57 protein-coding genes and 4 tRNA genes (1 of these 61 only partly in view) are annotated in these 54,339 nt (G+C 72.2%); 29 read left to right on the top strand and 32 right to left on the bottom strand.

Going from position 1 to position 54,339, the window contains the following annotated elements; genetic code table 11:
• Nucleotides 1–248, bottom strand: the beginning of a protein-coding gene (locus tag AMK19_RS30395; protein ID WP_241844658.1) for a hypothetical protein. Its footprint begins 577 nt before the window's first position; 248 of the gene's 825 nt are visible here — the first part of the coding sequence; the start codon lies at nt 246–248; its stop codon lies off the left edge, out of view.
• A 230-nt stretch (nt 249–478) separates the two neighbouring features.
• Here AMK19_RS30395 and AMK19_RS30390 point away from each other — a divergent pair, with 230 nt between their 5' ends.
• The 4 genes from AMK19_RS30390 to AMK19_RS30375 all read left to right on the top strand — a co-directional run bounded on the left by AMK19_RS30390 (nt 479) and on the right by AMK19_RS30375 (nt 3,257).
• Nucleotides 479–1,141 (top strand): ATP-binding protein, encoded by a 663-nt coding sequence (locus AMK19_RS30390; RefSeq protein ID WP_073817919.1) that lies wholly within the window; start codon nt 479–481, stop codon nt 1,139–1,141.
• A 92-nt stretch (nt 1,142–1,233) separates the two neighbouring features.
• A complete protein-coding gene (locus AMK19_RS30385) occupies nt 1,234–2,472 on the top strand; it encodes an MFS transporter (RefSeq protein ID WP_073817915.1) in 1,239 nt (412 codons plus the stop codon).
• A gap of 105 nt (nt 2,473–2,577) precedes the next feature.
• On the top strand, nt 2,578–2,967 hold the full coding sequence (locus tag AMK19_RS30380) for a YciI family protein (protein ID WP_073818070.1): 390 nt from the start codon (nt 2,578–2,580) through the stop codon (nt 2,965–2,967).
• A gap of 56 nt (nt 2,968–3,023) precedes the next feature.
• Nucleotides 3,024–3,257, top strand: a complete 234-nt coding sequence (locus AMK19_RS30375) for a hypothetical protein (RefSeq protein WP_083647500.1) — start codon at nt 3,024–3,026, stop codon at nt 3,255–3,257.
• Nucleotides 3,258–3,323: 66 nt separating this feature from the next.
• On the opposite strand, the gene AMK19_RS30370 is transcribed toward AMK19_RS30375, so the two are convergent.
• Together AMK19_RS30370 and AMK19_RS38330 are read right to left on the bottom strand one after the other, a co-directional pair.
• Nucleotides 3,324–3,566, bottom strand: a complete 243-nt coding sequence (locus AMK19_RS30370) for a DUF5302 domain-containing protein (RefSeq protein WP_073817906.1) — start codon at nt 3,564–3,566, stop codon at nt 3,324–3,326.
• A gap of 75 nt (nt 3,567–3,641) precedes the next feature.
• Nucleotides 3,642–3,776 carry a hypothetical protein gene (locus tag AMK19_RS38330; RefSeq protein WP_274537009.1) on the bottom strand — a complete coding sequence of 45 codons (135 nt, stop codon included), beginning with the start codon at nt 3,774–3,776 and terminating at the stop codon, nt 3,642–3,644.
• 136 nt (nt 3,777–3,912) lie between these two features.
• Here AMK19_RS38330 and AMK19_RS30365 point away from each other — a divergent pair, with 136 nt between their 5' ends.
• Nucleotides 3,913–4,734, top strand: coding sequence for a hypothetical protein (locus tag AMK19_RS30365; protein ID WP_073817902.1), 822 nt, complete (start codon nt 3,913–3,915; stop codon nt 4,732–4,734).
• Nucleotides 4,735–4,740: 6 nt separating this feature from the next.
• Here AMK19_RS30365 and AMK19_RS30360 read toward each other — a convergent pair whose 3' ends face one another.
• Nucleotides 4,741–5,292, bottom strand: coding sequence for a maltokinase N-terminal cap-like domain-containing protein (locus tag AMK19_RS30360; protein ID WP_073817899.1), 552 nt, complete (start codon nt 5,290–5,292; stop codon nt 4,741–4,743).
• 210 nt (nt 5,293–5,502) lie between these two features.
• On the opposite strand from AMK19_RS30360, the gene AMK19_RS30355 reads away from it, so the two are divergent.
• Nucleotides 5,503–5,742, top strand: coding sequence for a hypothetical protein (locus AMK19_RS30355; protein ID WP_073817895.1), 240 nt, complete (start codon nt 5,503–5,505; stop codon nt 5,740–5,742).
• A 110-nt stretch (nt 5,743–5,852) separates the two neighbouring features.
• Here the strand turns inward: AMK19_RS30355 and AMK19_RS30350 are convergent, their stop codons facing one another.
• The 5 genes from AMK19_RS30350 to AMK19_RS30330 all read right to left on the bottom strand — a co-directional run bounded on the left by AMK19_RS30350 (nt 5,853) and on the right by AMK19_RS30330 (nt 10,135).
• Nucleotides 5,853–7,037 (bottom strand): hypothetical protein, encoded by a 1,185-nt coding sequence (locus tag AMK19_RS30350; protein WP_073817892.1) that lies wholly within the window; start codon nt 7,035–7,037, stop codon nt 5,853–5,855.
• Complete coding sequence (locus AMK19_RS30345) at nt 7,034–7,906, bottom strand: hypothetical protein (RefSeq protein WP_073817889.1); 873 nt, start codon at nt 7,904–7,906, stop codon at nt 7,034–7,036. The genes AMK19_RS30350 and AMK19_RS30345 overlap by 4 nt, the downstream gene beginning before the upstream one ends.
• A 9-nt stretch (nt 7,907–7,915) precedes the next feature.
• Entirely contained in the window at nt 7,916–8,419 is a 504-nt protein-coding gene (locus AMK19_RS30340; RefSeq protein ID WP_073818067.1) for a SigE family RNA polymerase sigma factor, read from the bottom strand.
• A 142-nt stretch (nt 8,420–8,561) separates the two neighbouring features.
• Complete coding sequence (locus tag AMK19_RS30335; RefSeq protein WP_073817887.1) at nt 8,562–9,521, bottom strand: pirin family protein; 960 nt, start codon at nt 9,519–9,521, stop codon at nt 8,562–8,564.
• A 125-nt stretch (nt 9,522–9,646) separates the two neighbouring features.
• Nucleotides 9,647–10,135: an SseB family protein gene (locus tag AMK19_RS30330; RefSeq protein WP_043915454.1), complete on the bottom strand. Its 489-nt coding sequence runs from the start codon at nt 10,133–10,135 to the stop codon at nt 9,647–9,649.
• A gap of 212 nt (nt 10,136–10,347) precedes the next feature.
• Here AMK19_RS30330 and AMK19_RS30325 point away from each other — a divergent pair, with 212 nt between their 5' ends.
• Nucleotides 10,348–12,177, top strand: a complete 1,830-nt coding sequence (locus AMK19_RS30325) for an acyl-CoA dehydrogenase (RefSeq protein ID WP_073817884.1) — start codon at nt 10,348–10,350, stop codon at nt 12,175–12,177.
• A gap of 215 nt (nt 12,178–12,392) precedes the next feature.
• Nucleotides 12,393–13,694 carry a M18 family aminopeptidase gene (locus tag AMK19_RS30320; protein ID WP_073817880.1) on the top strand — a complete coding sequence of 434 codons (1,302 nt, stop codon included), beginning with the start codon at nt 12,393–12,395 and terminating at the stop codon, nt 13,692–13,694.
• Nucleotides 13,695–13,823: 129 nt separating this feature from the next.
• On the opposite strand, the gene AMK19_RS30315 is transcribed toward AMK19_RS30320, so the two are convergent.
• Nucleotides 13,824–15,644: an NHL domain-containing thioredoxin family protein gene (locus AMK19_RS30315; RefSeq protein ID WP_073817877.1), complete on the bottom strand. Its 1,821-nt coding sequence runs from the start codon at nt 15,642–15,644 to the stop codon at nt 13,824–13,826.
• 161 nt (nt 15,645–15,805) lie between these two features.
• Between AMK19_RS30315 and AMK19_RS38325 the strand changes: the two genes are divergently transcribed.
• A complete protein-coding gene (locus tag AMK19_RS38325) occupies nt 15,806–15,937 on the top strand; it encodes a hypothetical protein (RefSeq protein ID WP_274537008.1) in 132 nt (43 codons plus the stop codon).
• A 7-nt stretch (nt 15,938–15,944) separates the two neighbouring features.
• Here the strand turns inward: AMK19_RS38325 and AMK19_RS38320 are convergent, their stop codons facing one another.
• Nucleotides 15,945–16,397, bottom strand: a complete 453-nt coding sequence (locus tag AMK19_RS38320; protein ID WP_073817873.1) for a helix-turn-helix domain-containing protein — start codon at nt 16,395–16,397, stop codon at nt 15,945–15,947.
• A 292-nt stretch (nt 16,398–16,689) separates the two neighbouring features.
• Between AMK19_RS38320 and AMK19_RS30305 the strand changes: the two genes are divergently transcribed.
• The 5 genes from AMK19_RS30305 to AMK19_RS30285 all read left to right on the top strand — a co-directional run bounded on the left by AMK19_RS30305 (nt 16,690) and on the right by AMK19_RS30285 (nt 21,471).
• The gene (locus AMK19_RS30305) at nt 16,690–17,043 is read left to right on the top strand and encodes a beta/gamma crystallin domain-containing protein (protein WP_073817869.1); all 354 of its coding nucleotides are present in this window, start codon (nt 16,690–16,692) and stop codon (nt 17,041–17,043) included.
• A gap of 84 nt (nt 17,044–17,127) precedes the next feature.
• Complete coding sequence (locus AMK19_RS30300; protein WP_143200479.1) at nt 17,128–18,054, top strand: hypothetical protein; 927 nt, start codon at nt 17,128–17,130, stop codon at nt 18,052–18,054.
• 65 nt (nt 18,055–18,119) lie between these two features.
• Nucleotides 18,120–19,523: a peptidoglycan-binding protein gene (locus AMK19_RS30295; RefSeq protein WP_143200478.1), complete on the top strand. Its 1,404-nt coding sequence runs from the start codon at nt 18,120–18,122 to the stop codon at nt 19,521–19,523.
• Entirely contained in the window at nt 19,520–20,221 is a 702-nt protein-coding gene (locus AMK19_RS30290) for an ABC transporter ATP-binding protein (RefSeq protein ID WP_073817858.1), read from the top strand. The genes AMK19_RS30295 and AMK19_RS30290 overlap by 4 nt, the downstream gene beginning before the upstream one ends.
• Nucleotides 20,221–21,471 carry an ABC transporter permease gene (locus AMK19_RS30285; protein ID WP_073818065.1) on the top strand — a complete coding sequence of 417 codons (1,251 nt, stop codon included), beginning with the start codon at nt 20,221–20,223 and terminating at the stop codon, nt 21,469–21,471. The genes AMK19_RS30290 and AMK19_RS30285 overlap by 1 nt, the downstream gene beginning before the upstream one ends.
• Before the next feature lie 93 nt (nt 21,472–21,564).
• Here AMK19_RS30285 and AMK19_RS30280 read toward each other — a convergent pair whose 3' ends face one another.
• The 6 genes from AMK19_RS30280 to AMK19_RS30255 all read right to left on the bottom strand — a co-directional run bounded on the left by AMK19_RS30280 (nt 21,565) and on the right by AMK19_RS30255 (nt 26,784).
• Entirely contained in the window at nt 21,565–22,401 is an 837-nt protein-coding gene (locus tag AMK19_RS30280) for a hypothetical protein (protein ID WP_073817854.1), read from the bottom strand.
• 106 nt (nt 22,402–22,507) lie between these two features.
• Nucleotides 22,508–23,353: a hypothetical protein gene (locus AMK19_RS35585; protein ID WP_143200477.1), complete on the bottom strand. Its 846-nt coding sequence runs from the start codon at nt 23,351–23,353 to the stop codon at nt 22,508–22,510.
• Nucleotides 23,354–23,437: 84 nt separating this feature from the next.
• Nucleotides 23,438–24,289, bottom strand: a complete 852-nt coding sequence (locus AMK19_RS30270) for a hypothetical protein (protein ID WP_073817846.1) — start codon at nt 24,287–24,289, stop codon at nt 23,438–23,440.
• Between the two features lie 32 nt (nt 24,290–24,321).
• Nucleotides 24,322–25,170, bottom strand: coding sequence for a hypothetical protein (locus tag AMK19_RS30265; protein WP_073817841.1), 849 nt, complete (start codon nt 25,168–25,170; stop codon nt 24,322–24,324).
• A gap of 39 nt (nt 25,171–25,209) precedes the next feature.
• Entirely contained in the window at nt 25,210–26,037 is an 828-nt protein-coding gene (locus tag AMK19_RS30260) for a hypothetical protein (RefSeq protein ID WP_073817838.1), read from the bottom strand.
• Between the two features lie 90 nt (nt 26,038–26,127).
• Nucleotides 26,128–26,784, bottom strand: a complete 657-nt coding sequence (locus AMK19_RS30255; RefSeq protein ID WP_073817835.1) for a phosphotransferase — start codon at nt 26,782–26,784, stop codon at nt 26,128–26,130.
• Between the two features lie 128 nt (nt 26,785–26,912).
• Here AMK19_RS30255 and AMK19_RS30250 point away from each other — a divergent pair, with 128 nt between their 5' ends.
• From AMK19_RS30250 to AMK19_RS30240, 3 genes are all read left to right on the top strand, one after another.
• Nucleotides 26,913–27,701, top strand: coding sequence for an aminoglycoside 3'-phosphotransferase (locus AMK19_RS30250; RefSeq protein WP_073817833.1), 789 nt, complete (start codon nt 26,913–26,915; stop codon nt 27,699–27,701).
• A 210-nt stretch (nt 27,702–27,911) separates the two neighbouring features.
• Nucleotides 27,912–28,403, top strand: a complete 492-nt coding sequence (locus AMK19_RS30245; protein WP_073817830.1) for an LURP-one-related/scramblase family protein — start codon at nt 27,912–27,914, stop codon at nt 28,401–28,403.
• A 90-nt stretch (nt 28,404–28,493) separates the two neighbouring features.
• Entirely contained in the window at nt 28,494–28,916 is a 423-nt protein-coding gene (locus AMK19_RS30240) for a DUF350 domain-containing protein (RefSeq protein ID WP_073817826.1), read from the top strand.
• Between the two features lie 4 nt (nt 28,917–28,920).
• Here the strand turns inward: AMK19_RS30240 and AMK19_RS30235 are convergent, their stop codons facing one another.
• Nucleotides 28,921–29,514 (bottom strand): GNAT family N-acetyltransferase, encoded by a 594-nt coding sequence (locus tag AMK19_RS30235; protein ID WP_073817822.1) that lies wholly within the window; start codon nt 29,512–29,514, stop codon nt 28,921–28,923.
• A 126-nt stretch (nt 29,515–29,640) separates the two neighbouring features.
• Complete coding sequence (locus AMK19_RS30230; protein WP_073817819.1) at nt 29,641–30,924, bottom strand: adenylosuccinate synthase; 1,284 nt, start codon at nt 30,922–30,924, stop codon at nt 29,641–29,643.
• Between the two features lie 126 nt (nt 30,925–31,050).
• Between AMK19_RS30230 and AMK19_RS30225 the strand changes: the two genes are divergently transcribed.
• From AMK19_RS30225 to purM, 3 genes are all read left to right on the top strand, one after another.
• Nucleotides 31,051–31,863 carry a diacylglycerol kinase gene (locus AMK19_RS30225; RefSeq protein ID WP_241844657.1) on the top strand — a complete coding sequence of 271 codons (813 nt, stop codon included), beginning with the start codon at nt 31,051–31,053 and terminating at the stop codon, nt 31,861–31,863.
• 173 nt (nt 31,864–32,036) lie between these two features.
• Nucleotides 32,037–33,617: an amidophosphoribosyltransferase gene (gene purF, locus AMK19_RS30220; protein WP_073817816.1), complete on the top strand. Its 1,581-nt coding sequence runs from the start codon at nt 32,037–32,039 to the stop codon at nt 33,615–33,617.
• A 92-nt stretch (nt 33,618–33,709) separates the two neighbouring features.
• On the top strand, nt 33,710–34,786 hold the full coding sequence (gene purM, locus AMK19_RS30215) for a phosphoribosylformylglycinamidine cyclo-ligase (protein ID WP_073817812.1): 1,077 nt from the start codon (nt 33,710–33,712) through the stop codon (nt 34,784–34,786).
• A gap of 137 nt (nt 34,787–34,923) precedes the next feature.
• Here purM and AMK19_RS30210 read toward each other — a convergent pair whose 3' ends face one another.
• Together AMK19_RS30210 and AMK19_RS30205 are read right to left on the bottom strand one after the other, a co-directional pair.
• Nucleotides 34,924–35,163: a DUF3073 domain-containing protein gene (locus AMK19_RS30210; protein WP_073817809.1), complete on the bottom strand. Its 240-nt coding sequence runs from the start codon at nt 35,161–35,163 to the stop codon at nt 34,924–34,926.
• 370 nt (nt 35,164–35,533) lie between these two features.
• Complete coding sequence (locus AMK19_RS30205) at nt 35,534–36,676, bottom strand: Glu/Leu/Phe/Val dehydrogenase dimerization domain-containing protein (protein ID WP_073817806.1); 1,143 nt, start codon at nt 36,674–36,676, stop codon at nt 35,534–35,536.
• Nucleotides 36,677–36,847: 171 nt separating this feature from the next.
• Here AMK19_RS30205 and AMK19_RS30200 point away from each other — a divergent pair, with 171 nt between their 5' ends.
• Both AMK19_RS30200 and bldC read left to right on the top strand, forming a co-directional pair.
• The gene (locus AMK19_RS30200; protein ID WP_241844656.1) at nt 36,848–37,750 is read left to right on the top strand and encodes a hypothetical protein; all 903 of its coding nucleotides are present in this window, start codon (nt 36,848–36,850) and stop codon (nt 37,748–37,750) included.
• Between the two features lie 497 nt (nt 37,751–38,247).
• Nucleotides 38,248–38,454 carry a developmental transcriptional regulator BldC gene (gene bldC, locus AMK19_RS30195; protein ID WP_030459248.1) on the top strand — a complete coding sequence of 69 codons (207 nt, stop codon included), beginning with the start codon at nt 38,248–38,250 and terminating at the stop codon, nt 38,452–38,454.
• A 341-nt stretch (nt 38,455–38,795) separates the two neighbouring features.
• Here bldC and AMK19_RS30190 read toward each other — a convergent pair.
• Nucleotides 38,796–38,869: transfer RNA gene (locus AMK19_RS30190), tRNA-Asp, on the bottom strand.
• Between the two features lie 95 nt (nt 38,870–38,964).
• Nucleotides 38,965–42,939 carry an ATP-dependent RNA helicase HrpA gene (gene hrpA / locus AMK19_RS30185; protein WP_073817799.1) on the bottom strand — a complete coding sequence of 1,325 codons (3,975 nt, stop codon included), beginning with the start codon at nt 42,937–42,939 and terminating at the stop codon, nt 38,965–38,967.
• A gap of 202 nt (nt 42,940–43,141) precedes the next feature.
• Between hrpA and AMK19_RS30180 the strand changes: the two genes are divergently transcribed.
• From AMK19_RS30180 to AMK19_RS30165, 4 genes are all read left to right on the top strand, one after another.
• Complete coding sequence (locus AMK19_RS30180; protein WP_073817796.1) at nt 43,142–43,486, top strand: WXG100 family type VII secretion target; 345 nt, start codon at nt 43,142–43,144, stop codon at nt 43,484–43,486.
• 82 nt (nt 43,487–43,568) lie between these two features.
• Entirely contained in the window at nt 43,569–44,750 is a 1,182-nt protein-coding gene (locus AMK19_RS38315) for a hypothetical protein (protein ID WP_158071963.1), read from the top strand.
• A gap of 169 nt (nt 44,751–44,919) precedes the next feature.
• Complete coding sequence (locus AMK19_RS30170) at nt 44,920–45,288, top strand: VOC family protein (RefSeq protein ID WP_073817788.1); 369 nt, start codon at nt 44,920–44,922, stop codon at nt 45,286–45,288.
• A 43-nt stretch (nt 45,289–45,331) separates the two neighbouring features.
• Nucleotides 45,332–45,766, top strand: coding sequence for a PGPGW domain-containing protein (locus AMK19_RS30165; protein ID WP_073817785.1), 435 nt, complete (start codon nt 45,332–45,334; stop codon nt 45,764–45,766).
• A gap of 13 nt (nt 45,767–45,779) precedes the next feature.
• Here the strand turns inward: AMK19_RS30165 and AMK19_RS35580 are convergent, their stop codons facing one another.
• The 4 genes from AMK19_RS35580 to AMK19_RS30150 are packed head-to-tail and all read right to left on the bottom strand — an operon-like array spanning nt 45,780 to nt 48,700.
• On the bottom strand, nt 45,780–46,469 hold the full coding sequence (locus AMK19_RS35580; RefSeq protein ID WP_143200476.1) for an oxygenase MpaB family protein: 690 nt from the start codon (nt 46,467–46,469) through the stop codon (nt 45,780–45,782).
• On the bottom strand, nt 46,466–47,698 hold the full coding sequence (locus AMK19_RS35575) for an MAB_1171c family putative transporter (protein ID WP_143200475.1): 1,233 nt from the start codon (nt 47,696–47,698) through the stop codon (nt 46,466–46,468). The genes AMK19_RS35580 and AMK19_RS35575 overlap by 4 nt, the downstream gene beginning before the upstream one ends.
• On the bottom strand, nt 47,691–48,266 hold the full coding sequence (locus AMK19_RS30155; protein WP_143200474.1) for a hypothetical protein: 576 nt from the start codon (nt 48,264–48,266) through the stop codon (nt 47,691–47,693). Before AMK19_RS30155 ends, AMK19_RS35575 begins: the two co-directional genes overlap by 8 nt.
• The gene (locus AMK19_RS30150) at nt 48,263–48,700 is read right to left on the bottom strand and encodes a helix-turn-helix domain-containing protein (RefSeq protein ID WP_073818059.1); all 438 of its coding nucleotides are present in this window, start codon (nt 48,698–48,700) and stop codon (nt 48,263–48,265) included. Before AMK19_RS30150 ends, AMK19_RS30155 begins: the two co-directional genes overlap by 4 nt.
• A gap of 406 nt (nt 48,701–49,106) precedes the next feature.
• Here AMK19_RS30150 and AMK19_RS30145 point away from each other — a divergent pair, with 406 nt between their 5' ends.
• The gene (locus AMK19_RS30145) at nt 49,107–50,135 is read left to right on the top strand and encodes a glycosyltransferase family 2 protein (protein ID WP_073817779.1); all 1,029 of its coding nucleotides are present in this window, start codon (nt 49,107–49,109) and stop codon (nt 50,133–50,135) included.
• Nucleotides 50,136–50,152: 17 nt separating this feature from the next.
• Here AMK19_RS30145 and AMK19_RS30140 read toward each other — a convergent pair whose 3' ends face one another.
• The 5 genes from AMK19_RS30140 to AMK19_RS30120 all read right to left on the bottom strand — a co-directional run bounded on the left by AMK19_RS30140 (nt 50,153) and on the right by AMK19_RS30120 (nt 51,300).
• Nucleotides 50,153–50,422 carry a hypothetical protein gene (locus AMK19_RS30140; RefSeq protein WP_073817775.1) on the bottom strand — a complete coding sequence of 90 codons (270 nt, stop codon included), beginning with the start codon at nt 50,420–50,422 and terminating at the stop codon, nt 50,153–50,155.
• Nucleotides 50,423–50,515: 93 nt separating this feature from the next.
• A tRNA-Phe gene (locus AMK19_RS30135) sits at nt 50,516–50,589 on the bottom strand.
• 27 nt (nt 50,590–50,616) lie between these two features.
• Nucleotides 50,617–50,690: transfer RNA gene (locus AMK19_RS30130), tRNA-Asp, on the bottom strand.
• 42 nt (nt 50,691–50,732) lie between these two features.
• Nucleotides 50,733–50,805, bottom strand: a tRNA-Glu gene (locus AMK19_RS30125).
• Nucleotides 50,806–50,949: 144 nt separating this feature from the next.
• Nucleotides 50,950–51,300, bottom strand: coding sequence for a metallopeptidase family protein (locus tag AMK19_RS30120; RefSeq protein WP_073818057.1), 351 nt, complete (start codon nt 51,298–51,300; stop codon nt 50,950–50,952).
• Between the two features lie 173 nt (nt 51,301–51,473).
• Between AMK19_RS30120 and AMK19_RS30115 the strand changes: the two genes are divergently transcribed.
• Nucleotides 51,474–51,998, top strand: a complete 525-nt coding sequence (locus AMK19_RS30115) for a hypothetical protein (protein WP_143200472.1) — start codon at nt 51,474–51,476, stop codon at nt 51,996–51,998.
• Between the two features lie 265 nt (nt 51,999–52,263).
• Nucleotides 52,264–54,339: DEAD/DEAH box helicase (locus tag AMK19_RS30110; RefSeq protein WP_073817768.1), on the top strand; the 2,076-nt coding region annotated here is incomplete at its 3' end.

The raw sequence follows: 54,339 nt of genomic DNA, 5'->3' as shown, positions 1-54,339 counted from the left end.
GCGATCGATCCCAGCGAGCGCTCCCGCCCGCCGAGCAGCGCCGCCACCGCGCACACCGCGGCGAAACCCGCCGCCAGCGTGTCCGGCGCCACCGCGCCGCCCGCCCGGGCGTGCCCGAAGGCCGCCACCAGCGTGCACACCAGCGCGAACGGCACCGCGCGCAGCACCCGCAGATCCCAGGCGGCCGCCGCGGCCCGCACGGCGGGCAGGGCGGCGCCCCGGCGGGCGGCGGCGGTCGGGTCAGTCATGGCCGGGCCATCATCTCACCGCCTACGCGGACACCCGGGGCAGGCCCCGGAACCCGCCCGAAATGGCCGGAACCCGACCGGCGCACACACCCGCCCACGCGCCGATCGGCACACCGGACCGGGGCAGTCCATCCGCCGAACGGGCGGTACCGGCGCGTGCGGACGGTTCACCGCGCGCCGCCGAGGAGATAGCTAGTTGTATGTGGAGCCGCAGCCAGGAGGGATCTCCCGTGGACATCTGGTGGACTCTGCACCTCAAGCGCGACCCGGCGAGCGTGCCGCTCGCCCGCCGCATCCTGCTCGGCGCCATGGACTCCGCCGGAGTCGACCCGCAGGACGCCTTCGACCTCGGCCTCGCCCTCACCGAGGCCTGCGCCAACGCCGTCGAACACGCCGGGCCCGGACACCTCGGCGACACCTTCCAGGTCACCGCCGCGCTCAGCGGCGACCGGCTGCGGATCGAGGTCGCCAACACCAGCCCCGCCCCGGGCCCGCCGGTCGCGTCCCGGCCCGGCCCGCGCCGCCGTCCCGCCGCTGCCTCCGCCCCCGGCTCCGCCGGGCACCCCGCGTCCGAGCGCCCCGCCGACCGGCCCGCGCCGCGCGCCCGCACCCGCCGCGGCCGGGCCTCCGTCCCCGCCCGGGTGCTGGCCACCCGCAGCCCCGCCGCCGACCGGCCCGCCCCCTACGACACCCACGTGCTGCCCGCGCTGCGCCCCGCCCTGCCGGCCGCCGACCCCGGCGCGCTGCCCGACCTGACCGCCGAGTGCGGCCGCGGCCTGTTCCTCATCCACGCGCTCGCCGACCACGTGCAGCTGCGCACCCACCCGCAGCGCGGCGCCACCGTCAGCTTCGACAAGATCCTCACCGCGCCGCTGCTGCGCACCGCGTCCTGACGGCTCCGCAGGTCGAACCCTCCGCCCGAAACCCGCTGGTCACGTGCCCGGGTGCTCCGGTTATGGTCTAGTCCATTCACCGGAGGGGGACCATGACCACCACTGCTGCGGAGCCGCTCTCCGCCCCCAGTCGCCCGCTGGCCCGGATGGGACAGGCCCTGCGCGGACGGGACTTCCGCATCTGGTTCGCCGGCCAGCTGATGTCCGCGTCCGGGGCCCTCGCCCAAGGCGTCGTGCTCTCCTGGATCGTCTACCGGCTCACCGGGGACGCCGTCTGGCTGACCGTGCTGACCGCCTGCACCTGGGGCCCCACGCTGCTGCTCGGGCCGTGGGCCGGTGCCGTCGTCGACCGCTCCGACCGGCGCCGCCTGCTGATGGTCACCCAGACCCTGATGCTGCTGCTCGGCCTCGCGCTGGCCGTCACCACCGCCCTGTTCGGCCCGCGACTGTGGCTGCTGCTGGCCCTCGCCACCTGCACCGGACTGGTCGCCACCGTCGACGCCCCGGCCCGCCAGGTCTTCGTGGTCGACCTGGTCGGCCCCGGGGCGGTCGCCAGCGCCGTCGGCCTGTGGGAGGTGGCGCTCAACGCCTCCCGGGTGATCGGCCCCGGCGTGGCCGGCGCGCTGCTGAACTTCGGCGGGCCGTCCTGGGCGTTCGCCTTCAACGCGCTCGGCTACCTCGCGCCGCTGATCGCGCTGGGCAGGCTGCACCCGCCCGCCCCCGTCGAGCGCACCGCCGGGGGCCGGCCGCCGAAGACCGGCGCCCGCGACGGCCTCGCCTACGCCTGGCGTTCGCCGCTCGTCCGCGGCCTGCTGCCGATGTCCGCCGCCAGCGGGCTGGTCTTCGCGATGAACCTGACCGTCCCGCCGCTGGTCGACCGCTCGCTGCACCTCGGCCCCGGCGGGTACGGCCTGCTGATGGCCGCGTTCGGCCTCGGCGGCCTGCCCGGCGCGCTGCTCGCCGCGTCCGCGCCCGAGCCGACGCCGCGCCGGGTGCGCCGGCTGGCGGTGGTCACCTCGGTCGCGGTGCTGGCCACCGCACTGGCGCCGAACGCCGTCCTCGCGGTCGTCGGCATGGCCGCCGTCGGCGTCGCCTCGATCTGGTTCATCGCCACCGCCAACACCCTCGCCCAGCTGCGCTCCGCCCCGGAGATGCGCGGACGGGTGATGTCGCTGTGGGGCAGCGCGATGACCGGCACCCTCCCGTTCACCGGGCTCGCCGTCACCTTCGTCGCCCAGCACGTCGGCGCCCGGACCGGCTTCTCGCTGGCCGGCGCGGCGTTGCTGCTGACCACCCTGGCCGCATGGCGGGCGCTGCGGCCCGCGGTGTGACCGGAGGGGTCCGGCGCGGTGTCGAGAACCGCGCCGCGGCTCCGTCCCCGGGACGATGGGGGGCGAAAGCGCCCGCACCGAGAGGAGCCGTCCGCCGTGACGCACATGCTGCAGATGCACTTCAGCCAGTCGCAGAGCGACATCCCGCCGATCCCCGACTGGGACCCGGCAGCGACCGCCGCGCACATCGCCTTCATGCGCCGCTCGGTCGCCGAGCTCACCGCCGGCGGCGAACTCGTCGAGGCCAAGGGCCTGGCGCTGCCCGACACGGCGCGGATCGTCCGGGCCGGCGAGGGCGGGCCGGACGTCGTCGACGGGCCGTTCCCGGCGGAGAAGGAGTTCCTGTTCGGCTGGTGGATCGTCGACTGCGCGACCGACGAGCGGGTGCTGGAGATCGCCGCCGCGCTGTCCGCCGCACCCGGGCACGACGGCCGGCCGATGAACATGCCGATCGAGGTCCGCGAGGTGCTGTCGGAACCCCCGGGGCAGCTCTGACCCCACTGGGGGCGCGCGAATTGCCGGAGATGTCCGGTCGGCGGACGATGGTGATCATGATGCATCAGATGCGCGCCGAGACCGGCCCCGGCGGCGCCACGGACTCCGTGGTCAGCTGGCACATCGTCCGCGACGCGGACCTCACCGCCCTGTGCGGCAAGACGCTCGACCCCGCCGCGCCCGTCCAGGACGCCACCCACTGGACCCGCGACCCCGACCACAACTGCCACACCTGCGGAGCGCTGTACCTCCGCGAGACCCCGTACCTCCCGGGCGAACACCAGGACTGACCGGACGCCGAACGGCCGGCCCCCGCGCGGGGACCGGCCGTTCGGCACTGCGGTGGCGCGGGGCGCTCAGCCGCCGCTCTTGCGGCGGAAGGTGCGCTTGCCGCCGGCCGCGGCGGCGGTGCCGTGGACCTTCGAGTCGCTGCCGGGGCCGCCGCCGGCGCCCCGGTTCTTGCCGCCCTTGCGCTGCAGCGCGGCCAGGAACTTGGCCTTCTGGTCGTCCTGCCCGGTCGTCTCGGCGTCGGTGTCGGTGGTGGCGTCGGCCGCGGCCTCCGGCGCGGGCTCGGCTGCCGGGGCGGTGTCGCTGCTCATTGGGGACCTCCTGGACGGGTGGGAAGTGCTGGTGCACACCATCCCATGCCGAAAGGGGGCGGTGTCGGCCGACACTTAGCCCCGGTGGATCAGGCCGTGGTGGCGGTGCTGCCGCTCGTCGCGGTACTCCAGGCCGCCCATCATGAACAGCAGGGCAAGGGTCGGGAAGCCGAACGAGGCGATCACCAGGACGAAGAACTGCCAGACCATGGGACTCTCCTGTCACGAAGCCTCGGCAAGTTGCCATACCTTGACCCATTATGTCCGAATCGCCGTGCAGGAGTGCCGAACAGCGGGCCGAACAGCCCCTGTTCGAACGGCGGGCGGCCGTCGCAGACTGAAGGGCATGCGGGTACAGCTGGCAGTCGACGCGCGCCGCCCGGACCGGGCCTGCGAGGACTTCGTGGTGGCCACCCCGGAGGCCCTGGTGCTGCTGGACGGCTCCAGCGCCCCGGACACCCTGGACTCCGGCTGCGGCCACGGCATCCCCTGGTACGTGCGCCGCCTCGGCGCGCACCTGGTCGCCCGGCTCACCGGCCACCCCGACCGGGCCATGACCGACTGCCTGGCCGACGCCATCGCCGACACCGCCGCCCTGCACGGCGGCAGCTGCGACCTGGCCAACCCCAACACGCCCGCCGCCATGGTGGTCGCCGCCCGCCTGCGCGGCGACGCCCTGGAGTACCTGGCCCTCGGCGACTCCCTGCTGGTGCTGCACCCCAAGGCCGGACCGCCCCGGGTGATCGGCGACAACCAACGCTTCCCCGACGGCGAGGCGCTGCGCCGCCAGGTCTGGTCGACCGTCCCCGGCACCGTCGAACGCGCCGACCTGTACCTGCGGTACGCGATCGCCGTCCGCGCCGCCCGCAACACCGGCCACGGGCCGTGGATCGCCGCCACCGCTCCCGAGGCCGCCCGGCACGCCGAGACCGGCGTCGTCGCCCGCGCCGACCTGCACGGGGTCGCCGCCCTCTCGGACGGCGCCGCCCGCTTCACCGACCGCCTGGGACTGGGCAGTTGGGCCGACGCCGTCCGACTGCTCGCCGAGGCCGGCCCCGCCGAGCTGATCGCCCAGGTCCGTGCCGCGGAGCTCACCGACGCCGACTGCGTCCGCTGGCCCCGCGGCAAGGCCCACGACGACGCCGCGGCGCTCTACGCCCGGCTCTGACGGTCCTCAGGCACCGGCCGTCAGGAACACCGCGCGGGCCGCCGAACCGTCCGGCGCGGTGTACCCGGCGACCACCTCGCCCGGAGCGGGCTCCCCGGCGGGGGTCAGCTCCCGGCGCAGCGTCACCGTCGCCGCCGCACCCTCGGGCGCGGCCGCGACCGCGACGGTGCCGTCCACCGTGTCGCTCTCGTCCTGGTGCTGCGGCACCGCCCGGCCGGCCAGCAGTTCGGCGAACTGCGCGTGCGCCACCGGGTCCTGCTCGGCGTCGTAGAACCAGCGCGTGCCCAGCACGCCGTGCTCGGTGACGCCGATCAGCGCCCCCTCCGGCGCACCCTCCAGCGGCGCGCCCCGGTACGACATCGGGACCAGGTAGGCGGCCCGGTCGTCCGTCACCACGTACACCTCGATGCCCACCTCGCCCGCCGGGTCGTCCAGCCGGAACCCGCCGGCCCGGGCCAGCTCACCGCCGCCGGGGCGGAACCAGTCCTGCTTCGGCAGCCACTCGGCCAGCATCTCCAACTTGCCCGGCGTGACAGTGGTCTGATGAATCGTCGCCATCGTCGCCCTCCCTCTCGTGCGGTCCTTCGGTGGAGCCCAGCCTACGAATCCGGGCGCGTGCGGACTGCCCGTTCGGATGAACGCGGCGTGCGGTGCCGCCGGTCCGCGGTGCTCCGCTGCCAGAACTTGCCCTGCGCTCGGGTCCGAGCCGAGCAAGCACCCCAGGGCCGCACGGTTTCGGGCGGCCTGTTGCGAGAACGGAACCGCCTCATGGCCATCGCTTTCCGCAAGACGCTCGCCATCGCCACCATGGGCCTGGCCGCCGCCCTCCTGCCGGCCGTCGGGGCCGGCGCGGCCGACACCGGGCACGCCGCCACGCGCACCCCCGGCCGCTACTGCCTCGCCAACACCTGGGGTGCGCCGGACGTCTCCAGCAAGCCGTGCGACGCCAACGACAAGGGCCAGCACTGGGTGGTCTTCAACGACCAGATCAGCCTCGCCCTCGCCTGACAGAGCGGCCCGCGGCCACGCCAACGCGCCGTCCCGCCCGAGCAGTTGACCGGGCGGGACGGCGTTCGTGCGGGCGGTGCAGGTGGCCGGCGGGTCAGCGGGTCAGCGGGTCAGCGGGTCACGGAAAATGGTGTCGGGGGCAGCGGCTCGCCGCTCGCGTCGGTGCCGTCGGGGACGTCGATGCCGACGACGGTCAGCCGGCCCCCGGCCGCCATGACGCTGCCCGGCACGCGGCCGCGGCCGCCGGCGGCCTGCGGGAGGTCGAGCGGCTGCCAGCCGCCGGGCGTCAGCCGGGCGCCGATCGGCTGGTAGGTGTGGCCGTTGTCGAGGCGGTGGCCCACGGTGGCCACGCCGTTGCCGGTGCGGGTGAGGCCGTACAGGTGGCCCGCGCCGATGCCGGTGTCCTGGTGCGTCCAGCCGGTGCCGTCGTAGTGCGCGACCAGGGTCTGCGGGTTGTGGTCCGGGCCCTCCTCGGTGCCGGAGGCCCAGACGTTGCCGGGGCCGATCGCGACCAGCTGGGTGAGCTCGCCGTAGCGGGAGTCCAGGTCCGGGGCGGCGACCCGGTTCCAGGCGCGGCCGTCGTAGTGCAGCAGCAGGGGGCGCGGCCACCCCTCGGGGGTGCCGATGGTGCCGGCGGCCCAGACGTCGGACGGGCCGGTGGCGGTCACCGCGCCGAGCGTCCAGTAGTCGGTGTCGAGTTCGGGGGTCGGCACCCGCTCCCAGCCGGTGCCGTTCCAGTGCTCGATCAGGCCGAGGAAGGTCAGGTAGTCGTCCGGTTCGTAGGAGCCGACCGCCCACACGTCGTCGGAGCCGCCGGCCGCCGCGACGCCGCCGAAGCCGGCCGCCAGCGTGTGGTCGGGGGCGGGGGCGTTCCGCACCTGCCACCGGCCGTTGCGGTAGTGGCCGACGGGGATGGTGCTGCCGTTGGCGGCCTTGTCGCCGGTCACCCAGGCGCCCCCGGCGCCGTCGCTGTCGACCGTGCGGGCGCCGAGGCCGTCGGGGAGGGCGAGTTCGTGCCAGTTCGCGTCGCCGGTGCCCCGGGTGAAGGCCACCGGCACGGTGTAGGTGTTGCCCTTGCCCTCTCCGAATCGCCGGGAGCCGACGGCCAGTTCGGTGTGGCCGTCGAGCCGGTCCGCGTCCAGGATGTTGGCGTTGCCGGCCGGGAAGGCGTTGGCGGTCCAGGCCCGGGCGCGGTGGCGGTCTGCGGCGGCGGTGTCCTGGGCGCCGGCCGGCGAGACCGTCGTCAGCAGGGCGCCGGACAGCAGAACGGTCGTCAGAACGGTACGTCGCTTCACCGGTTCTCCCCCTCGTTGTAGGACTTGGGCTCTTCCTGTACCGGGTGCCGGTCGGCCTGCCGGACCAGGTCCAGGACTTGGGGCGTGCGGACGAACGCCGTCAGCTGCTCGGCCGTCACCGGGGCCGAACTGCCCTTGCGTTCATGGGGGCTGACGCTGACGGTCACCGCGCTGCGGTCGAGGTGGAAGATCGCGTCGGTGATCACCGAGCCGTCGCTCTCGGGTTCGACCCGCACGACGACCGGCGTCCCGTCCGGCAGGTTCTCGTCGCGGCAGGTCCCGCCCTTGGCCGTGTCGGCCGGTCGGCAGGTCCGCTGCGTCGTGTCGTTCGGGGCGGGGCTCACGGAGAACCGGATGAACCAGGTGCCGCCCTGCGGGGACGTCGCCAGGTAGCCCGACACGTCGTCGGCCACCAGCCGGATCTGGCCGACCTCCGGCGGCAGCAGGTCCTGCAGCGCGGCGGCCGTCGCCTGCCGGAACGCCTCGATCCGCTGCTGCTCGGCGTACGAGCCGCTGTCGGTCGGCGGCGCGGACGATGGTGCGGTGGTGGGGGAGAACGTGACGGTGGGGAACACCCGCGGAGCCGGCGCGTCCCCCATCTGCACCACGCCGGTGCCCGGAACGCTTCCCACCCCGGGCACCACGGCCGCCAGCCCCGTCACCGCCAGCGCCGCCGTGCACGCCGCCGCCCCGCCGACCGCCAGCCGCGACCGCAGCCGCCGCCGGCGCCCGTCCCGCATCGCCCGGGCCGTCAACCCGACCGGCTCGGTCAGGTCGTCGGTGAGCTCCTCCATGGCCTCTCTCATGAACAGCGCCTCCGGCGCCCGCTCCTGCACCTCGTACTCCTTCGTGTTCTCGGTCCGGTTCATCGGGGTTGTTCACACCGGCGCGTACGGGCTCGACTCGCCGAGCTGTTCGCGGAGCCTGGCCAGGGCACGCGAACACTGGCTCTTGACGGTGCCGGTGCTGCACCCGAGCAGCTCGGCCACCGTCTCCACGCTCAGGTCCTCCCAGTACCGCAGGACGACCATCGCCCTTGCCCTCGACGGAAGTTGGGCCAGCGCGGTGAGCAGCGTCACCCGCAGATCGGCGTCCCCGTGACGGGACTCCTCGGGCGAGCCCACCAGCGACCCGAGCCGACGGGCCAGCGACCACTTGCGCTGCTCCGCCAGGAACGTGCGGGTCAGAACGGTCCGGGCATAGGCGTCGAGGTTCTCCATCCGCGAGGCCCGCCGCCAGTGCGCGAACAGCTTGGCGAGCGTGGCCTGGGCCAGGTCCTCGGCCCGGTGCGGATCCCCGCACAGCAGGTACGCCGTCCGGTACAGCCGCCGCGTCCGCGCGGTCGCGTACTCCTCGAAGCTCAACTCGTCCTGTCCGCGCATCCACCCCTCCTGGCTCGCGTCTCTCACCCGTCCTCAATGCGCGAGCCCGGCGAAAGGTTGAGCCCGAATTTCCCGGACACGAAAAGACCCGCGCCCACCGTCCGAGGACGGTGGGCGCGGGTTCGGGGGGAGCGGAGGGCGGTCAGTTCTCGTCGGCGGGGACGGTGCCGAGGCGGCCGGCCTGGAAGTCCTCCATGGCCTGCTGGAGTTCGCGGTGGCTGTTCATCACGAACGGGCCGTAGTGGGCGACGGGCTCGCGGATCGGCAGGCCGCCGAGGAGGACGACCTCGAAGCTGTTGTCGCGGGAGTCCTGCTTCTCGTCGGCGCGGATGGTGAGGGAGTCGCCGTCGCCGAAGACGACGGCCTGGCCCCGGTGGAAGGGGCGGTGCTCGGTGCCGGCCGAGCCGCTGCCGGCGAGGCCGTAGGCGAGGGCGTTGAAGTCGGAGCGCCAGGGCAGGGTGATCTGGGCGCCGGGGCTGACCGAGGCGTGGATCATGGTGATCGGGGTGAAGGTGGTGCCCGGGCCCTGGTGACCGCCCAGCTCGCCGGCGATGACGCGCAGCAGCGCGCCGCCGTCCTCGGTGCTGAGCAGCTTGACGCTGCCGCCGCGGATGTCCTGGTACTTCGGGGTGATCATCTTGTCCGAGGCGGGCAGGTTGACCCACAGCTGGAGCCCGTGGAACAGGCCGCCGGACTGCACCAGGGACTCCGGCGGGGTCTCGATGTGCAGGAGGCCGGAGCCGGCGGTCATCCACTGGGTGTCGCCGTCGGTGATGGTGCCGCCACCGCCGTGGGAGTCCCGGTGGATGAAGGTCCCGTCGATGATGTAGGTGACGGTCTCGAAGCCGCGGTGCGGGTGCCAAGGGGTCCCCTTCGGCTCCCCGGCCGCATAGTCCACCTCGCCCATCTGGTCCATCATGATGAACGGGTCGAGGTACTTCTGGTTGATCTTGGCGAAGGCACGGCGGACGGGGAAGCCCTCGCCCTCGTAGCCCTCGGGGGCGGTGGCCACGGTGAGGACCGGCCGGGCGGTGCTGTGCACCGGGTCGGGCGTGGTCACGCGCGGCAGGGTCAGCGGGTTCTCGACGGTCACGGCGGGCATGTCGGCCTCCTTCGACGGGTCTGTGGCCTACGTCCACCACAGTAGTTCAACTCTCAACCACTCGCAAGGTTGAACGTTGAACTATTCGGGTGTATTCCGGCCCGGGGAAGGGGTGGAAGGAGGGGTCAGCCGTACATCCGGCGCATGGTGAAGTCGACCATCTGCTCGACCGCGCGGGCGTCGAACACCATCCGGTGCTCGCCCTCCATGTCCAGGGCGAAGCCGTAGCCGGTGGGCAGCAGGTCGAGCACCTCGGCGCCGGTGACCGAGAAGTGCTTGGAGTCCTTGCCGGCGTACCGCTTCAGCTCCTTCAGCGAGCTGAACATCGGGATCACCGGCGTCGGGGTGTTGTGCAGCGCCAGGAAGCCGGGGCGGTCGCCGCGCGGGCAGTAGACCTTCGAGGTGATGAAGATGGCCTGGAAGTCCTCCACCGGCATCGCCCCCGTGGTGAAGGCGCGCACCGCGTCCGCCAGCGAGGGCGGCGAGGGCTCGGGGTAGAGCGACTGCTGGGCGGCCTGCGGGTCGCCGTACCCGGCGCCGGGCATGCCGGACATCCCCTGCTGCATCTGCTGCTGATAGGGATCCTGGTAGGCGCTCTGCTCGTAGCCGTACACGGGGACAAGGCTATCGGGCCGGACCCTGCTTGGGGGCGGGCGATCCGCACAATCCGGCGGCGGGCCGCATTGTGGGACGTGACCACGTTCATAGGTGGTTCACGGCAGAGGGGTTGAACAAGTTACCGCTGGGTAGCATCATGGGGCGTACTGGTGGGTAAGCGGTGCGCCGTAAGCGGCTCGCCCGTGGAAGACGAACCGGAGAAACGGTCATGGGTCACTACAAGTCCAACCTGCGGGACGTGGAGTTCAACCTCTTCGAGGTGTTCGGCCGCGACCAGGTGTACGGCACCGGTCCGTTCGCCGACATGGACGTCGACACCGCGAAGAACATCCTCAGCGAGATCTCCCGGCTGGCCGAGAACGACCTGGCCGCCTCCTTCACCGACACCGACCGCAACCCGCCGGTGTTCGACCCGGCGACCAACACCGCTCCGGTCCCGGAGACCTTCAAGAAGAGCTACCAGGCCTTCATGGACGCCGAGTGGTGGCGCCTGGGCATCCCGGAGGGCATCGGCGGCCAGGTCACCCCGAACTCCCTGGTCTGGGCGTACGCGGAGCAGGTCCTCGGCTCGAACCCCGCCATCTGGATGTACTCCTCCGGCCCGGCCTTCGCCGGCGTCGTCTACGACGAGGGCACCGAGGAGCAGCAGAAGGTCGCCCAGCGCATGGTCGAGCGCCTGTGGGGCGCCACCATGGTGCTGACCGAGCCCGACGCGGGCTCCGACGTCGGAGCCGGCCGCACCAAGGCGATCAAGCAGGAGGACGGCTCCTGGCACATCGAGGGCGTCAAGCGCTTCATCACCTCGGGCGAGCACGACATGTCCGAGAACATCGTCCACCTGGTGCTGGCCCGCCCCGAGGGCGGCAAGCCCGGCACCAAGGGCCTCGGCCTGTACATCGTGCCGAAGTACGACTTCGACTGGGAGACCGGCGAGCTCGGCGAGCGCAACGGCGCCTACGCCACCAACGTCGAGCACAAGATGGGCCTCAAGGCCTCCAACACCTGCGAGATGACCTTCGGCGCCAAGCACCCCGCCAAGGGCTGGCTGCTCGGCGAGACCGTCGACGGCATCCGCCAGATGTTCAAGATCATCGAGTTCGCCCGGATGATGGTCGGCACGAAGGCCATCGCCACCCTGTCCACCGGCTACCTGAACGCGCTGGAGTACGCCAAGGAGCGCGTGCAGGGCGCCGACATCGCGCAGTTCATGGACAAGACCGCGCCGCGCGTCACCATCACCCACCACCCGGACGTGCGCCGCTCGCTGCTCACCCAGAAGGCGTACGCCGAGGGCATGCGCGCCCTGGTCCTCTACACCGCCTCGGTGCAGGACGACATGCTGGCCGCCCGCCTGCGCGGCGAGCACGACGCCGCCGCCGAGCGCCTGAACGACCTGCTGCTGCCGATCGTCAAGGGCTACGGCTCGGAGAAGTCCTACGAGCAGCTCGCCCAGTCCCTGCAGACCTTCGGTGGCTCCGGCTACCTGCAGGAGTACCCGATCGAGCAGTACATCCGGGACGCCAAGATCGACACCCTGTACGAGGGCACCACCGCCATCCAGGGCCAGGACTTCTTCTTCCGGAAGATCGTCAAGGACGGCGGCCAGGCGCTGACCGCGGTCAACGAGCAGATCCAGAAGTTCCTGGCGTCCAACGAGGGCGGCGAGGCCCTGGCCGGCGAGCGCGACCTGCTCGCCAAGGCCGCCGGCGACCTGGAGGCCATCGTCGGCAAGCTGATCGCCGACCTGACGGCCGTCGAGCAGGACGTCAAGAACATGTACAAGGTGGGTCAGAACACCACCCGCCTGCTGATGGTCTCCGGCGACGTCGTGGTCGGCTGGCTGCTGCTGCGCCAGGCCGCCGTCGCGCTGGCCAAGCTGGAGGCGGGCGCGTCCGAGAAGGACGTCGCCTTCTACCGGGGCAAGGTCGCCGCGGCCAAGCACTTCGCCCGCACCGTGCTGCCGACCACCGCCGCGCAGCGCCAGATCGCCGAGGCCATCGACAACGAGCTGATGGACCTCGCCGAAGAGGCGTTCTGATCGAACGGCGGCGGGCCGTTCACCCGACCGCCTGACCCACCCTCACATCGCGGGGCCCGGTACACCATCGGGCCCCGCGGTGTTTTTGTCGCGCCATGCTCACTGTTGTGTCACCATTGCGGACTTCACGCGGCCCTGTCCGTGTACGGGCATATGCTCAAGGGGCGGGCCCGTACACCCCCATCAGGCCCGGCCGCCCTCAACCCAGGAGCAACATGTCGACCGCCGCCCGCACGGCCCACTTCGACCGGAAGCATACGGACGACCTGATCGCCTTCCTCGCCGCGTCCCCCTCCCCGTACCACGCGGTGCAGAGCGCGGTCGAGCGGCTGGAGCGGGTCGGCTTCCGTGAGGTCCGCGAGACGGACGCCTGGGACGGCGGCAGCGGCGGCCGCTACCTGGTGCGCGGCGGCGCGCTGATCGCCTGGTACGTCCCCGAGGGCGCGGGCCCCGCCACCCCCTACCGGGTGGTCGGCACCCACACCGACTCGCCGAACCTGCGGGTCAAGCCCATCCCCGACACCGGCTCGGCCGGCTGGCGGCAGATTGCCGTGGAGATCTACGGCGGCGTCCCGCTCAACACCTGGCTCGACCGCGACCTCGGCCTCTCCGGCCGGCTCGTCCTGCGCGACGGCACCACCCGCCTGGTCCACTTCGACGAGCCGCTGCTGCGCGTCCCGCAGCTCGCCATCCACCTCGACCGCAGCGTCAACGACGGCCTCAAGCTCGACCGCCAGCGCCACCTCACGCCGATCTGGGGACTCGGCGACACCACCGAGGGCGCGCTGCTCGACTACGTCGCCGGGAAGGCCGGCCTCGACGCCGCCGACATCCTCGGCTGGGACCTGATGGCCCACGACGTCCAGCCGCCGTCCTACCTCGGCCGCGACCGCGAACTGCTGGCCGGCCCGCGCCTGGACAACCAGCTGTCCGTGCACGCCGCCACCGCCGCGCTCGCCGCCGTCGCCGAGGCCGGCGGCGACCTGCCGTGCATCCCGGTGCTCGCCGCGTTCGACCACGAGGAGACCGGCAGCGAGTCCGACACCGGCGCGCAGAGCCCGCTCCTCGGCAACGTGCTGGAACGCTCCTGCTACGCCCGCGGCGGCACCGCCGAGGACCGCGCCCGCGCCCTGGCCGGCACCATCTGCCTCTCCTCCGACATGGGGCACGCCGTCCACCCCAACTACAGCGAGCGCCACGAGCCGGGCCACCACCCGCTGCCCAACGGCGGCCCGATCCTCAAGGTCAACGTCAACAACCGGTACGCCACCGACGGCATCGGGCGGGCCGTGTTCGCCGCCGCCTGCGAGAAGGCCGGCGTCCCGTGGCAGAGCTTCGTCTCCAACAACGCGATGCCCTGCGGCACCACCATCGGCCCGATCACCGCGGCCCGCCTCGGCATCACCACCGTCGACTGCGGCATCGCGGCGCTGTCCATGCACTCCGCCCGCGAGCTCTGCGGCGCCGAGGACCCGCACTACCTGGCGGGGGCCATCAAGGCGTTCCTGGAGGGCTGAGCCCGGGCCGGGGGACGCACCGCAGGAGGAACTGCGCGAGGCGGAAGGCGTGATCGTCCTCCGACTTCGCGCAGTCCCAACGGCGCAGTCCCAACGGCAGTGGCCCGCCGGGCCCTGGCGGCGCGCGTTCTACTCCATGCCCGCCAGCACGAGCGGCAGCCGCGTCGCACCGCCCGGCACCACCTTCACCGGGACGCCCCAGTCCTGCTGGTGGACGTGGCAGGCCGGGTACTCGATCGACGGGTCGTCGTCGCAGGACGCGGCCATCGCGGAGACGTGCAGCACGCCCTCCGTCACGCCGTCCGCGAGGACCAGCTCGCGGGAGAGCGCGGTGTCCGCGCCCGCGCCGGAGGCCAGCAGGCCGGGCGGGGTGGAGCTGACCAGCAGGCGGGTGGACGGGCCGTAGCGCTCGTCCAGCTTCTGGCCGGTCGGCGCCGCGAAGACCACGTCCAACTGCAGGACGCCCGGGGCGACTTCGGTGGCGGCGCGCCGGGTGCGGTGCGCGACGGCCTCCACCCGGACGGCCTCCTCGGGCAGCCGCAGGCGGGTCAGCCGGTGCCGGGCGGACTCCACCACCACGATGTCCCCGTCCACCACCACCGCGCCGGACGGCTCGCGCAGGTCGGTGGCCAGCGTGGAGACCTCGCCGCTCGCCGGGTCGTAGCGGCGCAGCGCGTGGTTGTAGGTGTCGCTGACCGCGACCGAGCCGTCCGGGAGCACGGTGACGCCCAACGGGTGCTGGAACAGGGCCTGTTCGGCCGCGCCGTCGCGGTGGCCGAAGTCGAACAGGCCGGTGCCGACGGCGGTGTGCACCTGGTGGGCGCCGCGGGCGACCCAGCGCAGTGCGGAGGTCTCCGAGTCGGCGACCCAGAGCCGTTCGCCGTCCGCCGAGACCGCGAGGCCGGACGGCTGGGCGAACCACGCCTCCGGCGCCGGGCCGTCGACCAGGCCCTCGTTGGTGGTGCCGGCCGCGACCGCGACCGTGCCGGCCGTCGGGTCGAAGGACCACAGCTGGTGCACGCCGGCCATCGCGATCCACACCGCGCCGTCGAAGAACGCGACGTCCCACGGCGAGGACAGGTCGACGTCGGTGGCCGCCCCGGAGGTCGGCGAGCCCTGCCACCACTGGCGGCCGGTGCCGGCCAGCGTGGTCACCGTGCCGTCGGCGAGCCGCACGCCGCGCAGCGCGTGGTTGACGGTGTCCGCCACCACCACGTCGTAGCCGAGGTCGAGGCCCGCCGGGACGAGTGCCAGGCCCTGCGGCTCACTGAACCGAGGCTCGGCGCCGTCCACCAGGCCGCGCACCCCGTCGCCGATCCGCCGGACCACGGTCTCGCCGTCCTCGGCCAGCTCCACCAGCGCGTGGTGCCCCGAATCCGCGACCAGGAAGTGCCCGTCCGGCAGCCGCACCGCCTTGCCCGGGAACCGCAGGTCGCCCGCCTGCGGCTCCGGCGCCACGTACGGCCCGTCGCCGCGCCGCAGCGTCCCCTTCGCCGCGTGCTCCGCCTCCAGCTCCTCCACCAGCTTGGCGATCGCGTGCGCATGCCCCTCGCCCGCGTGCTGCGCGACCACATACCCCTCGGGGTCGATCACCACCAGCGTCGGCCAGGCCCGCACCGCGTACTGCTTCCACGTCGCCAGCTCCGGGTCGTCCAGCACGGGATGGTGCACCTCGTACCGGGCCACCGCGTCCACCACCGCCCGGTGGTCCGCCTCATGGACGAACTTCGGCGAGTGGACGCCGACGATCACCACGGTGTCGCGGTGCTTCTCCTCCAACTCCCGGAGTTCGTCCAGGACATGGAGGCAGTTGACGCAGCAGAACGTCCAGAAGTCCAGTACGACACACTTACCTCGCAGGTCGGCCAGCTTGAGTTCCTTGCCGCCTGTGTTGAGCCATCCACCGGCGCCGACCAGCTCGGGGGCGCGGACACGTGCACGAGAAGCCATGCTCACATCCAACCTCACTGGGTTGTTGAAGCATTCCGGGCGCAAGTGCGTGCCGGCCCAGGTCGCCGACCCAACGAGCCCAAGCGGGAGCAGGTGCCTTCGTCATTCAAGGACCCCGAGCTTGCCCAGAACGACAAGGGCGAGCGCCATGCAGCCGCGACGTGGTGGACGCGAGTGTTGTCCTGGCAGCCATCGAGTATCTCGACGGGCCCATCCTCACCGACGATCTCGGGGATATCGGGCAACTCGTCGAGGCCTCCGGCCGTACCGGCATCAAGGTGGCCCGCCCGTAGCGATCCTTCAGGCGGTGGTGGCCAGGGAGTCGAGGCGGCGGGCGAGGTCGGCGAGGCGGAGGTCGGGTTCGGTGGCGAGGACGGCGCCGGCCAGGCGGGCGGCGGCGGGGGAGCCGGAGCAGGCGCGGATCAGGGCGGTGCGGACGGCGGGGTCCCAGGTGTGCGGGTCGACGCCGCCGATGGTTTCGAGCAGGAGCAGGACCTCGGGGTCGGAGAGCTGCCCCTCGGGTGCGGGGGTGGTGGTGGCGGCGGTCATCGCGGCGGCCTTCGGGCCGTCCAGGGCGAGTGCGAGGACGATGCGCTGGACGGAGTCGGGGCGGGGGCGGCTGAGGCCGCGTTCGAGGTTGCCGATGGCGCGGGCGCTGAGGCCGGACCGTTCGGCGAGTGCCTCCTGGCTGAGCGCGCGGTCCTTGCGGAATCGGCGCAGCAGCTGACCGAACTGCTTCTCGTGCTCGTGCATCAGCCCCCCGGCCCGTACGGCTCGTGCCAAGGATAGGTAAACCGGAGGTTTGTTGACGGTTGGTCAAAGCAGCGGAGGCGTACGTCACATCGGAAGCGGACGCGGGCCGGAACTTCCTGGCGACGGGGCCGGGTTTCGGGTCAGGATCGTTTCGGCACGACCCGCCGCCGGTGGGCCGTGCCGCGGGTGGCCCTGCCGTGCAGGGCAGGACCACCGCGCGTGAACTGCCTTGCACCACAGCACAGTCATCAGCCGAGCCCATGGCACGAACGCAAGGAGTCGAACCCCCATCATGGCACTTCGCAAGCGCATAACGGCCCTGGCACTGACCGGCGCCGCCGTTCTCGGACTCGGGGTGGCCGCGGCCGGCCCCGCGGCCGCGATCTACCGGGTGGACACCTCCACCTGCAACGCCCACGACGACTACTTCACGCTCTGGAACTACCCGCCGAAGGTCTGCTTCGCCGACAACGGCGCGGTCAACGTGGCGATCTACGAGGTGTACCGGGTCGACTCGGGCAACAACAGCGGGTACTTCTCGGGCACCGCGAGCGGTTCCACCTTCGGGGTGTACTTCTCGGCCTTCAAGCAGTACGGCGGTCAGGGCACCAGCACCGTCTCGTACATCAACATCACCGGCCGCTGAGTCCCCGGGGCGGCGGGCGGCAGTGCCCGCCGCCCCCGGGGCCGGCGCCACCGGACCGTCCGGCGGGTGAGAGGGAGAGTTTCTGTGTCCACCAGAGTGCGGGGTCTGGCCCTGGGCGTGATCGCGGTGAGCCTGGCCGCCTGCGGCAGTTCGGGCGGGCATCGGGCCGAGGCCGCGCCGCCGGCCCTCGGGGCCGTCCCGATCGTCACCGAGCCGGGACAGGTCTCGCTCCCCACCGACGCCTACCTGGTGACGCCCGCGCAGATCACGGACATCATCCGGGCGCAGGACCTGGTCACCGCCCAGTGCATGGCCGAGTACGGGCTCACCGGCCGTCCGACCGTGCTGTTCGGCCTGGACGAGGTGGTCTCCGACCGGGCCACCCGCAGCCTGGTCTACGGGTACTTCGACCTGGCGAACGCCGGTGCGAAGGGGTATGCGACCGAGGGCATCCAGCAGCTGCCCAGCGGCGGGGACGCCGCGGGCGGCGGCTCGGACCAGGACCAGATCGCGCTCAGCGGGGCCGACCCGAGGACCGGGCAGGCCGTCACCGCCCTCGCGGGCAAGCCGCTGCCGGCGGGCGGCTGTCAGCAGAAGGGCCGGGACGCCCTCGGCGGCTCCACCCCGGCGCCCAGCGTCGGCGACCTGCCCGACGGCGGCCCGAAGGTGCCGGTGACCGATCCCCGGCTGGTCGAGGCCTTCGCCACGTGGTCGGCGTGCATGAAGGAGAAGGGCTTCGACTACAAGGAGCCCGTCAACGCGATCGGCGACCAGGCCTGGCGCCGGTCCGGCGGCGCGGGGCCGAGCCAGCAGGAGATCGCCACCGCCACCGCCGACGTGGCCTGCAAGGTCGCCAACAACACGGTCGGCGTCGCGGTGGCCGTCCAGACGGCGTACGCCAACCAGTACATCGAGTCCCACACGGCGAAGCTGACGGCCTACCGGCAGCGGATCGACGACATGCTGCGCAAGGCCGCCGAGCTCGCCGCCGCGACCCCGGCCAAGAGCTGAACGGCGTTGTCCGTAGCATGAATTGACGAGACGTCAGACAGGACGGATCCAGGGGAGGGGCGCTGGTGATCCGCAGGAAGGGTGATCCGGAGGGCGCGGAGCCGGTGTCGCGGGCTGCCCGTCGGCAGCGGGTGGTGCTGGTCGTCGCGGTGGTGTCGGCGGTGGTGTCCACCGGTGGCCTGGCCGCGGCGACGCTGGTGAAGTCGCCCGCCGAGCGGGCCGCGCAGACCGCGCCGCCGCCGCGCACCCTGCTGACGGCGCCGGTGGTCAGCCGGGTGCTGAGCCCGTCCACGGCGGCCCGGGCCGCCGTCTACCCGCCGACGCAGTACAACGTGCTGCCGACCGCGGCCTCGGCGGAGGTGACCCAGCTGTACCTGTCCCGGCTGAACGTGAAGCCCGGGGACCGGCTCGCCGCCGGTCAGCTGCTGGCCGAGGTCTCGGGGCAGCCGCTGTACGTGCTCAAGGGCGCGGTGCCCGCCTACCGGGACTTGAAGCCCGGCTCCAGCGGGCCCGACGTGGCCGAACTCCAGGACGCCCTGCGCGAGGTGGGCCACTCCTCCGGCTCGGACCGGAAGGGCGAGTTCGGGCCGGGGACGCAGCGCGCGGTCGCCGAGTTCTACCGGGCGCTCGGCTACCGGGCGCCGACCACCGGCAAGGAGACCCGGCAGGCGGTCGACACCGCGAAGAAGGCCGTCGAGACCGATCAGCGGACGCTGGACTCCCTCCCCGCCCAGGACCCCCAACTCGCGGCGGCCAAGCGCCGGTTGGCGGACGACCGGGAGGCCCTCGGGCGGGCCGAGGCGGCCGACGGGACGATGCTGCCCGCCGCCCACGTGGTGTTCCTCCCCGTCCTCCCGGCCACCGTGACGGCCGTCAACGCCTCGGTCGGGCTGCCGGTCTCCGGCACCCTGCTGAGCATCACCGGCGGCGGACTGGCCGTCACCGGCCTGCTGACCGCGGCCCAGGCGCCCGCGGTCAAGGCCGGCATGCCGGTCGAGATCCTCGACGAGGCCACCGGCCGCAAGTACCCGGCCGTCGTCGGCGAGATCGGCGCACCGACCAGCACCGCCCCCGCCGGCCGGGTCGTCCCGATCGGCGGCGCCGCCCCCGCCGCCCAGAACCCGGCCCCCGCCGGACCGGGCGCCAACCCCAACCAGGGCCAGGGAGCGGGGAGTTCGTACACCCCGGTGACGGTCCTGCCGAAGGACCCGCTGCCCGCCGAGCTGAACGGCCGCAACGTCCGCATCACCATCGTCAGGGAGACCGCCGAACAGGCCGTGACGGCCGTCCCCGTCACAGCGATCAGCACCGACGCCTCCGGCCGGACCAGCATCACCGTGGTCGCCGCCGACGGGCAGCGCACCACCGTGCCGGTGACCACCGGCGTCAGCGCGGACGGCATGGTCGGGGTGGCGCCGGTCGACGGCGGCGCGCTGAAGGCCGGGGACCAGGTGGTGGTCGGCCGATGAGCGAACCGCCCGTCATCCGCCTCACCGGGCTGGGCCGCACCTTCGGCGGTCGGCCGCCGGTCACCGCCCTGCACCCCGCCGACCTGGTGGTCCGCCGCGGCGAGTACCTGTCGGTGACCGGCCCGTCCGGCTCAGGCAAGTCCACCCTGCTGCACCTGCTCGGCCTGCTCGACACCCCCACCGGGGGCCGCTACGAACTGGACGGCATCGACACCGGCACGCTGCACGACCGGGACCGCTCCACGCTGCGCGGCCGGCGGATCGGGTTCGTCTTCCAGTCCTTCCACCTGCTGCCGCACCGCACGGCCGCCGAGAACGTCGCGCTGGCGCAGGTCTACCACCGGGTGCCGCGGGCCCGCCGGGACGAGGCCGCCCGGGCGGTGCTGCGACAGGTCGGCCTGGCGCACCGGACCGGCGCACTGCCCGGCACCATGTCCGGCGGAGAGCGCCAACGGGTGGCGATCGCAAGGGCGTTGGTCAACGAGCCGAGCCTGCTGCTGTGCGACGAACCGACCGGCAACCTGGACTCCTCCAACGCGGCCGCCGTGCTCGCCCAGTTCGACGAGCTGCACGCCCGCGGCTACACCCTGGTGGTGATCACCCACGACCCGGCGGTCGCGGCCCGGGCCGGCCGCCGGGTGGCGATCCGCGACGGGGTGCTGAGCGAGAGCGAAACGGGAGCCGGGGTGGTGTGCTGATGCCGCGCAGCGTCCTGCCCGATCCGGCCACCCGCCTGGGCCTGCGCGAACTGTGCGCCGAGGCGCTCGCCGGCATCCTGCAGCGCCCCGGCCGCTCCGCCCTGACCATGCTCGGCACGGTGCTCGGCATCGGCGCGTTCGTCGCGGTGCTCGGCCTGACCGCCACCGCGTCCGGCCAGATCGGCGCCCGGTTCGACCTCACCAGGGCCACCACCGTGCAGGTCTCCGACCGCCCCCGGGCGGACGCCGGCCCCCCGGGCGCCAACCCTCCGATCGGCTTCCCCGCCGACGCCGACCGGCGGATGGGCCGGATCGACGGCGTCGAGGCCGCCGGCGTCTGGTGGTCCGTCCCCGGCAACCCCCGGCTCTCCGCCCGCCCGGCCGACGGCACCCCGGGCGTCACCGGCATCGGCCTGTACGCGGCCACCCCCGGCGCGGTGCGGGCGATGGATCCGACCGTGGTCAGCGGCACCACCCCCGACGCCTTCCTCGAAGCCACCGCCCAGCCCGTGGTGCTGCTCAGCGAGGCCGCCGCCACCCGGCTCGGCGTGAGCCGGCTCGACGACCGGCCGGCGGTCTTCATCGACGACCTGCCGTACACCGTGATCGGCATCTACTCGGACGTCCGGCGGCAGCCCGCGACGCTGCTCGGGGCGATCGTCCCCGCCGCCACCGCGCTCGAACGCTTCGGCAACCCCTCCGCCGAGGCCGACCGCAGCGCCCAGGGCCTGATCGCCACCCGGGTCGGCGCGGCCGGCCGGGTCGCCGAACAGGTCGCCGTCGCGCTGCGGCCGGACGCCCCCGACGCCTTCGCCGTCCAGCCGCCGCCCGACCCGCACAGCCTGCGCGACACGGTGACCTCCGACCTGACCGGCCTGTTCCTCGCGCTGGCGGCGATCTGCCTGCTGGTCGGCGCGGTCGGCATCGCCAACACCACGCTGGTGGCGGTGCTGGAACGGACCGAGGAGATCGGCCTGCGCCGGGCCCTCGGCGCCCGGACCCGGCACATCGCGGCCCAGTTCCTCACCGAGTCCACCGTGCTGGGCACCCTGGGCGGCCTGCTCGGCACCAGCCTCGGCGTGCTCACCGTGCTGGGCGTCGCCGCAGCCAAGGACTGGACCGCCGTCCTGCAGCCCGCCGCGACCCTTCCCGCCCCGCTGATCGGCACCGCGGTCGGACTGCTGGCCGGCCTCTACCCGTCCCTGCGGGCCGCCCGCACCGACCCGCTGAAGGCCCTGCGCAGCGGCTGACCGGCGCAGGTCAGCCCCTCTGTCGTGGGCCCACCGGTCGGTGGACCCACGACTTGTACACACCGCGCTCCGGTCACCCCGGGGCGGGGAGGGTCAGCCCTGGTTCCAGGTGCCGGTGGCCCACACGGCCGAGCCGTTGCTGTAGAGCACGAAGTTGGCGTCGTCCTGGACGACCCCGTAGAGGTCGGACGCGCCCTTGGCCGGGGTGGACCAGGTGTTCGTGCTGCCGTTCTTCAGCCGCAGCGCGGGGTCGCCCTGCGAGGTGCTGAGGATCAGGCTCGAGGACCCGCGGTTCCAGGTGCCGCTGGACCAGAGCGCGGCGCCGTCCCGCTTGCGGTAAAGCACCAGGTTGCCGTCGGGCTGGTTGACCAGCCACACCGAGTTCGACTGGATCCACTGGCCGCCCTCGACGTTCCGGGCGCTGTTGATGAAGGACTCCGGGTGGTCGCCCCCGAGGTCGACGGCGCGGGCGACGCCGGTGCGGCTCTCCCAGGCCGCGTTGCCGCCGCGGGCCGGCCACACCGTCATGCCGCCCCAGTTGAGCGTCAGGTGACCGCCCGGGGTGCTCCACGTCCTGGTGCTCCACAGGGCGTCCGCGTCGGCGGTGCTGCCCTGCTTGTAGACGACCAGGTTGCCGTCCGGCTGCATGAACGCGTACGCGCCCGGGTTGCCGTAGGTGCCGGTGCTCCACATCGCCGTGGACACCCGGGCACCGGTGGGGCCCTCCAGGTACATCACCAGGTTGCCGTCGGGCTGCATCGCCAGCACCGAGCCGCCGCTCTTCAGGCTCTGACCCGACAGCAGCTTGTCGCCGCTGCGCAGGTCGGCGACGTCGGTCGCAGCCGAAGCGCTGGTCGCGGGCGCCATCACGGCGATGGCGGCGGCGCCGATCAGGGCAGCGGTGGCGCGTCTGAAAACGTTCTTCCGCATCGGGTGGAACTCCCCCTCATTCGTGGACCCACAGTGTGTGGGCCCACTACTTGTACACCGCTGCCCCGACGGCTGTGGCGCGAGGGTCAGTTGTTGCCTTCGGGGCTCAGGCCTTGCCCCAGGTGCCGGTGGACCACAGGGCGGCACCGGCGGAGTTGTAGATCACGAAGTTGCCGTCGTCCTGGACGACCCCGCGCAGGTCGCTGCTGCCCTTGACCGAGATGGACCAGGTCACCCGCTGGGCGTTGTCCCGCAGGAACAGCGCGGGGTTCCACTGCGACTCGCTGAGGACCAGCATCGAGGACCCGCGGTTCCAGGTGCCGCTGGACCAGAGCGCGGCACCGTCGCGCTTGCGGTAGAGGACCAGGTTGCCGTCGGCCTGGTTGACCAGCCAGACCGTGTTCGACTGGATCCACTGGCCGCCCTCGACGTTCCGGGCGCTGGTGAGGTACGACTCCGGGTTGGTGCCGCAGCAGCCCACGGCGGGCGCGAGCCCGGTGCGGCTCTCCCAGCCCTTGCCGCCGCTCGGACCCGGCCACAGCGTCATGGCGCCCCGGTACAGCACCAGGTAGCCGCCCGGGGAGTTCCACGTCCCGGTGCTCCAGAGCGCGTCGGACTGGGCGGTGCCGCCCTGCTTGTAGACGACCAGGTTGCCGTCCGGCTGCATGTACGCGTACGCGCCCGGGTTGCCGTAGGTACCGGTGCTCCACAGCGCCGTCTTCACCCGGACGCCGGTGGAACTCTCCAGGTACATCACCAGGTTGCCGTCGCCCTGCATCACCAGGACGGAGTCACCGCTCTTCATGGTCTGCCCCGCGGTGAGCCGCTCGCCGCTGTTCAGCTGAGCGACGGCGTCCGGTTCGGTCGAGGCGTTGGCGGCGGGCGCCATCAGGGCGATGGCGGCGGCGCCGAGCAGGGCCGCGGTGGCCCGTCTGAACACGTTTTTCCGCATGGATCTGGATTCCCCCTCTGTCGTGCGCCCACGGGGTGTGGGCGCACAACTTATACACCGCTCCGCGAATGGTTTGAATGGGCGTCAGGTCCTGCCCCAGGTGCCGGTGTTCCACAGGGCGGTGCCGTCGTCGGTGTAGATCACGAAGTTGCCGTCGCTCTGCGCGACCCCGTGGATGCCGGCCCGGCCCTTGAGCGGGGTGGACCAGGTCCGGCTGCCGTTGTCGATCCGGTGGAGGCCGAGCGCGGGCCACAGCGGCGACTGCGAGAGGGACAGGCTCGACCTCGGGCGTCCCCAGGTGCCGCTGGACCAGATCGCGGCGCCGTCGCGCTTGCGGTAGAGCACCAGGTTGCCGTCGGGCTGGTTGACCAGCCAGGTGGTGCCCGAGTCCAGCCAGTGGCCGGGGTCGAGGCTGCGGGCGGAGGTGATGACGGCCCCCCGCTCGCCCTGCGGGACGTCCGCGCCGGCGTCGGCCTTCCCCGTGTCGCTCGTCCAACCGGTGGGCGGGGTGCCGGACGGCGCCTCGATGAGCATGGTGGCGTCGGCGTGCAGGAAGAGGTACGCCCCCGGGTGGCCCCACGTCCGGGAGCTCCACAGGGCGTCGGACGGCCGGCTGCCGCCCTTTCGGTAGACGACCAGGTTGCCGTCCTCCTGCATGTACGCGTAGGCGCCAGGGTGTCCCCAGGTGCCGCTGTTCCAGATCACCGGGCCGCAGGCACCGCCGGCGTCGGCGCACAGGTGGAGGACCAGGTTGCCGTCCTCCTGCATCGTCAGGGCGGAGCGGTAGGCGACCAGGCGCTCCCCCGGCAGGAGCGTGCTGCCGCTCCCCAGGACGGCGTACCCCGAGGCCGAGGCGGTGCCGGCGGGCGCCATCAGGGCGATGGCGGCGGCACCGAGCAGGGCGGCGGTGGCGCGTCTCAACAGGTTCTTTCGCATGGAACTCCCCCTCTGCCGTGCCCGGCCGGGCGTCAGGCCTTGCCCCAGGTGCCGGTGGCCCACAGGGCGGTGCCGTTCTTGTCGTAAACGACGAAGTTGCCGTCGTTCTGGACGATCCCGTAGATGTCGGAGCGACCCTTGATCGGCGTGGACCAGGTCCGGCTGCCGTTGTCGATCCGGTGGAGGCCGAGCGCGGGCCACTGCGGCGACTGCGAGAGGGACAGGCTCGACTTCGGCCGGCCCCACGTCCCGCTGGACCAGAGTGCGGTGCCGTCCGACCGGCGGTAGAGCACCAGGTTGCCGTCGGGCTGGTTGACCAGCCGGACGGTGTTCGACTGGATCCAGCTGCCGGGGTCGAGGCCCCAGGCCGGACCGATGACCGCGTACGGGTCGGCGCCCGGGATGCCGGTGACGTACGGGGCCGGCCCGGTGTCGGTGCTCCAGGACCGGTTGCTGCCGGAGAGCCACAGCCGGCCGCCGGACAGCATCATCCACGCGCCCGGGCTGCCCCAGGTCCCGCTGCTCCACAGGGCGTCGGACGGTTTGGTGCTGCCCTGCTTGTAGACGACCAGGTTGCCGTCCTCCTGCATGTACGCGTAGGCGCCGGGGTGCCCCCAGGTGCCGCTGCTCCAGACCGCCGGGCCGTGGCCGCCGACGGAAGCCTCCAGGTAGAGCACCAGGTTGCCGTCGGCCTGCATCTCCAGGACGGCGCCGATGGCCGGCTCGTAGCCGCCCGTCAGGTACTGCCCCGGCATGAGCTTGCCGCCGCTCGGCAGATGGGGCGGCGGTACGGCGGAGGCGGTGCCGGTGGGGACCGTCAGGGCGATGGCGGCGGCGCCGAGCAGGGCGGCGGTGGCGCGTCTGAACACGTTCTTTCGCATGAGGCTGGATTCCCCCTATGTGTGGTGCCTGACCGGACGTCAGGCTCTGCCCCAGGTGCCGGTGGCCCACAGGACGGTGCCGCTGTCGGCGTAGAGGACGAAGTTGCCGTCGTTCTGGACGATCCCGTAGGCGCCGGCCGCGCCCGCGACCGGGACGGCCCACGTCCTGCCGCCGTTGTCGGTGCGGTGGAGGCCGAGCGCGGACCGCAGCGGCGACTCGGCGAGGAGCAGGCTCGCCGGCGGGCGGCCCCACGTTCCGCTGGACCAGATGGGGACGCCGTCCTGCCGGCGGTAGAGCACCAGGTTGCCGTCGGGCTGGTTGACCAGCCGGACGGTGTTCGACTGGATCCAGTGGCCGGGGTCGACGGCCCGGGCCGGGGTGATGGCGGCCCACCGGTCGCCGTGCGGGAAGTCCTCGCCGGCCATGGCGAGCCCGGTGTGGCTCTCCCAGGGCGTGCCCTGCACCTGGGACATCACCAGCCGGCCCTCGGTCAGCGTCAGGTACGCGCCCGGGTTGCCCCAACTGCCGGTGGACCACAGGGCGGTGCCGCTGTCGCTGTAGACGACGAAGTTGCCGTCGGGCTGCATGTACGCGTGGGCGCCGGGGTGCCCCCAGGTGCCGCTGCTCCAGACCGCCGGGCCGTGGCCGCCGACGGAAGCCTCCAGGTAGAGCACCAGGTTGCCGTCGTTCTGCATCTCCAGGACGGCGCCGACGGTCGGCAGGTAGTCGCCCGGCATGAGCGTGGCGCCGCTCGGCAGGTTCCGGGTCTCCCCGGCGGCGCCGGCGGTGCCGGCAGGGGCCGTCAGGGCGATGGCGGCGGCGCCGAGCAGGGCGGCGGTGGCGCGTCTGAACACGTTCTTCGGCATGCGGCGGATCCCCCGTTGTGTGCCTGCAGTGCACGGCCCACACAACTTATACACCCGGCCCGGGCGACCGGGAAGGCATCGGGAAAAGGCTCAACTCCCCTTTGTGCAAGCCGAGATGAGCGCGACGGCGGCGTCGAGCGCGGCGATCTCCGCGACGGTCATGGCCGGGTTGGCGGCGCGCCGGGCGCGGGCCTCCGCGAGGTGCCGCTCGGCGATCGGCGGGAGCCCGCGGAGCAGCGGGACCAGGATGGCGCGGGCCACGTCCGGCCGGTCGTGCAGGGCCTGGGCGAGGATGACGGCACTGGTCGCGTCGTCCAGGCCGGGTTCGCCCTCGGCGGCGGTGGACCAGTCGATGACCACCGGGCCGTGCGCGGTGAGCAGCACGTTGTCGGGGTGCAGGTCGAGGTGGAGCACCCGGTCGCCGGGCCGGGCGGCGGCGCGCGGCGGGATCTGGTGCAGCCGGCGCAGCAGTTCGGCGAGCAGCTCCCCGGCCGCGGCCGCACTGGTCGTCCCGGCCTCCAACGACTGCAGCATGGTGGGCCCGCCGAGGCGTTCCATGATCAGGTCCTCGGGCCGTTCGGCGGCCCACACGGCGGGCACCGGGTAGCCGTGCTCGGCCAGGTGCGTCATCATCTCGGCCTCGCCGTCGGCACTCAGCCCGTCCCGGTAACGGCGCAGCACCCGCCCGTCCTTCAGTGCCCAGACGTCCGCGGTGCGGCCGGTTCCGATCAGTTCGCCGATTTCCATGCGAGCAGAAGCTAGCGCCCCGAACCCGGCGCGGGGAGGGGAAACGAAGGATCGTTCCGCATCCTTGATCGAGCGGCCCGCCGGGAAAACCGCAGGACGATCGGCGGCCGGTGCGTGACACTGGGCCGATGAGCACTCCGGCCCCCGACGACATCATCGAGATCCCGCCCCCGATCGCCGAACTCGCCCGTGGCGAACGGCTGTTGCCCGTCTGGCTGAACGGGCTGAACGGGATCACCTTCCGGCTCGGCGACGGCCCCGGACGGCGGTTCGTGAAGTGGGCGCCGGCCGGCAGCGGCGCGGACCTCGACGCCGAGGCCGAACGGATGCGCTGGGCCGGCGCGTTCACCACCGTCCCCGAGGTGCTGGGCGTCGGCGGCGACGGGACCGGACGCTGGCTGCTGACGGCGGGCCTGCCCGGCCGCTCCGCCGTCGAACCGGAGCTGAAGGCGCGTCCGGTCCTCGCCGTCCGCGCGATCGGCGAGGGCCTGCGCGCCTTCCACGAGGCCCTGCCGGTGGCCGACTGCCCGTACACCTGGTCCGCCCGCGAGCGGATCGACTGCGCCGTCGCGCTGCGCCGCGACCCCGCCGACTGGCACCGGGACCACCGTCACCACGGCACCGCGGAACGGGCGCTGGCGATCCTCGCCGACCCGCCGCCGGTGGACGTCGAGGTGGTCTGCCACGGCGACAGCTGCGCCCCCAACACCCTGGTCGACGACGACGGCCGCCCCGCCGGCCACGTCGACCTTGGAACCCTCGGCGTGGCCGACCGCTGGGCGGACCTTGCGGTGGCGAGCTGGAGCACGGTGTGGAACTACGGCCCGGGCTGGGAACGTCCCCTGCTGGAGGCGTACGGCGTCCGACCGGACGACGAACGCCTCACCTACTACCGCCTGTTGTGGGACCTCACATAGGGCCTGTCCGGCCGATCTTGCCGGGCGCGCGACGCCGGATCATCCGCCCCCAGCCCTGGCGGGCCGGGAGGTGCCCCCACCCCCAGCCCCCAAGGGCTGGGGGAGACGCGCGCTGATCCGACAAGATCGGCCGGACAGGCCCCAACGCCGGCTGGCACCATGTCGAGGGCCGCCCGACGGCGGGTCGGCAAGCAGACGAGGAGTCGGATCATGGGTCGGAAGTTCGTGGTCAAGGAGCGCCTGTTCGCGATCGGCGACGACTACTGGGTCGAGGACGAGCACGGCGAGAAGGCTTTCCTGGTGGACGGCAAGGTGCTGCGCATCCGCGACACCTTCGAACTGCAGGACCCCGCCGGCAACACGGTCGCCACCATCCGGGAGAAGGTGCTGACCGTCCGCGACGCCATGAAGATCGAGAACGCCGACGGGGACGTGGTCGCCACCGTCCGCAAGAAGCTGTTCACCCCGTTCCACGACAAGTACCACGTGGAGCTGGAGAGCGGCGGCGAGTGGGAGGTCCACGGCGACCTGATCGACAAGGAGTACACCGTCAAGCACGACGGGCACCGGCTCGGCGAGGTCTCCCGCAAGTGGTTCAGCATCCGGGACACCTACGGCGTGGCGATCGAGGACGGCGTCGACGTCCCGCTGATGATCGCCGTCGCGGTCTGCCTGGACCGCCTGGTCGAGCACAACGACTGAGCCGCTCCCCCGTCGCCGCCCGCCCCGTGCGCTATGTTGTGCCGGTCCTCGGCACGGGGCCGGCAGGCGGACACGAGGGGGCGGAACCCGATGAGCGACATCCTTCACCAGTTGGGTCACGCGGCCGCCTACGGCGGTGTCGGCCTGGTCCTGCTGCTGCTCGGCGTCGTCCTGGTGGATGTCCTGACGCCCGGTGAACTGCGCCGCCAGATATGGATCGAACGCAACCGCAACGCCGCCGTGGTGCTGAGCTCCGCGCTGCTGTCGGTCGGCGCGATCGTCTTCACCGCCGTGATCTCCACCTACCAGGAGTTCGGCAAGGGCCTGGCCGCGGCCGCCGTGTTCGGCCTGTTCGGCCTGCTGCTGATGGCGGTCTCGTTCTGGGTGCTCGACCTGGTCACGCCCGGCAAGCTGGGCGAGCTGCTGGTCGACCCCGAGCCGCACCCGGCGGTCTGGGTGACGGCCGCGACCAACCTGGCGGTCGCGGCGATCGTCTCCGCCGCCATCTACTGACCTCTCAACCGGCCGCCGACCGCTCGGTCAGCCGGGCCTTCGCGGCGGGCCACTCGTCGGCCAGCATCGCGAAGAACACGGTGTCCCGCCAACTGCCGTCCGGGCGCTGCTTGTGGCGCCGGAACGTGCCCTCGTAGGTGGCGCCGAGCCGGCGGATCGCGTTCTGCGAGCGCTCGTTGCGGATGTCGGTGCGCCAGCTGACCCGGCCCATGCCGAGGTCCTCGAAGGCGTGGGAGAGCATCAGCAGCTTCGCCTCGGTGTTCACCGTCGTCCGCCACGCGGAGCGCGCGTACCAGGTGCCGCCGATCTCCACCTGCTCCTCGGCCGCGTCGGCCTCGAAGTAGCAGGTCACCCCGATCGCCCGCCCGTCGGCGAGCGAGATCACCGCGTACGGCTCGCAGTGCACGTCCGCCAGCCGGGCGTCGATGGTCCGCGCCATCTCCTCCAGGGTGCGCGGCAGCGGCACCGGCACCCAGCGCCACAGTTCCTCGTCCCCGCCGCCGGCGGCGAACAGGTCGGGCACGTGGGCGCGGGTCAGCGGCTCCAGCCGGATGTGACGGCCGGTCAGGACGACGGGTGCGGGCAGTTTCGCGGTCATGCGCCACACCGTAGAGCCAGCTTTGCACTAGGCGCAAGCCATATCTGTATTAGTGCAAACGTAAAACCCCATGCGAAAGGCCCGGCACCCCCGCGATCGGGGGTGCCGGGCCTCGCGACGTCCGTCCTACAGGAAGGAGTTGATCTCGATGGTCTCGGTCCGGCCGGGGCCGACGCCGATCGCCGAGATCGGCGCGCCCGACATCTCCTCCAGCGCCTTCACGTACGCCTGCGCGTTCTTCGGCAGGTCGGCGAAGGTCTTCGCCTTCGAGATGTCCTCGCTCCAGCCCGGCAGGTTCTCGTAGATCGGCTTCGCGTGGTGGAAGTCCGACTGGTTGTACGGGAGTTCCTCGACCCGCTGCCCGTCGATCTCGTACGCCACGCAGACCGGGATCTGCTCCCAGCCGGTCAGCACGTCCAGCTTGGTCAGGAAGAAGTCGGTCAGACCGTTGACCCGGGTCGCGTAGCGGGCGATCACCGCGTCGAACCAGCCGCAGCGCCGGTCGCGGCCGGTGGTCACACCGCGCTCGCCGCCGATCCGCCGCAGCGCCTCGCCGTCCGCGTCCAGCAGCTCGGTCGGGAACGGGCCCGAGCCGACGCGGGTGGTGTAGGCCTTCAGGATGCCGATGACCCGGTCGATCTTGGTCGGGCCGATGCCGGAGCCGGTGCAGGCACCGCCGGAGGTCGGGTTCGACGAGGTGACGAACGGGTACGTGCCGTGGTCGACGTCGAGCAGGGTGCCCTGGCCGCCTTCCAGCAGCACGACCTTGCCGGCCTTCAGCGCCTCGTCCAGGACGAGCGTGGTGTCCGCCAGGAACGGCTTGATCTTGTCGGCGTAGCCCAGGTACTCCTCGAGCACCAGGTCGGCCGGGATCGCGCGGCGGTTGTAGAGCTTGACCAGCAGCTGGTTCTTGTCGTGCAGCGCCGCTTCGATCTTCTGGCGCAGGATCGACTCGTCGAACAGGTCCTGGACCCGGATGCCGACGCGGTTGATCTTGTCGGCGTAGGCCGGGCCGATGCCGCGGCCGGTGGTGCCGATCCGGCGCTTGCCGAGGAAGCGCTCGGTGACCTTGTCCAGCGTCCGGTGGTACGGCGTGATCAGGTGGGCGTTGCCCGAGATCAGCAGCTTGGAGGTGTCGATGCCGCGGTCGTTCAGACCCCGCAGCTCCGAGAGCAGCACGCCCGGGTCGATGACCACGCCGTTGCCGATCACCGGCACCACGTTCGGGCTGAGGATGCCGGAAGGCAGCAGGTGGAGGGCGTACTTCTGGTCGCCGATGACCACCGTGTGACCGGCGTTGTTGCCGCCCTGGTAGCGGACGACGTAGTCGACGGAGCCGCCGAGCAGGTCGGTGGCCTTCCCCTTGCCCTCGTCTCCCCACTGGGCACCAACGAGCACGAGTGCCGGCACAGGCGTACACCCCTTCCGGTTGGGGCATCCTGCGAAGACCGCAGTCTGCCCCGAGATGGACCAAGCCCCTGGCGCAATGGCGCAAGGGGCTCTTGCACCGAGAGATTACCTGAGGAAGGACCGGTCGTGTCGTCGCTGTCCACGCCCGTATCCCGCCCCGCGGACGCCGAGGGGGCCGGGCCGCTCCTGGTGGTGCTGGACCCGTCGGCCAGGCAGGCGGACGGCGAATCGGTGCGGATCGCCAAGGATGTGCTGTGCGGCGGCGCCGACGTGAAGGTCACCCTGCCGGAGAGCCCGTCCGAGTTGGACCGGGTGCTCGCGCATCGGGGCAGAAGGCGCGCCGTGGTGATCGGCTCCGACCAGGCGCTGCAGCGGGTGTTGCAGGCCCTGCACCGGCAGCGGGAGTTGGATGCCGACCCGGTCGGCCTGGTCCCGGTCGGGGGCCCGGTGGCCACCGCGACCGCCCGCATGCTGGGCGTGCCGGCCGAGCCGGTGGCGGCCGCCCGGACGGTGCTGGCGGGCAGCGCCCGCCGACTCGGACTGCTGCTCGACGACGGCGGCGGAGTGGTGCTCTCCGAGGTCCGTTTCACCGGCCCGAGGCAGGGCCGAACGGGTGGCTGGCGTTCGCTATGGGCGAAACTGGCTGCGGCCGAGCAGGCGAGCCCCTCCGGAACCGAGGAACTGCGCATCGAAGCCGACGGCCACCTGCTGGCCGACGTCCACCAGCGGGTCCGCCATCTGCGGGTCGCGGTGGCCGACGGCGTCATGGAACTCGCCCTCGACCTGGACGGCAGCCCGCACCGCCTGCGCGCCGACCGGCTCACCGTGGCCGGCCGCAGCTTCGGCTACGAGGCGGACGGCTGCCCGGTCGGCCCGGTCCGCCACCGCACCTGGACGGTCCGCCCGGACTCCTGGCGGCTGCTGCTGCCCGCCGGGTGAGCAGGCTCACAGCGCAGGCCCGTCCGGGCCGTCCGGCCACCGTGCGAAGGCCTGATGACAAGGGCGTGAAGCCGGCCACCCGAACGCGGAAGACCTGGTAAGGGCCGAGGTCTACGCGCGTACCGCGAGGCTGCCATCAGGGCGTTCCCGCCATCTGCCCTAGACTCGGAGACGTGCCACGTGGTGACGGACGACTCAACCACGATCTTCTTCCCGGCGAGAAAGGCCCCCAGGACGCTTGCGGCGTCTTCGGTGTCTGGGCTCCCGGCGAGGAGGTCGCAAAGCTCACGTACTTCGGCCTCTATGCCCTGCAGCACCGCGGACAGGAATCCGCGGGCATTGCAGTGAGCAACGGCTCCCAGATTCTCGTCTTCAAGGACATGGGACTCGTGTCCCAGGTCTTCGACGAGACCTCCCTGGGGTCGCTGCACGGGCATATCGCCGTCGGACATGCCCGCTACTCGACCACCGGGTCCTCGGTCTGGGAGAACGCCCAGCCGACCTTCCGGGCGACCGCCAACGGTTCGCTGGCCCTCGGCCACAACGGAAACCTGGTGAACACCGCGGAACTCGCGGCGAAGGTCGCCGAACTGCCCGGCGAGGAGCACGTCTCCCGCTCCGGGCGGACCGCGGCGACCAACGACACCGATCTGCTGACCGCTCTGCTGGCCGGCCACCCCGACCTGACCATCGAAGAGGCCGCACAGCAGGTGCTGCCGGGCGTCAAGGGCGCCTTCTCGCTGGTCTTCATGGACGAGCACACGCTCTACGCCGCCCGTGACCCGCAGGGCATCCGCCCGCTGGTGCTCGGCCGGATCGAGCGCGGCTGGGTGGTCGCCTCCGAGACCTCCGCCCTCGACATCGTCGGCGCCAGCTTCATCCGCGAGGTGGAGCCCGGCGAGCTGATCGCCATCGACGAGAACGGCATGCGCACCTCGCGCTTCGCCGAGGCCAAGCCCAAGGGCTGCATCTTCGAGTACGTGTACCTGGCCCGCCCGGACACCACCATCGCCGGGCGCAACGTGCACCTGTCCCGGGTGGAGATGGGCCGCAAGCTGGCCGCCGAGGCCCCGGCCGACGCCGACCTGGTGATAGCGACTCCCGAATCCGGCACCCCCGCCGCGATCGGCTACGCCGAGGCCAGCGGCATCCCGTTCGGCTCCGGCCTGGTGAAGAACGCCTACGTCGGCCGTACCTTCATCCAGCCCAACCAGACCATCCGCCAGCTGGGCATCCGGCTCAAGCTGAACCCGCTGCGCGAGGTCATCCGGGGCAAGCGCCTGGTGGTCGTGGACGACTCGATCGTCCGCGGCAACACCCAGCGCGCCCTGGTCCGGATGCTCCGCGAGGCCGGAGCGGCCGAGGTCCACATCCGGATCTCCTCGCCGCCGGTGAAGTGGCCGTGCTTCTTCGGCATCGACTTCGCCACCCGCGCCGAGCTGATCGCCAACGGCCTCTCGGTCGACGAGATCGGCCGCTCGCTGGGTGCCGACTCGCTGGCCTACATCTCCATCGACGGGATGATCGAGGCCACCAAGCAGCCCAAGGACAAGCTCTGCCGGGCCTGCTTCGACGGCGAGTACCCGATGGAGCTGCCGGACCCGGCGCTGCTCGGCAAGCTGCTGCTGGAAGCGGAGATCGCGGGCGGCCAGGCCAAGCAGCAGCAGCCGGTCCGCGGCAAGCAGACCGACCTCGACGGCGTGCAGTCGCTGCTGGGCGGCGCCGGCGCGGCGGACGCGCTGCGACGCCCGTAGTCCTGCGCACCGCCCCCGGCACGGGCCGGGGGCACCCCATCCCGGCTCCGGCCGGGGGAGGCAGCACCACCACTTCGAAAGGGCCACACCAGGTGACCAGCAACGAGACCGGGGCGACCTACGCCGCCGCGGGTGTCGACATCGAGGCCGGCGACCGTGCCGTCGAGCTGATGAAGCAGTGGGTGAAGAAGACCAACCGTCCCGAGGTGCTGGGCGGCCTGGGCGGCTTCGCCGGACTGTTCGACGCCTCCGCCTTCAAGCGCTACGAGCGCCCGCTGCTGGCCTCCGCCACCGACGGTGTGGGCACCAAGGTGGCCATCGCCCAGGCGATGGACAAGCACGACACCATCGGCCACGACCTGGTCGGCATGGTCGTCGACGACCTGGTGGTCTGCGGCGCCGAGCCGCTGTTCATGACCGACTACATCTGCGTCGGCAAGGTCGTCCCGGAGCGGGTCGCGGCCATCGTCAAGGGCATCGCCGAGGGCTGCACGCTGGCCGGCTGCTCGCTGATCGGCGGCGAGACGGCCGAGCACCCGGGCCTGCTCGGCCCCGACGAGTACGACGTCGCGGGTGCCGGCACCGGCGTGGTCGAGGCCGACGCGCTGCTCGGCGCGGACCGGGTCCGCGCGGGCGACGTGGTGATCGCCATGGCCGCCTCCGGCCTGCACTCCAACGGCTACTCGCTGGTCCGGCACGTGCTGCTGAACCAGGCCGGCTGGAAGCTCGACCGCCAGGTCGAGGAGTTCGGCCGCACCCTCGGCGAGGAGCTGCTGGAGCCGACCCGGATCTACACCCTGGACTGCCTGGCGCTCACCCGCGCCACCGAGATCCACGCCTTCTCGCACGTCACCGGTGGTGGCCTGGCCGCCAACCTGGCCCGGGTGATCCCGGACCACCTGCACGCCCGCCTGGACCGCGGCACCTGGTCGCCGCTGCCGGTGTTCCAGACCGTGGCCAAGGTCGGCGCCATGCAGACCCTGGAGATCGAGAAGACCCTCAACATGGGCGTCGGCATGGTCGCCGTCGTCCCGCCGGAGTCGGTCGACGTGGTGCTGTCGGTCCTGGAGGACCGCGGCGTCGAGGCCTGGCTGCTCGGCGACGTGGTCGAGCGCGACGCCGAGCACGACGGCGGCGCGACGCTGTACAACGCCTACGAGGCGTTCTGATCCGGACACGCTGAAGGGCCCCGCCACCGGCGGGGCCTTTCTCGTACGGTCATGCGATTGTCCGCGCTGCCGACAGGTACGCCGAAAACCGGCCCGGCACCCACAGGGAGCGCCCGGACCGGCCCGGTCGAAGAACGTTACGCGCGGCGACGAGCCGGAGGGGTGTCCTCGTCGTCGTCGTCATCGTCGTCGTACATGTCGGCGTACGCCGCGTAGGGGTCGTCCTCGTCGTCGTCCTCGATCGGCTCAGGCTCGATCGCGGTGGACGGAGGTACACCCAGCTCGTGAGACAGACGGTTAGCGTCGAACCCGCCGCTGTTGTACTTCAGCTCGCGGGCGACCTTCGTCTGCTTGGCCTTGGCCCGGCCGCGCCCCATGGGTCGACCCCCTCAACGGTGGGGCTCACGGCCCCGAGTCTGACACGTGTTGATGATCAGGTCCGGCCTGCCCGAAGTGGGAAACCGTCCCTTGGAGCATTAACGGTACCTGTTTCCGCCGCCGGACGGTACGTCGCCGGTGTGACGTGGCGCGCACCCAAGCCCCCTCGAACCAGGTCCGCCCAGGTCAGAGGGGAATTTCGGGGCTTTCGCAGGCTGTCCGGCGCGAGGCCGGTCCCGTCGTTCCTGCAGAGATTATCCCCCGAAGGAGGCGCGGTATCGCCCGTTCGGGGGACAGACTGAGAATCCGGTTCCACATCGTGATGCGCGGGGCCGGGGGCGCCGGCCCCGCGCATCCGAGCGGTCGCGGTCAGCCCCGGCGGGCGGCCGGCAGCAGGATCGAGCGCAGCGCGCTGATCTCCCGCATCCGCTTCTCGGCGAGCCGGTCGGCGGCGACCGCCGGCGGGATGCCGTCGGAGGCGGCCCGGGTGAAGATCTCCAGCGTGGTGTCGAAGATCTTCGTGGCCTTGTTCTTCGCCCGGTCGAAGTTGAAGCCCTCGATCTCGTCGGCGACCTGGATCACGCCACCGGAGTTCACCAGGTAGTCGGGCGCGTACAGGATGCCGCGGTCGGCGAGGTCCTTCTCCACACCCGGGTGGGCGAGCTGGTTGTTGGCCGCGCCGCAGACGATCGAGGTGCCGGCCGCGCCGAGCGCCCCCACCGTCTCGTCGGTGAGCGCGCCGCCGAGCGCGCACGGGGCGTACACGTCCAGGTCGGAGGCGAGCAGGGCGGCGGTGTCGGCCACCACCTCGACCTCCGGGTGGGCGGCCCGGACGCGGTTCACGGCGGTCTCGGACACGTCGGTGACGACCACGGTGGCGCCGTCCGCGACCAGGTGGCCGACCAGGTAGTGCCCGACCTTGCCGACACCCGCCACGCCGACCCGCTTGCCGCGCAGCGTCGGCTGGCCCCAGCGGGCCTGGGCGGAGGCGCGCATGCCCTGGAAGACGCCGAAGGAGGTCAGCACCGAGGAGTCGCCGGCGCCGCCGTGCTCGGGCGAGCGGCCGGTGACGAACTCGGTCTCCCGGGCGATCACGTCCATGTCCTGGACGTAGGTGCCCACGTCGCAGGCGGTGATGTAGCGGCCGCGCAGGGACTGCACGAAGCGCCCGTAGGCGCGCAGCATCGCCTCGTTCTTGTCCTTGTTCGGGTCGCCGATGATCACGGCCTTGCCGCCGCCGAGGTCGAGCCCGGCGAGGGCGTTCTTGTAGCTCATTCCGCGGGAGAGGTTCAGCGCGTCGGTCAGCGCCTCCTCCTCGCTCGCGTACGGGAAGAACCGGGTGCCGCCGAGGGCCGGGCCGAGGGCGGTGGAGTGGATCGCGATGATCGCCTTGAGCCCGGTGGAACGGTCGTGGCAGAGCACGACCTGCTCGTGCCCGTCGCCCTCCTGGCCGGTGCCGAAGACTCGGCCCAGCACGCCTGGTACGGGGTGCGTGGTGTGTACGTCGGTCACGGTGGTGACTCCAGCAAATGATGGCCCGCGACGGTGGGGCGGGCGTCTGGTCGAAGCCTAGCTCCGGGGCTGCCTTCGAATCTGCCCCCGGACGGGCCCCGAGCGATAACGATCGAAGCCTTCTCCACGACACCCTGACGCGTCCCTGAGGCCCGTGCGACGATGCGGAGCGTGACCGCCCCGCGCACCTCCGTGCTCCCGCCGTACACCGCGCAGCTGCGGGTCTACGAGCCGCTGGCCGCCTACCCCGAGCCGGACCGGGCCCGCTGGCAGGCCTACGCCGCCGCCCACGGCCCCGACGCCGACGGGCCGGGCCGGCCGGTGACCGGCGCCGCCCTCGTCGAGCAGCGCGCCGCCCTGGCAGCGCTGGCGGCCCTGACGCCCCGTCCGCTGCCCGAGCAGGAGGACGGGCAGGCCTACGTGCGGATCGCGGACGGCGTCACCTACATCTGCCCGTGGACGACCCGGCTGCGCGGCTGGCTGGCCCTCCAGGAGCTGCACCGGACGCTGCCCGCCCACCTGGTGGACACCGTGCTGCCGCCGCCGCTGCGCGACGCCGCCGAGGCCTCCCGGACGCGCTGGCAGCAGGACCACCCCGACGCCCGGCCGTGGATCCGCTCCAGCCGCTGGGAGGTGCCGCTGCACTGGTTCCTGGCGTTCGGCGAGGAGGACCGCCACCACCTGCCGGCCGGCGAGTACGGCTCCGCCGGGGACGGCGAACGGCCGGAGCCCGCCGCGCTGTTCTACCTGACGCCGATGGTGCAGGCCCGCCGCCGGGTGGCCCGGGCCTATCGGGCGCTGCGCGAGAAGGCGGCCGGCGCGGCCCTGGCCGAGGGGGCGGAGGAGGTCGGGCGCTGGCTGGAGGAGTTCCACCCGCGCTCGGTGGTCGAACTCGACTACGGCGGCCTGGTGCAGCTGCTGGGCCCGCGCGCGGCGGCCGGGGAGCACTCGGTGGGCGAACTCGCCGAGGGCCTGGCCGCCCTGCGGGCCGGGGACCCGGCGGAGGCACTGCGCCGCTACGAGGCGCTGTCGACCCGCTGGCGGCGGGTTCTGGCGCTCAGGCAGTCGTCCTGAGCGTGATCCGCCCGGTGACGGGGGAGGCTCAATGGAGCTGAGGGGGCGTCAGAAAATGCCCTCTGGTCGAATGTCCGTGCGACGGGAGAGGATGGTCCATACCATTGGGAGGGTTTTTGGGACCATGGTCCCAGATCGGGTCAATACCTGAGAAACGTGACACTACTCACCGTTGACGCCATCTCAGACCTATATGCCAAAATGGGACAACCAACCCAAGCTCACTCGGGCGTGCCGCACCGTGACCGGACGTCACCGGTGGGTGACTGTCCGCTATGGGATGGTCCATGGCCATCCGTCGCCCTTGAACCCGTGAGGGGTCAATTTTGACGGTTTGGCCGATAGGGCTGGACGGATGGTGTAGTTGTAGACACCAGGACAAGCCGTTCGTCCTATAACCGACTCGGCCCGTCTGTGCCATTTCGGGCATCGCGGGTCAAGGTGCAGAATTTGAAGGATAGAACCGCCCTGGTTCGGTTCTCCCGAGGAGGCCGCTCATGACCGCTCGTACCCCTGACGCCGAGCCTCTGCTGACGCCGGCAGAGGTCGCCACCATGTTCCGCGTGGACCCGAAGACGGTGACCCGCTGGGCCAAGGCCGGCAAGCTCACGTCGATTCGGACTCTCGGCGGCCACCGCCGCTACCGCGAGGCGGAGGTGCGTGCCCTGCTGGCCGGTATTCCGGCCCAGCGCACCGAGGTCTGATACCCCGTTCTTCCCCCGGGCGCACGCCCCGACTCCGCCGGGTCGGGAAAGGCGCTCGGCAGTCCTGAGGGCCGCTTCTCCGACTCCGCCGGGTCGGGGGTGCGGCCCTTCGGCATGTCCGGACCCGGAATGCCGGATTCCCGCGGGGCGGAAGGGGGAGGGGGGAATTCCCGGTAATGACAGTACAATTTTACATATTAAATCAGGGCCCTTTGCGGGGATGTCCGGGAAGTCCTCTTCCGAAAGGGCGTCAGTGACGGTGATCACAGCACCGTTATCTTGTGCCCGTCAGGGAAACGCGATAGGGCCCGGAACTCGAAGTTCCGGGCCCTACGCTCCTGCGATCCCGACGGGACTTGAACCCGCGACCTCCACCTTGACAGGGTGGCGAGCTAACCAACTGCTCCACGGGACCAGTGATCTGATCCTTGTCCGCTCTGCTCTCGCTTGCGAACAAGACAGATCGTACTGCATGGCGACCCCCCAGGTCGAACCGGCTCCTGCCGGGCCTCAGAGGGTCGCCGCGGCAGCCTCCATCGCCTTCAGGATGCGCTTCTCGGAAACCGGCGTCGGGGTGCCCAGACCCTGCGCGAAGAAGCTCACCCGCAACTCCTCGATCATCCAGCGGACGGCCTTGATCTCCTCCGACGGCTCCCGGCCGGCCGGCACCTTCGCCAGCAGCTCGCCGTACGCCTGCTGCACCGCCTGCACCTTCAACAGGTTCTGCAGGTCGCGCTGCGGATGGTCGGGCAGCGCCTCCAGGCGGCGGTCCACCGCGATCAGGTAGCGCTTCAGGTCGCCCAGGCGCTGCCAGCCGGTGTCCGTGACGAAGCCCGGGTGCACCAGCGACGCCAGGTGCAGGCGGACGTCGTTCACCGCGGACAGCAGCACCGGGCTGGACACCGACTTCAGCCGGCTCGACGCCTTGTGGAAGGCGATCAGCGCCGACGCGGTCTTCAGGGTGGTGTCCGCCGACAGCTCGTAAAGGTCCGCCCGGACCTTGTCGTACAGCGCCGTGAACGCCTCCGACTCCCAGACCACGCCGCCCGCCCGGGCCATCAGCCGGTCGGTGGCGGCCGCCACGACGTCCTCGAACAGCGCCGGGATCGAACCGTGCGGGTTGTACGACAGCGCCAGCTTCGCCTGGTTGCCCAGGCGGCCCTGGATCGACTTGGCGGGCGAGTTGATCTGCAGCATCAGCAGCCGGCGGGTGCCCGCCCACATCGCGCGCTGCTGGGCCTCCTGGGTGTCGAACAGCTTGATGCCGACCGTCGGACCCTCGTCCACCAGCGCCGGGTAGGCGCGCAGCGAGTGGCCGCGGGTGCGCTGCTCGAACGTGCGCTGCAGGAGCGGCAGATCGGCCGGCCAGGCGGTCAGGCCGGTGCGCTCGATGCCGCGGCCGGACGCGGCATCGGACAGCGTCGCGGACAGCTTCGGGCGCAGGCTCTGGCGGAGCTCCTCCAGGTCCTTGGACTCGGCGAGCTTCCGCTTGCCGTCCACCACCCGGAAGGTGACCTTCAGGTGGTCCGGGATCCGCTCGTCGTCCCAGGACTCCGGCGGGATCGGCAGGCCCGACATCCGGTGCAGCACCCGCTCCAGGGTCGGCAGCAACGGCTCCTGCCGGTCGGTGAGTTCGCGCATCGCGGCCCGGGCGTAGTCCGGGGCGGGCACGAAGTTGCGGCGGATCGCCTTCGGCAGCGAGCGGATCCAGGCGGTGACCAACTCCTCGCGCAGGCCCGGGATCTGCCAGTCGAAGCCGTCCGCGACCACCTGGTTGAGGACCGCGAGCGGGATGTGCACCGTCACGCCGTCCGCGTCGCTGCCCGGCTCGAACTGGTACGTCAGCGGGAAGCGCAGCTTGCCCTGCTGCCAGACGTCCGGGTAGTCGGCCTCGGTGACGCCGTCCGCCGAGTCGTTGATCAGCATCGACTTCTCGAAGTTGAGCAGGTCGGGCTGGTCGCGGCGGGTCTTCTTCCACCAGGCGTCGAAGTGCCGGGCGGAGACGACGTCCTCGGGCAGGCGGGCGTCGTAGAAGTCGAACAGGGTCTGGTCGTCCACCAGGATGTCCCGGCGGCGGGCGCGGTTCTCCAGCTCCTCGACCTCGTCGAGCAGCTGGCGGTTGTCGGCGAAGAACCGGTGGTGGGTCTCCCAGTCGCCCTCCACCAGGGCGGAGCGGATGAACAGCTCGCGGCACAGCTCCGGCTCGACGCGGCCATAGTTGATCTTGCGCTGGGCGACGATCGGCAGGCCGTACAGGGTGACCTTCTCGTAGGCCAGCACCGCGCCGGCCTTCTTCTCCCAGTGCGGCTCGCTGTAGGTGCGCTTGATCAGGTGCGGGGCGAGCGGCTCCACCCACTCCGGCTCGATCTTCGCGTTGATCCGGGCCCACAGCCGGGAGGTCTCCACCAGCTCGGCCGACATCACCCAGCGCGGCGGCTTCTTGAACAGCCCCGAACCCGGGAACACCGCGAACCTGGCGCCGCGGGCGCCCGCGTACTCGCGCTTCTCCACGTCGAACAGGCCGAGGTGGGAGAGCAGGCCGGCGAGCAGCGCCTGGTGGATCCGGTCGGCGTCCGGCTCAGCGTCGTCATGCGGCTCGTCGATGGTGACGCCCAGCTGCTTGGCGATGGTGCGCAGCTGGACGTAGACGTCCTGCCACTCCCGTATCCGCAGGTAGTTGAGGAACTCGGACTTGCACATCCGGCGGAACGCGGAGGAGGACAGCTCCTTCTGCTGCTCCCTGACGTAGCGCCACATCGCCAGGTAGGAGAGGAAGTCGGAGGTCTCCGAGTGGAAGCGGCGGTGGCGCTCGTCGGCGGCCTGGCGCTTCTCCGCGGGGCGCTCGCGCGGGTCCTGGATGGACAGCGCGGAGGCGATCACCATGACGTCGCGGACGCAGCCGAGGCGGTCGGCCTCCAGCACCATGCGGGCCATCCGCGGGTCGACCGGGAGCTGGGCGAGCTTGCGGCCCAGCGGGGTCAGGCGCTTGCGGTGGTCCTTCTCGGTCGGGTCGAGGGCGCCCAGCTCGTGCAGCAGGTTGACGCCGTCCTTGATGTTGCGGGAGTCCGGCGGGTCGAGGAACGGGAAGGCGGCGATGTCGCCGAGGCCCGCCGCGGTCATCTGCAGGATGACGGAGGCGAGGTTGGTGCGGAGGATCTCCGGGTCGGTGAACTCGGGGCGGGAGAGGAAGTCCTCCTCCGAGTACAGGCGGATGCAGATGCCGTCCGAGGTACGGCCGCAGCGGCCCTTGCGCTGGTTGGCGCTGGCCTGGCTGACCGCCTCGATCGGCAGCCGCTGGACCTTGGTGCGGTGGCTGTAGCGGGAGATCCGGGCGGTGCCCGGGTCGATCACGTACTTGATGCCGGGGACGGTCAGCGAGGTCTCGGCGACGTTGGTGGCCAGCACCACGCGGCGCTGCGAGGACCGCTGGAAGACCTTGTGCTGCTCGGCGGAGGAGAGCCGGGCGTACAGCGGCAGGATCTCGGTGAACTTCAGTCTCAGCTTGGTCAGCGCGTCGGCGGTGTCGCGGATCTCGCGCTCGCCGGAGAGGAAGACCAGGATGTCGCCCGGGCCCTCGGCCTGGAGCTCCTCGACCGCGTCGCAGATGCCCTGGATCTGGTCGCGGTCGCGATCCAGCGCGGTGTCTGCATCCTCATCGGCATCACTGTCGTCGATGATCGGGCGATAACGGACCTCGACGGGATACGTCCGGCCGGAGACCTCGACGATCGGGGCGCCGTCGAAGTGCTCGGCGAAACGTTCCGGGTCGATGGTGGCCGAGGTGATGATCACCTTGAGGTCGGGGCGGCGGGGGAGCAGCTGCTTGAGGTAGCCGAGCAGGAAGTCGATGTTCAGGCTGCGCTCGTGCGCCTCGTCGATGATCAGGGTGTCGTACTGGCGCAGGTCCCGGTCGGTCTGGATCTCGGCCAGCAGGATGCCGTCCGTCATCAGCTTCACCAGGGTGTCCTGGCCGGCCTGGTCGGTGAACCGGACCTTCCAGCCGACGGCCTCGCCGAGCGGGGTGTTCAGCTCCTCGGCGACGCGCTCGGCGACCGTGCGGGCGGCGATCCGGCGGGGCTGGGTGTGACCGATCAGGCCCTGCACACCGCGGCCGAGCTCCAGGCAGATCTTCGGGATCTGGGTGGTCTTGCCGGAGCCGGTCTCGCCCGCGACGATCACCACCTGGTGGTCGCGGACGGCGGCCAGGATCTCGTCCTTCTTCTGTGCCACCGGCAGTTCCTGCGGGTAGCGGATCTCGGGAACCGCCGCCCGGCGGTCGGTCACCCGCAGTTCGGAACGGTCGAAGTCGGCGGCCAGCTCCGCCATGGCCTTCTGCCGGGCCTCGTCCGACCGGACCTTGCGGATGCCCTCAAGGCGCCGGCCCAGGCGCTGCGAGTCGCGGAGCATCAGGCCGGGTAGCCGGGCGGCCAGCTCCGCGAGCGTGGGGGCGGGCTGCGGGGCTACGGGAGAACTCACTGCGGGCATCCCTCTAGGTTGCATAGCGTCGGGGCCGGGGCGCACCTCGGTTTTTTCTTTCGAGCTCCCAGTGTCACAGGCCCGGCCGCCGGACCGCGAACACCGCCCGGAGGCCGGCCGCGGCCAATCGCCGGGACCCACCCGTTTCCCTCGAACGCGGTACTGACTAGCCTGGGGTAGAACGTTTTAACGGGGAACAGGGGGAGTTCTGATGGGCTTTCTGGACGATCTGGGAGACCTGGCCGGCGACGTCGTCAAGGTCGGCAAGGACCTCGTCATGGCGCCCGCCGAGATCGCGCACTGGGCGCTCGGCAAGATGTTCGGCGACGCCGACGCCGAGCTGAACAAGATCGCGCAGGAGCTGGCCGAGATGGCCAAGCAGGTCGAGCAGTTGGGCGGGGAAGTCAACTCGCTGCTGTCGCACATGTCCTGGCACGGCGCGGCGGCGGACGCGTTCACCGCGCACGCCCAGGGCCGGGTGCGGGAGCTGAACGGGGTCGCGGACGAGCTCAACCAGCTCGGCGACTCGGTGAAGCGCCTCGCCAACGTGCTGTGATTCCGCGGGCAGTGAACCGCGTTCGGACGGTGGAGATCGTCCCGGGGGATTCCGCGGGCGAAGAACGAGGGGGCGTCCTTCGATGACGGGGAACATGTTCGGTTTCAAGCCGGAGGAGCTGCTGAAGATCCAGCGCGACTTCGAGCAGCTCAACCAGCGCATGGCGGAGATGACCAAGCAGGTCGGGCACATCAAGGAGACCGTCGCCAAGGCGGCGGCCACCGATGTGTTCTCCGGCGGCATTCTGGGGATCGTCGGCGCGGCCTCGGTGCTGTCGGACGTCACCAAGGACGTCGCCGACATCAAGCACAAGGCCGACGCGCTGATGAAGACCAAGGAGACGCTCACCAAGGAGCTGGCCCAGGACGCGGCGAAGATCAAGAAGCTGATCGCCCGGTACGCCGAGATCGAGAAGCAGATCGAGCGCGACATCAGCAAGCCCGGCCAGGGCGGCCAGGACAAGCCGGCGTCGCCGAGCACCGGCATCGACGGCGTGCCCGGCGGCGGCTCGGGCGGCGGTTCGGGCGGCGGGGGCGGTGGTGGCGGTGGCCACGAGCAGCCGAAGTCGCCGAGCACCGGCATCGACGGCGTGCCCGGCGGCGGCAGCGGTGGTGGTGGCGGTGGTGGCGGCGGAAGCCACCCGCAGCCGAAGTCGCCCGGCACCCGCCCCGACAGCGGTGGCGGCGGCACGGGCACTCCGTCCGGCGGTCCCGGTGGGAAGCACGACGGTCCGAAGTTCAAGGACAAGTCGACCGGTGACTGGAACACCAAGATCATCAACGGCAGTGGCTGGGACTCCTGGTCCAACAAGAAGCACAAGAAGAACGGCGAAGGCCTCGGCGTGAAGGCCAGGCCCAACCTGGAAGGCCTGTCGGCGGAGCGCCGGGCCATGGTGGAACGCGCACTGGAGCGCGCCGAGCACAAGCTCGGCTACAGCCAGGGCGCCGTCACCAACGGCTACCGGGTGGACTGCTCGGGCCTGGTGTCCTGCGCCTGGGGCCTCTCCGGCCCCGGCCTGGACACCCACGGCCTGATGGCGAGCAGCGTGTCGCACCACATCGGCAAGAACGACCTGCAGCCGGGCGACGCGATGATCGCCAACGACCACACGGTGCTGTTCGGAGGCTGGGTGGACGCCGCCCACACCCGCTACATCGGCATCGAGGACAGCGGCGACGCGGGCATGGTCTCCCGGGAGATCCCCTACCCGTACTTCCACGGCGGCTCCGCGTACCAGCCGTACCGCCGCAACGGCGTGGACTGACGGACAGTCATCTCGCAGGGCCCGATCGGGAGTTGCCCGCCCCGGTCGGGCCCTGTGTCGTTGGCGGGGAAACGTCGCAGGTCAGCGGCTATTGACCTGAAGGGCGCTTGAAGTCTTACGGTCGGTGGTGCGTGAGATCGCTCCGCTCCTCGACGAGAGGCCGTGCACCATGCCCATAGAGCTCAACCACACCATCGTGGCCGCCCGTGACCGCAAGGTCACCGCCGGCTTCCTGACCGAACTGCTCGGCCTGCCCGAGGCCGAGGTCCACGAGCCTTTCCTCGCCGTGCAGTTGGGCAACCGCGTGACGCTCGACGTGATGACCGCGGCCGGGCCGATCGCCCCGCAGCACTACGCCTTCCTGGTCTCCGAGGACGAGTTCGACGCGATCCTCGGCCGGATCCGGGCGCAGGACCTGACCTACTGGGCCGACCCGTTCTCCCAGCAGGCCGGCCGGATCAACCACTGGAACGGCGGCCGCGGCGTGTACGTGAAGGACCCGGACGGGCACAGCATCGAGGCGCTCACCAGACCCTGAGCGGTCCCGCCGGTTCCTTCGGCGCCCCGGTTACGCTGGAGTGATGAGCGAATACCAGCAGCCGGAATTCGAAGCGGACCCGGGCAACGTCCACCCGGTGGCCCGGGTGGCCCTCGGGGCCGCGGGGATCGCGCTGATCTCGGTCGGCCTGGTGCTGCTGGTGCTGCCCGGGCCGGGCACGCTGCTCCTGCTGGCCGGCTTGGTGCTGCTGGCCCGGGCGATCCCGGCGCTCTCCCGGTACGTCGAGCCGGTGCGGACCAAGGCCATGGAGGGCATGGAGGCGAGCGTCGCCTCGCGCTGGCGGATCGCCGGTTCGCTGCTGGCCGGCTTCGGGCTGATCGGTGCGGGCGTCCTCGCAGCCGTGGTGCCGACCCTGCCGCTGGCGGGCTGGGCGACCGGCCTGAGCCTGATGCTGTCCGGGCTGATCCTGCTCGGCCTGCTGGTCTGGAGCCACCGCCGGGTGCACGGGCGCCGCTGACCCCGCCGGCCCGTCAGCGGGTCAGGCGGAATGCGACGGCGGCGGCTGCGCGGAGGGGCCAGGCGGGGCGGGGGGTGTTGAAGGCGGCCCGGAGGGGGGCGTCCAGGAGGGCGGTGGCGAAGGCCGGGGCGTGGCGGGCCAGGGGGCCGGGGAGGCGGGCCGCGAACAGGCCGGACACGGCCTGCCAGAGGGCCTGGCCGGCCGGGCTGGGGGCGAACCGGGCCGCCTCGAACTCCCGCATCCAGCCGGCGATCCGCGCCAGGTCCGGGCCGGGCAGCGGCGGCAGCTCCAGGGCCCGGGCCAGCGCGGCCTGGAAGGCGAACGCGGCCTCCCGCTCGGCGGCCGTCACGCCGCCGTTGCGGGCCGTGAACTCCACCGGGCAGACGGTGAAGCAGGCCAGCACGTACTGCATCAACTCGGCGTCCACGCCCGGCAGTCGGTGCATCGCGGCGAGCTCCGCGACGATCGCCCGGCCCGGCTCGCTGTCCACCCCGTGGCCGATCAGCGCGAACATCATCACGCCCGTCGCCTTCGCCCTGGCCTTCGGCGCCGAAGCCAACTTGCCGGTGCCGGACAGCACTTCGGCGATCTCCGGGACGGCGAAGGTGCGCACGAAGCCGAGCGTCAGACCGATCCGGGCCCGCTGCGGGGCACGGTGCAGCACCAGCGCGGCGAACGCGTCCCGGGGTGCCCCGGCCGTCACGACTGCTCGACCAACGCCCGCTCCAGCAGCGGGGACTGCAGGTACGAGGCGACCAGCACCAGGTGCGCCCGCTCCTCGGCCGGGTCGGCGTCCAGGCCGGGCAGCACCGGCTGCTCCTCGCGCGGACGCGGCACCGCGCCGGCGGCCAGCGCGCCCACCGCGGAGCGCAGCGCGGCGGCGACCACCAGCGCGTCCCGCTCGTCCGGGCCCAGTTCGGCCCGCTCGGCGAGCCGCTCGGCGTCGCGGACCTTCGCCGGGTCGATCCACGGACGGAGCGTCAACTGCCCGTCGCGGATCTCCAGTCCGCGCCGGGTGGTGCGCCACTCCAGGTCGCGCAGCGCGGCGCGCTCGCGCCAGGCGGGCGACGGCGGGCCCTCCAGGGCGAGTCGGCGGTCCGCCCGGTAGACCAGGTCCCACAGCGGGCGCAGGGCGCGGAAGTCGTGGCGGCGGCGGTTCCAGGCGGCGCCCGCCGGGCCCGCGAAGCCCATCGTGATGCCGACCGCGCCGAGCGTCGCGAACGCCGGGCCGAGCGCGGTGCTCAGCCACTCCACGCCCCCGACCCCGGCGTACGCCAGGGCGATCGCCGCGATCTTGCACACCACGTAGCCGCAGGCGGTGAGCGCGCCGGCCGCCAGCAGCCGGATGCCGCGACGCAGCCAGCCCGCGGGCAGCCGGGCGGCGTGGCCGAGGCAGACCCGGCCGATGTCGATCAACGCGTAGGCGTACAGGCCCTGGTAGAGCCCGAGGAACAGGGCGGTGGCGGTGCGCGGCGCGAACGTGGTGTCGAAGGTCAGCGGTGTCTCGGGCCGGTACGGGCCGCCGATCAGGAACAGCGCCACCAGCACCGGCACCAGCGCCGCGAACACCGCGGTGCGCCGACGCACCCGCTGCCGCAGCCGGCCGTCCAGCGGCGCCCACACCTGGTCGCCGGCCCGTTCCTCCGGCGGCGCCCACACCGAGGCGAGGACCACCGCGCCGGCGGAGAAGCCGACGATGCCCAGGTAGACCAGCAGGGTGGCCAGGTTGCCGACGCCGGTGAGGCGCCCGATCGCCCGGTACAGCAGCGGGGAGGCCAGCAGGAACGAGGTGGACGGCGAGGCGACCGCCAGGGCCACCACCAGCAGGCCGAAGGACGGGTCGCGCCGCCAGGCCCGGAGCTTCGTCCCGGCCACCACCCAGGCAATTCCGCCGATGCCCAAGTAAGCCAGGTTGTACGGCAGTTCAGACATGCTGTCCCTTGCGGTGCTCCAGCGCGGGAGCCAGCTGCGAGGTGGTGCCCGCGCCCGGGGCGAGCACCAGCAGGCGCATCAGCTCGGCGCCCAGCACCTCGGCCTCCTCCTCGGCCGCGTCGTCGTAGTGCGAGCGGCCGAGCACCAGGCGGAGCATCTCCGGGTCGATGGTGGAGAGTTCGACCAGCGTCGGGTCCTCGTCCGGCGACGGCGGCTCGCTCAGGTGCCCGCACAGCAGGTGCGCCAGCTCGTGGCAGACGATGTGCGCGCGGTGCAGCCCGGAGGTCTCCTGCTCGACGTGGATCACGTCCTCGGCCGACAGCCGCTCCACGAAACCGGACGGCTCACCGACCCGCATCCGGCGCGCGGTGATCCGGATCGGCCGGTCCAGGTGTGCGGAGACCGCGTGGCACAGCTCCTCCACGCCGCTCAGCGGCGGCAGGCGCAGATCGCGCGTGACCGCCCGCATCCGGCGGCGGGTCCGCCCGAGCCCGCTCCCCACACCCCGCACGTCGACCCCTTCCGGCAGCCGCCAGTGTCCCAGCGGCACCTGCTGACGCTCCGTCACGCCATTGGTCCGGCCTCGTCGGACTGGCCGGCGGGCAGGCCGACCGCCCGCCGCAACTGCTCCACAATAGTGAGTGCGGCGTCCTGCATCTCCGGCGGCAGGCCGGCCGCCCGCATCGCGATCCGCTCGACCCGGGCGTCGCGCAGCGCCTCGATCCGGCGCAGGTCGCGCTCGACCGCGCCGGCGGTCTCGGAGTCGGAGAAGTAGTCCAGCGGGACACCGAAGAACTTGGCGATCCGGACGGCGTTCTCCAGGCTCGGCTTCTGGGTGCCCTTGCGCAGGTTGCCGATGTACGTGCCGCTCAGCCCGGTGCCGTCGGCGATCTCGGAGTCCCGCCAGGGCCGGCCGAGTTCCTTGGGGTAGATCACCGCTATCAGACGCCGGAAGCGGCTGGCGAAGTCCGGTGCTTCGGCGCGGGAGGAGTCCGTGGGCATGAGCCGGATCATAGAGGGTCCGTACCCCCGGGCGTATCCCCTCGACTGCCCAGCGCTGCACGATCGTTGAGGGAGCCGTGCCGAAATCGTGGGGACAGGCCGCTCCGGGGGGCTCGTTCGTCACTCTGCAATCCACGATAGTTGACAGAGAGTGGCCCGGATCGGCAGGATCGGCACCCTGATGTTCGGGCGCCGTTGCCCCACGGGGGTGGGCAGCGGCGCTCGTCCGTACCGTGGCCGGGCTCCCGTTCGAGGCCCGACAACCGGACGTCGCCGTTCCGCTGCCGCTGCGTCACCTTCCGTTCTCGACACGGCTGTTCAGGGCCGATACGCTCCCCGCGTCCTCGCCCGGCGCCCGTCCGCCAGCACCACTCGGGCGCGCCCTGCCCGAAAGGCCGCGCAGCCGATGGCCCCCCGACTGTCCGTCGTCGTCCCGGTGTACAACGTCGAGCGCTACCTCGCCGAATGCCTGGACTCGATCGCCGCCCAGAGCTTCACCGACTTCGAATGCGTTCTGGTGGACGACGGCTCCACCGACACCAGCGCCGACATCGCCGAGCAGTACACCGTCCGCGACCCGCGCTTCCGCCTGGTCCGGCAGACCAACAAGGGCCTCGGCGCGGCCCGCAACACCGGCGTGCGGCACCTCGCGCCCGGCACCGAGTACCTGGCCTTCGTCGACAGCGACGACACGCTGCCCGCGCACGCCTACCGGCTGATGGTCAGCACCCTCGACGAGACCGGCTCCGACTTCGCCGCCGGCAACGCGCTGCGGCTGCGGACCACCGGACTCGAACCCTCGCACGTCCACCGCCGGCCGTTCGCCGAGACCCGACTGCGCACCCACATCAGCGAGTTGCCGTCGCTGGTCACCGACCGGACCGCCTGGAACAAGGTCTACCGCCGCTCCTTCTACACCGCGGCCGGCCTGGAGTACCCCGAAGGCATGCTGTACGAGGACGCCCCCGTCAGCGTCCCGCACCACTTCCTGGCGAAGAGCGTCGACGTACTGTCCGAACCCGTCTACCACTGGCGGATCCGCGAGGACGGCGACCGCTCCATCACCCAGCGCCGCACCGACCCGCGCGGCCTGGCCGACCGGGTGCGGTCCATCGAACTCGTCCGCGGCTGGCTGCTGGACCGGCCAGAACCCGTCTACCGCGAACACCTGCGGGCCTACGACCACAACACCCTGGTCGAGGAGGTCCCGATGTTCTTCTGGACCGTCCCCGACGGCGACCGCGACTACCGGCACGCCTACCACCGGCACGTCACCCGGCTGCTCAGCGCCATCGGCCCGGAGCACCTGGCCGCGCTCCCGCCGTTCCTGCGCCTCAAGTACCGCCTCACGGTGGCCGGCCGGCTGCACGCCCTCTCCACCGTCCAACGCGCCCACCTGAGCGTCCGCAACACCCGCAAGGCGCTGCGGCGCTGATCGGCGGGCGGCGCCGATCAGCGGGCGCGCCGCCGCAGCAGCGCCGCCCGGACCTTCAGCAGCCCCGGAACGAACAGGTAGACCACGGCGGGGACCACCACGGCGGTGATGACCAGCACCCGCAACGGCACCGCCAGACCGCCCAGCGCCGGGGCGAGCAGCAGCTGGGCGGCGGTGATCGACGGGTAGACGGCGAGCCAGGTGATCAGCACGCGCATGTGCGTCGAGGGAGCGTGCGGCTGCTTCGTGCCGGTCTCGGCGGGACCGGACAGGGTCGTGGTGGACAACGACGCTCCTTCGAACATGGACGGGTGACCTGCTCCGTCCGACCACACGCGAAAGCCCCCGAGCGCGATGCGCTCGGGGGCTTTCACCTACTGTGGCCAGGGCCGGGGTCGAACCGGCGACCTTCCGCTTTTCAGGCGGACGCTCGTACCAACTGAGCTACCTGGCCGTACTGCACCGTCTCTTGCGAGACGAGCGATCCCGACGGGACTTGAACCCGCGACCTCCACCTTGACAGGGTGGCGAGCTAACCAACTGCTCCACGGGACCTCATGCGGATTGCTCCGCACAGGACCTTACTACGGTACTGCGTACCCCCAACGGGATTCGAACCCGTGCTACCGCCTTGAAAGGGCGGCGTCCTGGGCCACTAGACGATGAGGGCTTGCGGCCCTTCCGGCCGGATTCTCCGGCGTTCGGGGACGTCGAGAAGCATATGGGATGCCGGGCTGGAACGCCAAAACGGTTTCCGGAGGTCGGCGCGGCGGGGTTTGCGGGGGGCTGCCCCGAGGGTGTTCCGGGGGGTGGTTCAGGACCAGCCGAGCTCGTGGAGTTCGTCGTCGTCGAAGCCGAAGTGGTGGGCCACCTCGTGGATGACGGTGATGCGGACCTCCTCGACGGCTTGCTCGCGGGAGTCGCAGTGACGGAGGGTCGGGCCCATGTAGATCAGGATCCGGTCGGGGAGGACGCCGGCGTACCACTCGCCGCGTTCGGTGAGCGGGATGCCCTCGTACAGGCCGAGCAGCTCGGGGGTGGCGGGGTCGGGTTCGTCCTCGACGAAGACCGCCACGTTGTCCATCATCGCCGCGAGCTGCGACGGAATCTGGTCAAGCGCGTCGGACACCAGCGCCTCGAACTCGTCCCTGGTCATCTCCACCAGCCCATTGTCCGAGGTTCGTTGACGCGGCGCCAGGCCATCCGCGCCGGTGCGCCCCCCGGGCGGCGTGTGCGGCTGCTGGTCGGCGGTTGCCCGTGTCCCGGTGGGGCGGACGCGCGTTGGGCACCCGAGAACGGATGGCGGCCCGGGCGGGCCGTGCGGGAGGTGGCTCGGTGATGGCGGTCGGTTCGACACGGCGGCGGGTGACGGCAGGGGCGGCGATGGCGGCGATCGCCGTGTTCGGACTGAGCGGCTGCATGTCGGTGGGGGCGACCCCGCCGGCCGGGCCCGGCGGGGTGAAGCCGACCGGTGCGGGCACGGCGACCACCCTCAAGGCCGGGGTCGGGGCGGGCGGACACCAGGGCGGCGGACGCGGTGAGCACGGCGGCGCGCTGAGCGCCGACGGGGCCTCGCCCGGCGCGGTCCCGTCGCCGGGCGGGCACGCGCCCGGGCCGACGCCGCCGGCCGTCGGCGTGCAGGGCGCTCCCGTGCCGGTGCCCGGTTCGAACGCCGGCACCCCCGCGACGCCGGCCGGCACGCCGCCCGCGCCGGGTACGCCCGCACCCACCCCGACCGGCGGCGGCAGCGCGTCCTCGCCGACCCCGCAGCCCAGCGCGGCCGAACCCTCGCACTCGTCGAAGCCCTCGCCGACCCCGAGCGGGGCGTCCGCGGAGCCCAGCGAGTTGCCGTCCGGTCACTGAGAAGTCACTGAGCGGTCGCGAGGAGTCGCCGACGAGTGGGGGAACGCCGGTCGAGCCTTGGTTCGACGGCTCCCACCAGGGGATTTGCCTCTGATCCGTAGGTTCCCCTATGGTGGTAGATCGTTCGTTTGATCCTATTTGGCTGGCGCTCCTCACACCTTTGAGCGCCCTTGGCGCGTTCCGGCGATCCGTGGCTGACCGCATAGAGGCGGTATTTCCAACAGACCCCCGGACTTTGGCGCGTGCCACTTCCGGAAGGTTTTGCATGTCTCTCGTTGACGACGCCCGCTTCGCCATGCCCGCGAACGGCTCCGACGCCGCCGACACCGATTCTCTCGACACCGACACGCTGGACGCGGAGCTCGCCGAGCTCACCGACGCCGCGGTCGACACCGACACCGACACCGACGCCGACTCCGAGGCGGACGCCGCCGCGGACGCCGAGCCGACCCTCACCTTCGGTGACCTGGGTCTGCACGACGAGGTCGTCCGGGCGCTCGCCAAGCGCGGCGTCACCACCCCGTTCCCGATCCAGGCCGCGACCATCCCGGACGCGCTGGCCGGCAAGGACGTCCTCGGCCGCGGCCGCACCGGCTCCGGCAAGACCCTGAGCTTCGGCCTGCCGCTGCTGACCCGCCTGGCGGGCGGCGAGCGCACCAAGGCCAAGCACCCGCGCGGCCTGATCCTGGTCCCGACCCGTGAGCTGGCCATGCAGGTCGCCGACGCCCTGGAGCCGTTCGGCTCGGTGCTCGGCCTGCGCCTGAAGGTGGTCTGCGGCGGTACCTCGATGTCCAACCAGATCTACGCGCTGGAGCGCGGCGTCGACGTGCTGGTCGCCACCCCCGGCCGCCTGCGCGACCTGATCAACCGCGGCTCCGCGAAGATGGACGAGGTCGAGGTCGCCGTCCTCGACGAGGCCGACCAGATGGCCGACATGGGCTTCCTGCCCGAGGTCACCGAGATCCTCGACCTGGTGCCGGCCGGCGGCCAGCGCCTGCTGTTCTCCGCCACCCTGGAGAACGAGATCGACACCCTGGTCAAGCGCTACCTGAAGAACCCGGTCACCCACGAGGTCGACCCGTCGGCCGGCGCGGTCACCACCATGACCCACCACATCCTGGTCGTGAAGCCCAAGGACAAGGCGCCGATCACCAACGCGATCGCCGCTCGTAAGGGCCGCACCATCATCTTCGTCCGCACCCAGATGGGCGCGGACCGGGTCGCCCAGCAGCTGATGGAGGCCGGTGTGAAGGCCGACGCGCTGCACGGCGGCATGACCCAGGGCGCCCGTACCCGTGTCCTCGGCGACTTCAAGGACGGCTACCTCAACGTGGTCGTCGCCACCGACGTCGCCGCCCGCGGCATCCACGTCGACGGCATCGACCTGGTGCTGAACGTCGACCCGGCCGGTGACCACAAGGACTACCTGCACCGCTCCGGCCGCACCGCGCGCGCCGGCCGCTCCGGCACCGTCGTCACCCTGGTGCTGCCGCACCAGCGTCGCGGCGTGTTCCGCCTGATGGAGGACGCGGGCGTCGACGCCTCGCGCCACATCCTCGACCACGCCTTCGACGCCGAGGTCGCCAAGATCACCGGTGCCCGCTCGCTCGTCGAGGTCCAGGCCGAGAGCGCGTCCGGCATCGCCGGCGCCGCCGAGCGCGAGGTCGCCGAGCTCACCCGTGAGCTGGAGCGTGCCCAGCGCCGCGCCACCGAGCTGCGCGAGGAGGCCGACCGCCTGGCCTCCCGTGCCGCCCGCGAGCGTGCCGAGCTCGGCATCGAGGACGAGGTCGAGACGGACGAGGCCGCCGAGGCCGGCGCCGAGACCGCCGAGCAGCCGGCCGGCGAGGCCGCGCCGGTCACCGAGGAGCGCGCCCCGTCCTACCGCGAGGCCCGCACCGAGCGCCCCGCCTACAACCGGGACCGTGACGACCGCGGCGACCGTGGTGACCGCGGCGGCGACCGTGGCGGCCGTGGTGGCTTCAACCGTGACGACCGTGGTGACCGCGGCGACCGTGGTGGCCGTTCCTTCGGCGACCGTGAGCGTGGCGGCTTCAACCGTGACGACCGCGGCGGCGACCGTGGCGGCCGTGGTGGCTTCAACCGTGACGACCGTGGTGGCCGTTCGTTCGGTGACCGTCCGCAGGGTGGCTTCAACCGCGATGACCGTGGTGGCCGTTCGTTCGGTGACCGTCCGCAGGGTGGCTTCAACCGCGATGACCGTGGTGGCCGTTCCTTCGGTGACCGTCCGCAGGGTGGCTTCAACCGCGATGACCGTGGTGGCCGTCCGTTCGCCCGCCGCGACGACCACCGCTCCGGTGGCCGTCCGCAGGGTGGCTTCAAC

Origin of the sequence: Kitasatospora sp. CB01950 (genome assembly GCF_001905465.1) — a bacterium.
GTDB lineage: Bacteria > Actinomycetota > Actinomycetes > Streptomycetales > Streptomycetaceae > Kitasatospora.
The sequence above is the reverse complement of the archived record's forward strand: the minus strand, read 5'-3'. Positions and strand labels throughout refer to the sequence as shown.

Excerpts from the sequence above, each read along its gene's own strand:
- AMK19_RS30150 (WP_073818059.1), bottom strand. The coding sequence starts at position 48,700 with ATGCCCACGGACTCCTCCCGCGCCGAAGCACCGGACTTCGCCAGCCGC.
- hrpA (WP_073817799.1), bottom strand. The coding sequence starts at position 42,939 with ATGCCCGCAGTGAGTTCTCCCGTAGCCCCGCAGCCCGCCCCCACGCTC.
- bldC (WP_030459248.1), top strand. The coding sequence starts at position 38,248 with ATGACCGCTCGTACCCCTGACGCCGAGCCTCTGCTGACGCCGGCAGAG.
- AMK19_RS30375 (WP_083647500.1), top strand. The coding sequence starts at position 3,024 with ATGATGCATCAGATGCGCGCCGAGACCGGCCCCGGCGGCGCCACGGAC.
- AMK19_RS30265 (WP_073817841.1), bottom strand. The coding sequence starts at position 25,170 with ATGCGAAAGAACGTGTTCAGACGCGCCACCGCCGCCCTGCTCGGCGCC.
- AMK19_RS30340 (WP_073818067.1), bottom strand. The coding sequence starts at position 8,419 with ATGCGCGGACAGGACGAGTTGAGCTTCGAGGAGTACGCGACCGCGCGG.
- AMK19_RS30165 (WP_073817785.1), top strand. The coding sequence starts at position 45,332 with ATGAGCGAATACCAGCAGCCGGAATTCGAAGCGGACCCGGGCAACGTC.
- AMK19_RS30250 (WP_073817833.1), top strand. The coding sequence starts at position 26,913 with ATGAGCACTCCGGCCCCCGACGACATCATCGAGATCCCGCCCCCGATC.
- AMK19_RS30255 (WP_073817835.1), bottom strand. The coding sequence starts at position 26,784 with ATGGAAATCGGCGAACTGATCGGAACCGGCCGCACCGCGGACGTCTGG.
- AMK19_RS30320 (WP_073817880.1), top strand. The coding sequence starts at position 12,393 with ATGTCGACCGCCGCCCGCACGGCCCACTTCGACCGGAAGCATACGGAC.
- AMK19_RS30210 (WP_073817809.1), bottom strand. The coding sequence starts at position 35,163 with ATGGGGCGCGGCCGGGCCAAGGCCAAGCAGACGAAGGTCGCCCGCGAG.
- AMK19_RS30280 (WP_073817854.1), bottom strand. The coding sequence starts at position 22,401 with ATGCGGAAGAACGTTTTCAGACGCGCCACCGCTGCCCTGATCGGCGCC.
- AMK19_RS30145 (WP_073817779.1), top strand. The coding sequence starts at position 49,107 with ATGGCCCCCCGACTGTCCGTCGTCGTCCCGGTGTACAACGTCGAGCGC.
- AMK19_RS35585 (WP_143200477.1), bottom strand. The coding sequence starts at position 23,353 with ATGCGGAAAAACGTGTTCAGACGGGCCACCGCGGCCCTGCTCGGCGCC.
- AMK19_RS30170 (WP_073817788.1), top strand. The coding sequence starts at position 44,920 with ATGCCCATAGAGCTCAACCACACCATCGTGGCCGCCCGTGACCGCAAG.
- AMK19_RS30365 (WP_073817902.1), top strand. The coding sequence starts at position 3,913 with ATGCGGGTACAGCTGGCAGTCGACGCGCGCCGCCCGGACCGGGCCTGC.
- AMK19_RS30335 (WP_073817887.1), bottom strand. The coding sequence starts at position 9,521 with ATGCCCGCCGTGACCGTCGAGAACCCGCTGACCCTGCCGCGCGTGACC.
- AMK19_RS30325 (WP_073817884.1), top strand. The coding sequence starts at position 10,348 with ATGGGTCACTACAAGTCCAACCTGCGGGACGTGGAGTTCAACCTCTTC.
- AMK19_RS30260 (WP_073817838.1), bottom strand. The coding sequence starts at position 26,037 with ATGCCGAAGAACGTGTTCAGACGCGCCACCGCCGCCCTGCTCGGCGCC.
- AMK19_RS30385 (WP_073817915.1), top strand. The coding sequence starts at position 1,234 with ATGACCACCACTGCTGCGGAGCCGCTCTCCGCCCCCAGTCGCCCGCTG.
- AMK19_RS30360 (WP_073817899.1), bottom strand. The coding sequence starts at position 5,292 with ATGGCGACGATTCATCAGACCACTGTCACGCCGGGCAAGTTGGAGATG.
- AMK19_RS30115 (WP_143200472.1), top strand. The coding sequence starts at position 51,474 with ATGGCGGTCGGTTCGACACGGCGGCGGGTGACGGCAGGGGCGGCGATG.
- AMK19_RS30380 (WP_073818070.1), top strand. The coding sequence starts at position 2,578 with ATGCTGCAGATGCACTTCAGCCAGTCGCAGAGCGACATCCCGCCGATC.
- AMK19_RS30235 (WP_073817822.1), bottom strand. The coding sequence starts at position 29,514 with ATGACCGCGAAACTGCCCGCACCCGTCGTCCTGACCGGCCGTCACATC.
- AMK19_RS30355 (WP_073817895.1), top strand. The coding sequence starts at position 5,503 with ATGGCCATCGCTTTCCGCAAGACGCTCGCCATCGCCACCATGGGCCTG.
- AMK19_RS30290 (WP_073817858.1), top strand. The coding sequence starts at position 19,520 with ATGAGCGAACCGCCCGTCATCCGCCTCACCGGGCTGGGCCGCACCTTC.
- AMK19_RS35575 (WP_143200475.1), bottom strand. The coding sequence starts at position 47,698 with ATGTCTGAACTGCCGTACAACCTGGCTTACTTGGGCATCGGCGGAATT.
- AMK19_RS30305 (WP_073817869.1), top strand. The coding sequence starts at position 16,690 with ATGGCACTTCGCAAGCGCATAACGGCCCTGGCACTGACCGGCGCCGCC.
- AMK19_RS30285 (WP_073818065.1), top strand. The coding sequence starts at position 20,221 with ATGCCGCGCAGCGTCCTGCCCGATCCGGCCACCCGCCTGGGCCTGCGC.
- AMK19_RS38320 (WP_073817873.1), bottom strand. The coding sequence starts at position 16,397 with ATGCACGAGCACGAGAAGCAGTTCGGTCAGCTGCTGCGCCGATTCCGC.
- AMK19_RS30180 (WP_073817796.1), top strand. The coding sequence starts at position 43,142 with ATGGGCTTTCTGGACGATCTGGGAGACCTGGCCGGCGACGTCGTCAAG.
- AMK19_RS30245 (WP_073817830.1), top strand. The coding sequence starts at position 27,912 with ATGGGTCGGAAGTTCGTGGTCAAGGAGCGCCTGTTCGCGATCGGCGAC.
- AMK19_RS30315 (WP_073817877.1), bottom strand. The coding sequence starts at position 15,644 with ATGGCTTCTCGTGCACGTGTCCGCGCCCCCGAGCTGGTCGGCGCCGGT.
- AMK19_RS30270 (WP_073817846.1), bottom strand. The coding sequence starts at position 24,289 with ATGCGAAAGAACCTGTTGAGACGCGCCACCGCCGCCCTGCTCGGTGCC.
- AMK19_RS30345 (WP_073817889.1), bottom strand. The coding sequence starts at position 7,906 with ATGAACCGGACCGAGAACACGAAGGAGTACGAGGTGCAGGAGCGGGCG.
- AMK19_RS30240 (WP_073817826.1), top strand. The coding sequence starts at position 28,494 with ATGAGCGACATCCTTCACCAGTTGGGTCACGCGGCCGCCTACGGCGGT.
- AMK19_RS38330 (WP_274537009.1), bottom strand. The coding sequence starts at position 3,776 with ATGGTCTGGCAGTTCTTCGTCCTGGTGATCGCCTCGTTCGGCTTCCCG.
- AMK19_RS30370 (WP_073817906.1), bottom strand. The coding sequence starts at position 3,566 with ATGAGCAGCGACACCGCCCCGGCAGCCGAGCCCGCGCCGGAGGCCGCG.
- AMK19_RS38315 (WP_158071963.1), top strand. The coding sequence starts at position 43,569 with ATGACGGGGAACATGTTCGGTTTCAAGCCGGAGGAGCTGCTGAAGATC.